Raw genomic sequence first — 57,671 nt, forward strand, 5'->3', positions numbered from 1 at the left:
CATCGCCGCCATCGCCGCCCAGGCCAGGCCGGCGCCTCCGCCGGCCCCACCCCCCTCGGCACAGGCCTCGCCGCCCGGGTCCGCCGCGCCCGCCTCGGCGGGCCACGCCCCCACCTTCGCCGCCGCCCGCCAGCGCACCGGCGCCAGGCCGCCGGTGGCGCTCATCGCCGCCGGCCTGCTCCTGGTCGGGGGCGGCGCAGCCTACCTCCTGCTCTCCGATCCCGCCGGCGGTGGGCCTCGCCCGGCCGGTGCCTCCGCCGGCGCGCCCCCGACGCTGGGCGACCCGGTCGAGCCCGCCCCGCTGGTCGCCGCGCCCGCCTCGGCGCCGGCCGCGCCCCAGACGCGCCCCTCCCCGCCGGCCGCGGTGGTGCCCGCCGCACGCCCCGCCGCCCGGCCACCACCCCCGATCGCCCTTCCGGCCACGCCCCAGCCGCTGCGCCCCCAGCCGGTCGCCGCCGCGCGCCCCCCGGCCGCCCGACCCGCGCCGCCCCCCGCCGATCCCCGCCCGGCCTCGCTGGTCGCCGCGCTCGGCGCGCCACCGCCGCCCACGCTGGCCGGAGCGCCCGCGCCGGCCGCCAGCCCAGCCGCCAGCCCAGCCGCCAGCCCGGCCGCCGCGCCAGCCGCCGCGCCGGTCACCCAGCAGGCCCAGGCCCCCGCGGCCGTCCCGCCGCCGCCCCCCCCCGGCACCCAGCAGCGGGTGGTGGAGGTGCCGGCCGTGGCGCTGGCGGAGCCCCTGCGCAAGCCCCGCCTGGTGGAGCCGGGCTGCATCCAGCGGGCGCTCAAGCTGCCGCGCGATCTCTCGCTCCGGCCAGGCGAGGTCACCACCGCGAGGTTCGCGGTGGGCATCGACGGCGCGACGCAGGACTTCTCGCTGGTGGGCACCCCCTCCGACGCCCGCCTCGGCCCGGCGCTCTCCACCGCGCTGCAGCGGTGCCGCTTCGTGCCCGCCACCGACGGCCAGGGCCGCCTGATCCAGGTCTGGCTGACCATGCCGTTCCGCTTCGACGGCCAGTGACCGGGGCGCAGGCCTGGGCGGGGCACGGGGCGCCGCCGCCCGACGCTCCCGCCGGTTGACGCACCGGCGTCCGCTCCGCATAGAATCGCCTCCGTGCCGCCCCCCGAAGAAGAGCGCCGCTACGTCCGCTACGAGGTCCCCTTCACCGTGCACGTCAGCGCGGGCGGGCAGGTCCAGGTCTGCCAGGGCGAGGACCTCGGCGCAGGCGGCTGCCGGGCGGTGGTGCTCCACCCGCCGCAGCGTGGCCAGGAGGTGCACCTGCGGCTGCGCACCGATCGCATGGCCCTCGAGGTGAGCGGCCAGGCCACCGTGGCCTGGGCGCAGCGCGACCCGCCCTACCGCGTGGGGTTCGAGTTCTCGGCGCCGCTGGCCGAGAAGGCGGTGACGTTCATCCACGCGCTGCTGGGCCCGGTGCGGCTCACCCGGGCCGGCTGACCGGCCGCGCTCACTCCACCAGCTTGTGCTGCAGGGCGTAGCGGGTCAGCTCCACGTTGGTGGAGACGCCCAGCTTCTCGGCGATGCGCGCCCGGTAGGTGGCGATGGTCTTCTCCGACAGGTGGAGCTCGCCGGCGATCTCCTTCATGGTCTTGCCGCTGGCCACCAGCCGCACCACCTGCAGCTCGCGCCCCGAGAGCGCCTCGTGCGGCTCGCCGCGCAGCCCGCCGCCCAGCACCGCCGCCAGCCGCTCGGCCAGCGCCGCGGTGACGTACTTGCCGCCGTCCAGCGCCTTGCGGGCCGCCGCCACCAGCTCGTCGGAGGCGCTGCTCTTGGTGAGGTAGCCGGCCGCGCCGAGCCGGAGGCAGCGGACCGCGAACTCCTCCTCCGGGTAGCCGGAGAGGACCAGCACCGGGAGCTTGGGCCACTGCCGCTGCACGTCCTCCAGCACCTCCAGCCCGCTGCGCCCGGGCAGGTTGATGTCCAGCACCAGCAGGTCCCACCGCTCCTCCTGCAGCCGCGCCAGCGCCTCGGGGGCGGCGCTGGCCTCGCCGAAGGTCGCGCCCGGGAAGCCCTCGGCCAGCACCTGGCGCGTGCCGCGCCGCACCACCTCGTGGTCGTCGACCACCAGGATCCTGGTCATGTGGAGCCTCCCCCGCCGCCCGCCACCGGCAGGCGGGCCGTCACCACCGTGCCACGTTCCGGGCCGCGCTCGAAGCGGACCCACCCGCCCAGCAGGGTGGCGCGCTCGGTCATGCCGAGGAGGCCGAGGGTGTCCGGGCCCATGGCCGGCTCGTCCAGGCCGCGCCCGTCGTCCTCCACCCGCAGCACCAGCGCCCCTGGCTCGGCCCGCAGCGACACCACCACCACCCGCGCCTCGGCGTGGCGAGAGACGTTGGTCATGGCCTCCTGGCAGATGCGGTAGAGCGCGGTGGCCACCTCCGGCAGTGGCTCGGGGGCCCCCTCCTCCAGCTCGGCCCGGCACTCGATGCCGGTCCGCTCCTGGAACCGGCGCGCCTCCTGGCGCAGCGCCGGCGCCAGGCCGAGCCGGTCGAGCGCGCCCGGTCGGAGCTCGCTGGCGATGCGCTGCACCGAGATCACCGTCTGGTCCGCCAGCTCGGACGCGGCCACCGCCCGGTCGAGGAGCGCGCTGACCTGCTCCGAGGCCGGCAGCTCGCCCAGCCGGTTCTCCAGCCAGCGCAGGTCCATCTTGAGGCCGGTCAGCAGCTGCCCCAGCTCGTCGTGCAGGTCGCGGGCCATGCGGGTCTTCTCGTCCTCGCGCACCGTCTGCAGCCGGCCCGCCAGCGCCCGCAGGCGCTCGCGGGACTCGCCCAGGCGGGCCCGCTCCTCCACCAGCGCGGAGCGGGTGCGCAGCGCCACCACCCCGAAGGCCAGGTCGTCGGCCAGCTGCTGCAGGAGCCGCACCACCGGGTCGTCGAAGGCCCCGCGCTCGGCGGCGAAGAGCACCAGCACGCCCAGCCGCTCGCCGCCCACCGCCAGGGGCAGCGCGATGCAGGTCTCGACGCCGGCCAGCGGCACCTGGGCGCGCCAGGCGGCCAGCCGGGCGTCGCCCGCCAGGTCCTCCACCACGCAGGGCCTGCCGCTGCGCAGGGCCAGCCCGGCCGGGCCGCACGGCTCCGCCCCGTCGCAGCGGTCGAAGCACAGCCCCTGCGCCACCTCGGCGCCCTCGCCGTAGGCCGCCACCGGGTGGAGCGGCGCCTCCCCGCCGGGCGCCGCGCCGGCCCAGGCCAGCCGGTAGCCGCCGTGCTGCACCGCGATGCGGCAGACCTCGGCCATGAGCTGCGGCTCGCCGTCGGCCCGCACCAGCGCCTCGTTGACCGCGCCCAGCATGCGCAGCGCCGCGTTCATGCGGCGCAGCTCCTCCTTGATGGCCCAGGCCTGCGTCACGTCGCGGATGACGACCTGGACGGCCGCGACCCCCTCCACCACGAAGGTGGAGACGCCGACCTCGGCGCGGAAGGGCTCGCCGTCGAGGCGGCGCATGCGCCGCTCCAGCACCTGGGGGTACGGCCGCCCGGTCTCGGCGCGGGTGGTCCGATCCACCACCGCGGCGTGGTCCGCCGGGTCCACCACCGCCAGCATCGACAGCCCCACCAGCGCCTCGGCCGAGGGGGCGCGCAGCAGGCGCAGCGCCGCCTGGTTGGCGAAGACCATGGTGTGGTGCTCCAGGATGATGATGCCGTCCGGGGAGGACTCCACCAGGCCGCGCCAGCGCGCCTCCAGCCGCTCCAGGCGGCTGGCGGCGGCCTGCCGCGCCGCCAGCACCCTGCGCAGGCCGAGGTGCAGCAGGAGGGCCGTGAGCACCACGAAGCCCCAGCCCTTGACGACGGACCAGCGCTCGAACTCGGCGCGGTTGCGGACCACGGCGCCGAGGGCGTCGTCGGACACCACCACGTAGACGGCCGCCACCGCCGCATAGACGGCCGGGATCCAGAGGGCCGGCGAGGGGCGCCAGCCGGTGGGGGCGGGGCCGCGCATCAGCCGCCCCCGTAGGCCCCCGCCAGCACCGTGCCCAGCGTCCCCGCCTCGAAGGAGCGGGGGTCCACCCGCTGCAGCCGCCGCTCCTGCTCCCGGCTCAGCAGGTCGTGGTGGCGCAGGCCGTCCAGCCGCTCGGACAGGAGGGGCAGGGGCGCGTCGCGGTGCTCCCACCCCAGCCGGTCGAACTGGCGCAGCGAGAGCGGCGGCGAGAACTGGCGCAGCGTCTTCTGGCCCTTCAGGTTGAAGTAGGCCTCGAAGTAGGACAGCACCAGCTCGCGCAGGGTGCGGTGGATGGGCTCGCGGGAGCGCAGCCCGGCGAAGTTGGACTTGGCCACCGCCCCCCAGCACCCGTCCACCCGGTAGACGGCCAGCACGTGGTCGTCGTCGCGCACCGCCCGCAGGTCCACCAGGGCCGGCGGGTGGCCCAGCCGGCGCAGCGCCGCCGCGCCGAACAGGGCGCCGTCGAAGCAGTGCGCCCGGCGCTCCACCAGCACCTGCCGCGGGCAGACGGCGTCGCCCGCGGTGCGGTAGGCCAGGCCGTCCAGCCAGGTCTGGATCTTCTCGGGGGTGGAGAGCTTCCGGAAGGCGGCCAGCTCCCCTCGGGTCCAGGTCATCCTCGTTCCATACCAAGGGCGGCCGAGGTGTGCGATATTCCGCGGCCATTCCGGCGCCTGCGGGCGCCTGCCAGGAGGGCTTCACGATGGACAAGAAGATGGTCATGGGCGCGGTGGGAGGGCTCCTGGTCGGCCTGCTGGCCGGCTACATCATCGGCTTCGAGGTGCACGAGTCGAACGCGCGCCAGCTGGCGGTCGCGGGCGGGGCACCCATGGGGCAGCAGCCGCCGCCGGGCATGGGGCAGATGCCGCCCCCGGGCATGGGCCAGGCCCCCCTGCCCTCGCCGCAGCAGGCCGCCGACTTCCAGGCCCGCATCGACCTGAACCAGCGGCTGCTGGCCAAGGACCCCAAGAACGTCCAGGCCTGGGTCGCGCTCGGCAACGACTACTTCGACACCCGGCAGTTCCAGAAGTCGATCGACGCCTACGGCAAGGCGCTGGCGCTGCAGCCCAACAACCCGGACGTCCTGACCGACCAGGGCGTCATGTACGAGCAGACCCTGGAGTACGACAAGGCGCTGGCCAACTTCGAGCAGGCGCAGCGCATCGCGCCCAACCACGTCCAGAGCCTCTTCAACATCGGCGTGGTCTGGACCAAGAAGCAGGACGGGGCCAAGGCCGCCGCGGCGTGGAAGAAGGTCATCGAGGTGGCGCCGCAGAGCCCGCAGGCCGCCGACGCCCGGGAAGGGCTGGCCAAGCTGGGCGCCAGGTAGGCGCCGCCCGGCCGCGCCCGGAGCGCCGGCGCCGGTCCCTGGGAGGGGCCGGCGCGGCGGCGGGCCCGTGGCGCCGGGGGTGGGCTGGGTCGCGGGCGCGCCGAGGGCCGCGCCCATCGGGGGCACCCCGTCGCCAGGGGTGGCGGCGGGCCGCTGGCGTGCAATCCGCGGCCGGACCTGTTACGAACCCGCCCCCGCCCTGCACCGGCCGCGGACAGTCCGCCTGCCGTGGTGCGCCCCGAGGACCCTGTGACCACCTTCGCCGACCTGAAGCTCTCCGAGCAGTCCCTGCGCGCCCTCGAGCGCGCCGGCTTCGAGCACCCCACCCCCATCCAGGCCCGCGCCATCCCGCCGGCCCTGGAGGGCAAGGACGTCATCGGCGCCGCCGCCACCGGCACCGGCAAGACCGCCGCCTTCCTGCTGCCCATCATCGAGCGGCTGGCCGGCAAGGCCGGCACCCGGGCGCTGGTGCTGGCGCCCACCCGCGAGCTGGCCCTGCAGATCGGCGCGGAGCTGGAGCGCTTCGGCCACGGCCGTCACGTGCGCGGGGCGGTGGTCATCGGGGGCGTGGGCATGGGGCAGCAGACCATGGCCTTCCGGGACCGGCGCGAGGTGATCATCGCCACCCCGGGCCGCCTGGTGGACCACCTGCAGCAGGGCACGGCCAAGCTGGACCAGGTGGAGATCCTGGTCCTCGACGAGGCCGACCGGATGCTCGACATGGGGTTCAAGCCCCAGCTCACCCGCATCCTGGCTCGCCTCCCCAAGAAGCGACAGACCCTGCTCTTCTCGGCCACCATCGGCGGCGAGGTGGGCGAGTTCGCCCGCGTCAACCTGCACGCCCCGGTGGAGGTCTCGGTGGCCCGCAGCGGCACCACCGCCGCACGCGCCGAGCAGCGGGTCTTCCTCTGCTCCCAGGAGGAGAAGCCGGCCCTGCTGCTGGCGCTGCTGGCCCGGGACGACCTCTCCACCCTGGTCTTCACCCGCACCAAGCGGCGCGCCGACCGGGTGGCCAAGGGCGTGGAGCGGGCCGGGCACAAGGTGGCGCGCATCCACGCCGACCGCTCGCAGGGGCAGCGGCGCCAGGCGCTCGACGGCTTCAAGGACGGCAGCTACCGCGTGCTCATCGCCACCGACATCGCGGCCCGCGGCATCGACGTGGAGGAGATCGGCCACGTGGTGAACTTCGACCTGCCGCACGTGCCGGAGGACTACGTCCACCGGGTGGGGCGCACCGCGCGGGCCGAGGCCAGCGGCCTGGCGTCGGCCTTCTGCGCGCCGGAGGAGGGCGACCTGCTCAGGGCCATCGAGGCGCTCACCCGGGCCCCGCTCCCGCGGGCCGAGGTGCCGCGCGACGACGAGACCTTCGTGGCCGAGTGGGCGCGGGCCGCCGAGGGGCGGGTCCACCAGGGCGTGCCGCCGCACCGGCGGCCCGGGGCGGCCGGCCCGAGCCGCCGCCCCAGCGCGGCGCGCCAGCGGGGTGGTGGGCACAGTCACGGCCACAACCGGGGCGTGCACGCCGCCGCCGAGCCCCGCGGCGAGGGCGCTGCCCCGGCCGGCCGGAGCGGCGCCGGGGCGGCCCCGGCCCGCAAGCCGGTGACGCTGGGCACCTGGAAGCCGCCGCGGAAGCGCTGAGCCCGGTGCTCGATCCCGCCACCCTGGCCGCCTGGCGCGACCTCGTCCAGACCCGGACGGCGCCCGCGCCGGTGCCGCTGGTGCCGGAGGTCCTGACCTACCAGGCCACCGATCTCACGCCGCTGTGGCACGCCACCTCGGCCGAGCTGCGCCGCTACGACGCCTCGCCGTTCTGGGCCTTCCCCTGGGCCGGCGGCCAGGCGCTGGCGCGCCACCTGCTGGACCACCCGGAGCTGGTGCGCGGCCGCACCGTCCTCGACTTCGCCACCGGCAGCGGGCTGGTGGCCATCGCCGCCATCGCCGCCGGGGCGGCCAGCGTCCGGGCCACCGACCTCTCCCCCTTCTGCGAGGTGGTGGTGCCGATGAACGCGGCGCTCAACCAGGTGGTCCTCGAGGCCAGCCTGGAGGACCTGCTCGGCCGGCCGCTGCCCGGCGTGGAGGTGGTGCTGGCCGGCGACGTCTTCTACGAGCAGCCGCTGGCCGGGCGGGCCCTGGAGTGGTTCCGCCAGCTGGCCGCCGCGGGCGCGCTGGTGCTGGTGGGCGACCCGGGCCGCCTGTACTCGCCCCAGGAGGGCGTGGTGGAGCTGGGCGAGTACCAGGTGCCGGTGTCGATGGAGATCGAGGACCGGGCGGTGATGCGGACCTGGGTGGAGCGGGTGCTGCCGGCCTGAGGCGGCGCGGCTTGCGGGCCACCCTCAGGTGACCAGCACGGACCGCATCGACAGCGAAGCCATGTCGAACCCCTCCAGCGGCGAGGTCACCTGGCCGTCCTGGCCGGCCGCGCCGGCCACGTAGAGCAGCGGCAGGTAGTGGTCGGGCGAGGGGTGGGCCTGCCGCCCGGCCGGGCTGTCCAGCGCGTGGCCCAGCCAGGCGCCGTCCCGCTGGGCCACGGCGCGGGCCACGTCGGCGTCGAAGGCGGCCGCCCAGGCCGGGGTGGCGGTCTCGCCGCGGTGCCAGGCCCCGAAGGCGTGGCGCAGGTTGTGGGTCAGGTTGCCGCTCCCCAGGATCAGCACCCCCTCGTCGCGCAGCGGCGCCAGCGCCCGGCCCAGCGCCAGGTGCTCGGCCGGCGGGAGCGTGGCGTCGAGCGAGAGCTGGACCACCGGCACGTCGGCCCCTGGCCGGAGGTGGACCAGCACCGACCAGGCGCCGTGGTCGAGCCCCCGGTCCCCCACCACCGAGGCGCGGCGCCGGCCCAGCAGCCCCACCACCCGGTCGGCCAGCGCGGGGTCGCCGGGGGACGGGTACCGCACCCGGGAGAGCGCGTCGGGGAAGCCGGAGAAGTCGTGGATGGTCTCGGGCCGGGCCGTTCCGGTGGTGTGACTGCCCGCCACGAACCAGTGGGCCGAGACGGCCAGGATGGCCCGCGGCGCTGGCAGGGCGGCCGCCAGGGCGCGGAGGCCCCGGCTCCAGCGGTTGTCCTCCACGGCGTTCATCGGGTTGCCGTGGCCGACGAAGAGGACCGGCATGCGAGCGGGTGGCGGGTTCACGGTGGGGGCTCCGATGGGACGAAGGGGCGGGCCGGCGCACCGCGCCGATCCGCCCCTCCAGGATGGCGCGGCCGCGAGGGCCACGCCGGGTGATCAGGTGGCGCTGCGCCCCGGCCCCGGCTGGGACCCGCGGCGCCGACCCGCCTACTTCTTGGGCTGGTCCTTGGTGAGCTCGGCGTCGATCTGGATCTTCACCAGGTCGCTGACGATGGCGTCCGGGCCGTAGCTCACGCCGAAGTCCTTGCGGTTGATCTGGGTGGTGGCCGAGACGCCGCGCTTGGCGTTGCCCCAGGGGTCCTTCACCTCGGCGGTCGGGCCGGTCACGTCGAGCACCACCTGCTTGGTGACGCCCTTCATGGTCAGGTCGCCGGTGACCTTGAGGCCGCCGGTGGCCTTCTCCACCTTGGTGGACTTGAAGGTGATGGTGGGGAACTTGGCGACCTCGAAGAAGTCGGCGTTCTTGAGGTGGGCGTCGCGCTTCTCGTCCCGGGTGTTGACCGAGGCCACGTCGATGGTGGCCTCGACCCTGGACTTGGCGGGATCGGCCTCGTCGAAGACCACCACGCCCTCGGTCTTGCCGAACTCCCCGCGCACGTTGGAGATGAGCAGGTGCTTCACGGAGAAGGAGGCCTGGGAGTGGGCGCCGTCGATCTTGAAGGTGTCGGCGGCGAGGACGGGCAGGGCGAGCAGGGCGGCGAGGGCGGCGGTGAAGAGCTTCATTGGGTCTGACTCCTTGGTGACCGGGTGTGGCAGGTATTTGCGTACGTTCCCCGACCGGCGCAATCTCCAGTGGCGCACATCTCTGTTCCACTGGAGGAACGATGGACCTCGACCTGCTCTCCACCTTCGAGGCGGTGGCCCGCACCGCCTCCTTCTCCGGGGCCGCCCGCGAGCTGGGCCGTCCCAAGTCCTCGGTGAGCCGCGGCGTGGCCCGGCTGGAGGCCGACCTGGGCGTGCCGCTCCTCTTCCGCACCACCCGCCACGTCTCGCTGAGCGCCGCCGGCACCGCCCTGTACGACCGGATCACGCCGCTGCTCGCCTCGCTCCGCAGCGCGCTCAGCGAGATGCCGGAGCGCGAGGAGCAGCCCTCCGGGGCCCTGCGGGTGACGGCGCCGGTGGACCTGGGCGCGCTCTTCCTGGTGGAGGTGGCCACCCGCTACACCGCCCGCTTCCCCTCGGTCTCCATCGACCTGCACCTCACCGGCCAGGTGGTGGACCTGGTGGCCGAGGGGTTCGACGTGGCGCTGCGGGTGGCGCCGGGGCTGCGCGACTCGTCGCTGGTGGTCCGGCGGGCGGCGCCCATCCTGGCCCGACTGTACGCCTCGCCGGTCTACCTGGCCCGCCGCGGCACCCCGCGCACCGAGGCCGAGCTGGAGGGCCACGACTGGGTGGTCTTCCACGCCAGCCCGCAGCGGCTCAAGGTCCCCTCCCCCTTCGGGGCGCCAGGTGTGGGCACGGCCGGCCGCATCGCCTGCGACGACCTGCTCTTCGTGCGCGACGCGGTGCGGGCCGGCGCGGGGCTGGGCATGCTGCCCACCTTCGTGGCCGAGCCCGACCTGGCCGACGGCACGCTGGTGCGGGTGCTGCCCCGCTACGAGCGGGAGGCCGGGGCCCTGCACATCGTGACCCCGGCGTCGCGCCACCAGCCGCGCAAGGTGACGGCCTTCCGCGACCTGGTGCTCGAGCTGCTGCGGGCGCGCGGGATCGCGCCGCCGGCGGGGTGAGCCCTACTGCTGCGCCTGCTGCGCCGCCTGGAACGCCTTCATGCGGGCCCGGTGGGCCTGGAACTCGGCGCGCACCACCTCCATGTCCCGCTCCACCAGCCGCTCCACCGGGCGGCCGTGCCTGAAGTGCTGGCGCACGATCTCCGGCGCGGTCTCGGCGGTGACGCCGTGGTACCAGAGCCCCTCCGGGTAGACGATCATGTTCGGCCCGCGGCCGCACAGGCCGAAGGAGTCGCAGGTGGTGACCATCACCTCGTCGCCCAGCCCCTCGGCCGCGATGGCCGCCAGCAGCGCCGCCAGCCCCTCGGCCGCGCCGCGCGCGCCGCAGCAGGTGAGGCCACCGGGCTTCTGCTGGCGGCAGAAGAAGACGTGCAGGCGATAGGGTTCCATGGGCTCCTCCGGGAGTCCGAGTCTGGCGGGTGGAGGGGGGCCGGGTAAAGGGGTCGCGGTCGCGGTCGGGGTCGGGGTCGGGGTCGGGGTCGGGGTCGGGGTCGGGGTCGGGGTCGGGGTCGGGGTCGGGGTCGGGTCGGGGTCGGGGTCGGTCGCGGTCGGGGTCGGGGTCGGGGTCGCGGACTCCCGCACTCCCTCTCCCCCAGCCCGCTGGGGGAGAGGGCCGGGGTGAGGGGGCAACTGGGTTGACCGGCCGGGTCACCCGGGCGCCTCGTGGCCGTCGGGGACGCCCCCGGGTACTCTCCTTCCCGTGCCCGTCCCGACGCCGCGCGCCGTGCTGCTGCTGGCCCTCGGGCTGGCGCTGCCGCTGGTCGCCGGCACCGGCGGATGGGCGGTGGCGGCCCTGGTGGCCTACGACCTGGCGCTCCTGGCGCTGGTCTCCCTGGACGCACGGCGTGCGCCGGGGTCCGGGCAGCTGCACGCCAGGCGGACGCTGCGCGAGCCGCTCACCGCCTTCGCCGTGAACCAGGTCTGGCTGCACCTCACCTCCGCGGCCAGCCGCCCGGTGCGGGTGGACCTGGCCGACGCGCCGCCCCCCGGGTTCGACGCGGCCGGGCACCGCGCCCGGCTCACCCTGCCCGCCGGCGGCGAGGCCCGGCTGGCCTACCAGGTGACGCCGCGCAGCCGCGGGCGCCACGCCTTCGGGGACCTGCACCTCAGGGTCTCAGGGCCGCTCGGCCTGGCCTGGCGCCGCCTCACCCTCCCGCTGGCCGGCACCACCAGCGCCTACCCCGACCTGCGCGCCGCGGCCGGCCCCGCCGGCGGCGCCGTCCCCGAGGCCGGCCAGGCCCGCCACCGCGGCTGGCACGAGGGGCGCGAGTTCGCGGCGCTGCGCCCCTACGCCGCCGGCGACGACGTCCGCGCCATCGATTGGAAGGCCACGGCGCGCCGCGGAGCCCCGGTGGTGCGCGAGTGGCAACCGGAGCGCAACCAGACCGTCTGGCTCCTGGTGGACTGCGGCCGCCACCTGGCGGCGCGGCTGCCCGACGGCCGGACCAAGCTCGATCGGGCGGTGGACGCCGCGCTGGCCCTGGGGCGCGCCGCCGCGGCCCGCGGCGACCGGACCGGCGCCATCCTCTACGGCGCGGAGGTCGAGCGGGTGGTGCCGCCGGAGGGCGGCCGCACCCGCCTCGGGCCGCTGGCCGAGGCGCTCCACCTGGCTCGGGCCCGACCGGTGGAGTCGGACCTGGGGGCGGCCTTCGAGGCGCTGGCGGCCCGGCAGCGGCGGCGGGCGCTGGTGCTGATCTTCACCGACCTCTCCGACCCGGAGGCCAGCGCCCTCCTGCTGGCCCGCGCCGCGCTGCTCAGGCGGCGCCACCTGGTCCTGGTGGCGGCGGTCTCCGACCCGGCGGTGGTGGAGGCCGCGCAGGCCCGCCCGCGCGACCAGGAGGCGGCCTTCGTGCGGGCGGCCGCCGAGCGGCTCCTCGACGAGCAGGAGGCCACCTCGGCGCGCCTGGTGGCGGCCGGCATCGCCGTGACCAGGGTGGCGGCCGCCGGGCTGGCGGCGGCGGTGGTGGAGCGCTACCTGGACGTGAAGGCGCGCGGCGCGCTGTAGGCGCGCCGCCCCGGGACGCCGCTCAGGGCCCCTGCGCCCCCAGCACCAGCGGGATCCGCAGGCCGACCGGCTCACCGTCGAACGGCGGGAAGAGGAGGCGGCTGGCGACGCGGCGCAGGCAGGCGCCCAGCGGGGACTGCTCGACGTCGGGCTCGTCCACCTCGGAGGTCTCCACCAGGCCGCCCGGACCGACCGCCACCAGGAGGCCGATGCGGCGCCCCACCAGCGCCTGGCCACCCGCCTCCCCGAGCGCCGACTGGACGCAGCGGTCGAACGGGACGCGCAGGCGGCCCACCGCGGTCTGCACCGCCGCGGGCGAGAGGGCCCGGCCCGCGGCAGGGATGGCGATCCGGCTGGCAGGCGGCGTGGGCGCCGGCGCGGCCGCGGCCGGCGGGGCCGGGGCGGCCGGCGCCGGGGCAGGCGCGGCGGCGGGCGCCAGGGCCGGGCCGGGCGCGGCCTCGAGGCCACCAGCCGGAGCCGCAGGCGACGTGGCCGGACCCGCGACGGCGCCGGCGGCGAGCCCCGGCTGCGGCGGCGACGGGGCCTGGGGGAGCGCGGCCGGTTCGGCGCCGGCGGCCTCGAAGAGCGGCTCCGGCGCCTCCTCCGGGGCGCCCTCCTCCAGCGCGGCCACCTCGCCCGCGGTCGCTGCGCCGGTCCTCTGGTCGGGGCGGCGCTGGCCTGTCCGCCTGGTGGGGCTCGCCGCGCCGGTGGCCCGGGCGGGCTGCCTCGCGAGCTCGGCGGGCGCGGGCGCCGCAGCGCCGTCGGAGGCTGGCGCCCCGCCCTGCCGATGCGTGGCGGGGTCGGCGGACCTGGTCGCGGGCTCTGGCGGCCGGACCAGCGGCGTGACGGGCGGAACGACTGGCCTGGCCACCGCGGCGGTCGGCCGGCGCTCCGGCAGCCCAGGTGATTCCCACGGCCTGACCAGCGCCAGGACGGCGGCCGCGGCCAGGCCCACCCCGGCCACCAGGGCCCACCCGCCCCGCCGCCTCGGCTGGGCCGCCGTGAACACCGGGGCCTGGGTCGCCCTGGCCCGGATGGCGTCGGCCATGGGCTGGAGCCCCGCCAGGTCGGGAGGGAGCGCCGCCGACGGCCCGCCGCCGCCGAGGGACACGGCGCCTGGGCGCGGCCCCGGCCTGGCCGCCGCCACCCCGGCAGGCACCCGGTGGTCGGTAGGGTCGGTCGCGGCCGCGCGGACCTCGCCGAGCGGCCCGGTCGACTGGACGACGGGGGGGCGCGCCAGCGGGTGCTGCCCGGTGAGCTCGAGGTCGATCTCCACCGTGGGCTGCGGCCCCGCGCCGACAATGGGCGGCGGAAGACCGTGGCGCGACGACCCCTGCCAGGCGCCGGAGGTCCCGGTCGCGGCCGGGCTCGGGGGTGCGCCGGCGCTCGCGCGAGGCTGGCCGGCCAGGCCGGGGATCTCGGGCAGCGCGGGCAGGACGGGAGCCGCGCCCAGGGGCGCCCCGGCGGGCGCGGCCTCGGGCGCAGGGGGCGGGCCAGGAGGGACCGCGGCGGTGGCGCGCGGAGCCCCGCTGGCCACGCTCGATGCGGTGGCCGGCGGGGCGGCCGAGGGACCGCCCGGTGGCATGCCTGGTGGGACGGCGGCCGGAGCGCCCGGCTGGGCGCCTGGCGCTGGCGCCGCCACGGCGCCAGGTGGCTCCCCCTGGGGAACGCCCTGGCGCACGCCCGCCGGGGAAGCGGCCGGAGCGCCCGCCGAGGGCGGCGTGGCTCGAGGTGCGGCTGGACTTCCCCGTGGGGTAGCCCCGCCGGATGGCGGCGGTGAGGCGGCCGTCGAGCCGCCGGCGGACAGCGGCCGGGTGGCGGGAGGAGGCAGCGCCACCGGCCGCGTGGTGTCGAGCATGGGCGGCTTTGGAAGCGTCGCACCCAGCCTGGCGCCGCCGGTCCGGTGCTGCCCCATGGGCGGGGGGGGAGCCCGAGTCGGGGCCGGGGCCGGCGCCGTGCCGGGCGGCGGCGGCGCGGCCACCGAGGAAGGGCCCGGTGGCTGCGCCAGGGTCGGCCCGTCGGCAGGCCGCGGCGCCGACGGACGCGGGGCGACCTTCCACGCGCCGGACGTCTCCGCCGCGGCCGTCCGTGGTGCGGCCGGTCGCGGGGCAACCTTCCACGCGCCGGACGTCTCCGCGGCGGCCGTTCGTGGCGCCACCGGTCGCGGATCGGTCGGACGCGCCGCGGGCGCCTCGCCGGCGGACGGTCGCGGCACGGGCGGCAGGCCCACGCCCAGGCCGCCGCGCACCGGGGTCTGCACGTGGATGACGTTCCCGCAGTGGCAGCGGTACCGGTACACGAGTCCAGGCTGCGGCTCAGCCGAGCTGGAGAACTTCTTGCCGCACCGGTCGCAGGCGAATCTCACGCCGTACCAGCCTACCCCAGCCTGGCCGGAACCGGGCTGGCCCCGTCGAGGCGGGCGGCCTCCCTTCGGGCCAGGGCCCTGGTGACCGCCCACAGCAGCAGCGGCAGCGCCAGCGCCACCCCGGTGGAGAAGAAGGCCAAGGAGCGCATCCCCTCGAGCCGGCCGGACGGGGCCACGGACAGCACCTGCGTCGAGAGCGCCGCCCCGCTGGCGCTGGCCAGGTGCTGCACCGCCGACTGGGTGGACATGAACCGGGCCCGCTGCGCCGGCGAGGGGACCCGGGAGGCCAGCGTGTTCATCGACACGCTCCGCAAGGAGTTGCCGATCATGAAGCAGGCGAAGGCCACCATCACCGGCAGCCAGGGCGGCGGGTAGGCGAAGGCCAGCAGCAGCACCGCCACGAAGACCGCGGTGCCCAGGGCGGCCACCGGCGGCGCGCCCACCCGGTCGACCCAGCGCCCCGCCACCCGCAGCACCAGGAACGACACCGCCCCGCCGGCCATGTAGAGCGCCCCCAGGTCGTCCCGCGGGTAGCCCAGGTTGAGCTGGAGGTGGGCCGCGATGTTGGGGACGATGGCGAAGCCCGAGAGCATGGTCGCCGCGGTGGCCGCCAGCGACAGCAGCGCGGCCGGCTGGCGCAGGAGCTCCCAGGCCCCGCCAGGCAGGGCTCCGGCCGCCCGGTCCAGGTGGGCGGTCATGGGCGGCATGACGAGGAGCGCGGCGCCCGCCACCAAGAGCCCCAGGCCCGCCACCGCGAAGAACGGCAGCCGCCAGCCGCCCAGGTGCGCCAGCTCCAGGCCGGCCGGCACCCCCAGCACCGAGGCCACCGAGAAGGCGCCCATGACCGCGCCCAGGGCCTTGCCGCGCCGCTCGGCCGGCACCGCGTCGGCCACGATGGAGAGCGACAGCGAGGTGGCCGGCCCACCGAAGGCGCCGGCCGCCACCCGCGCCAGCACCATGGTGGGCAGGCCGGTGGCCAGGCCGCCGGCCGCGGTGGCCACCACCAGCCCCAGCATGGCGGTGGCCAGCGCCTTGCGGCGGTCGAAGCGGTCCAGGAAGGTGGCCCCGGCCAGGCCGGCCAGGGCCGCCGAGGCCGTGTAGGCGCCGCCCACCAGCCCCAGCTGGGAGGCCGGGATGCCCAGCCCGGCCGCGAAGTCCGGCCCGAGCGGCATCACCATCATGAAGTCGAGGACGTTGACGAACTGCACCGCCCCCACCAGGAAGAGCAGCATCCGCTCGGAGGTGGTGGGGCGCACCGGTCACTTCTAACCCGCGGCCCGCCCGGGTGCCGCGGGCACCTCTTCCACGTTCCCGTGGGATCCGGTTGCTGCTAGAGTCCCACGCGCGGGTATCGAGAGATACCGCCTCGCCCGGGTGGCCGGGGGGGCAGGCAGTCCGTGCAGCACTGGGGTCGGTGGGCTGGCGCGGCAGCGGAGCGCCAGCAGGGGTCGGTCGGGAGGCGGGTCGGATGGGCGTGGGGTCGGTCGTGCTGTCGCGCGCGCAGGGCCAGCGGCCCGCGGCGCTGACCAAGTTCCACCAGCGGGTGGCCGCGGAGGTCCTGACCGCCAGGTCGGGCTCCGGCGCCTCGCGCCTCGCGCCCGCGCTGGCCCACTCGGCCGTCGACCTCAACCCGCACCAGATCGAGGCCGCCGCCTTCGCGCTGGCCTCCCTGCCCACCGGCGGCGCCGTGCTGGCCGACGAGGTGGGCCTCGGCAAGACGGTGGAGGCCGGCCTGGTGCTGGCCCAGCTGGCCGCCGAGGGGAAGGCCCGGGCCGTCATCCTGGTGCCGGCCACCCTGCGGGCCCAGTGGCGCGACGAGCTCTCCAGCAAGTTCGGCCTGGACGCCGACGTCATCGACGGCGACACCTGCCGCGCCGCCGAGAAGCAGGGCCTCCGGACCAATCCCTTCGACACCGGCGGCATCGTCATCTGCTCCCACCAGTTCGCCGCCGGCCGCGCCAGCGAGCTGGAGCGGGTGGCCTGGGACGTGGCGATCATCGACGAGGCCCACCGCCTCCGCAACGCCTACCGCAAGGACCACCGCACCGGCCAGGCGCTGCGCCGCGGGCTGCGCCGCTGCCCCAAGCTCTTGCTCACCGCCACGCCGCTGCAGAACGACCTGATGGAGCTGCTGGGGCTGGCCTCCTTCATCGACGACGCCCTGCTCGGCACCGAGGAGACCTTCCGGCTGCAGTACGCCACCGGCGAGCTGACCGAGGAGAAGGCGGCCGACCTGAAGGCGCGCCTGGCCCCGGTGGTCATCCGCACCCTGCGCCGCCAGGTGCGCGAGTACGTCAAGTACACGGCGCGCCGCTCCATCGTGGAGGACTTCGCCCCGTCGGCCGACGAGCAGGCGCTCTACGACCGGGTCTCCGAGTACCTGCGGCGCGAGGACACCCACGCGGTGCCGGCGGCGCGGCGGGCCCTCTTCGTGCTGGTCTACCGCAAGATCCTGGCCTCCTCCTCCTTCGCCCTGGCCGCCACGCTGGAGCGGCTGGCCGACTCGCTGGACGCCAAGCTGGCCGGCGCCGAGTGCACCGCCCAGGCCGACCTGCTGCTGGAGCTGGACGGCTTCTCCGAGGAGGCCGAGGAGCTCTTCGACGAGGCCACCCCCTCGCGGCCGCGCGGCTCGGCGGTGGTGCGCCAGATGACCTCCGAGCTGGAGGAGCTGCGGGACTGCGCCCGCCTGGCCCGCACCATCAAGAAGAACGCCAAGGGCGACGCCTTGGTGCGCGGCCTGGACCGCTGCTTCACGGTGGCCAAGGCCTGCGGCTGGCCCGAGAAGGCGGTGGTCTTCACCGAGTTCCGCCGCACCCAGGACTACCTGGCCAGGCTGCTGGCCTCGCGCGGCTACCTGGTCACCTGCCTCTCCGGCGACGTCTCGGGCACCGAGAAGCGCGCCGCCCTGGTGGAGGAGTTCCGCAACCAGAGCCAGATCCTGCTCATGACCGAGGCCGGGGCCGAGGGGCTCAACCTCCAGTTCTGCAACCTGGTGGTCAACTTCGACCTGCCCTGGAACCCGCAGCGGGTGGAGCAGCGCATCGGCCGCTGCCACCGCTACGGCCAGCAGCGCGACGTGCTGGTGCTCAACTTCCTCAACCGCGCCAACGCCGCCGACGCCCGGCTCTACGACCTGCTGGCCCAGAAGCTGGCCCTCTTCGACGGCGTCTTCGGCTCCTCCGACGAGATCCTGGGGGCGCTGGGCAGCGGCATCGACTTCGAGAAGCGGGTCCTCGACATCTACCAGTCGTGCCGCTCCGGCGAGGAGATCGACACCGCCTTCGCCAAGCTGCGCGGCGACATGGACGGCCGCATCACCGCCCGGCTCACCGCCGCCCGCACCCTGCTCTTCGAGCGCTTCGACGGCGAGGTGCGCGGCCGGCTGCGCATGTCCGAGCAGACCGCCAAGGAGGCGGTGGCCCGCCGCGACGCCGACGAGGAGGCCCTGCTGGACGCCGCCTTCGAGGACGCCCCGGCCGACCTGCCGGCGGCGCGCCAGCGCGAGCTGGGGCGCGGCTCGCGCACCCGCCGGGCCAAGCTGCTGAGCGAGGCGGCCGCGGTGGTGCGGGCCCGCCCGCACGAGGCGGTCTCGCTGCTGCAGGTGCCGGACGGCGCGCTGCCGGCCCGGCTGGGCAAGCTGGCCGGCCGCGAGGGCTGGTGGTTCGCCTACAAGTTCGCCATCGACTCGCTGGTCTCCGAGGAGCGGGTGGTCCACCTGGTCCTGTGGTTCGACGGCGAGCGGTTCCGCGCCCTGCCGGAGGACGAGGCCGACGAGTTCGCCGCCCTGCCGGCCGGGGAGGCCCGCGGCGGCCCGCGCGGCGCCACCGTCTCCATCGGCGGGGCGCAGGAGGAGGCGCTGGCCGCCCTGCACGCCCGCCTGCTGGCCGGGGTGCAGGAGCGCTCCGGCGCGGCCTTCGACGAGTCGCGCGAGCGCTGGGACCGCATGGTGGAGGACGCCCTGATGGTGCCGCGCGCCGCCCTGGAGACGGTGCGCACCGCCTGGATCAAGGCGCGGGCCGCCCTGCACGACAAGGGCGACCTCTCGCTGCGCGACCGGCGCGGCCTGCTGGAGCGGGCCGAGCGCGAGTACCGCCGCAAGCTCGACGAGCTGCGCGCCACCGAGGCGCAGCGCTACGCCGAGCGCGACCGGGCGGTCACCGAGCTGAAGCGCAAGGCCGAGCCGAAGGAGAAGCGCACCCTGGTGGCCACGGCCTACTGGCGCTGCGGGTAGGCGCCCGGCGGTCCGGCGGATGCCGGCCCCCTCCCCGCCGGCGCGCCGCCGACCGGCGGCGCAGGGCCCAACGAAGAAGGCCCCGGCGATCGCTCGCCGGGGCCTCGTCGCTTCAGGTGGAGCGGGAGGCTAGAACCAGGCCAGCGCGCCGACCGTGAAGGTGGCCAGCGAGTCGTCGGCGCCGTAGATCGCGGTGCCAGCCTTGTCGTAGCGGACCTCGGCCTTCAGGACGGCGTTGGAGCCGACCGCGTAGTTGGCGCCGACCGTCAGGCTGAGCGCGTCCTCGGCCAGGGCGTCGACGGCGTCGGTGGCGGAGAGGCGCAGGCCGTCCTTGTCGCTGTAGTACTCGAAGCGGCCAACCAGCTCCAGGCCGCCCTCGAGCGCGAACTTGCCCCACAGCCCGGCGCCGAAGAAGTCCGAGGAGCCGAGCGTGCCGTAGTCACCCTGCAGACCGATGGAGAGCGCGTCGTAGCCCTGTGAGGCCACCACGTCCACCTGGAAGGCGTCCTCGGTCGAGACAGGATCCTTGGAGACCAGGACGTTGACCGCCGCGAAGGTGGCGTCCTTGGTGTAGCCGAGCGAGGCGATGCCGGTCTTGTACGGCGAGCCCGAGGCGCCGAGATCGTTGGCCCAGAGGTCAGACCCGTTGGCGATGGTGCCGGTCAGGGTCAGGGTCTCGCTCAGCGGCAGGGCGACCCGGACGCCTTCGTGGGCCGTCGGCACGGCGAAGTTGAAGAGCAGCCCCTTCGAGTAGAGCCAGTTGGCGTTGCCGTCGAAGACCTCGAAGCCGGCCGGCGTGTAGAAGCGACCGGCGTCGACCGTGACGCTGCCGAACTTCATGCTCACGTAACCCTGCTGCACCAGGATGTCGCCGACGATGGCGCCCTGCTTGCCGGCGCCGAGCTCGAGCTTCAGGGTGGCCGGGCCCGCCTCGGCGGTGGACGCCAGCTTGGCGTAGTTCAGGTTGAAGCCGGTGGCCGACGAGTAGGCGCCGGCGCCGGCCGTCGGGCTGGAGAGCGACTGGCCCTGGGTCAGGTTGAGCGTGTAGTACGAGTCGACGAGGCCACTGAAGGTGACCTTTGGCGCGTCGGCGGCGGAGGCCAGGGCCGGCGAGAGCAGCAGGGCGGCGAGTACGGACTTGGTGAGGCTGGACAAGTGGTGACCCCTTTCGTGTGGATGCGTTGCGAGACGTGGGGCTGGATCGCACACGGCGTGCCAACCCCCCTACGGCCTCCGAGGCCGCGAACCTTCACTGCACGATTCTCGGGCACCCTACCGCCGCCCGGGCGAGCAATCACCTTTCTTGTCGGGCCTCCCTCCACCTCGGGTGCCAGGAGGCGGCGCGGCCCCGCGCCGCTCTCCGCGCGGGGCCGGCCGACCGCGGGGAGCCTCGGCGCGGCCGGGCCACCAGGCCCCCGGCCGCCCGCCGCGCCGGAGGTTCAGGTCCGGCCGACCGAGACCGCCTTCAGGCTGTCCTCCAGCGCCCCCAGGAAGGTGTCGAGCTGCGGGTAGCTGATGGTGAGGGCCGGCTCCACCCGCAGCACGCGGGCGTTGATGTAGGTGCCGGAGATGAGGATCTGGCGGGAGAAGAGCTCGGTGGCCACCTGGTAGCCGAGGTCGTTGTCGGTGAACTCCATGCCCAGCATCAGGCCGCGCCCGCGCGCCAGCTTCATCACCTTGGGGTACTTCGCCGCCAGGGCGTTCATGTGCTTGAGCAGGTACTCGCCCTTCTCGCCGGCCTGGCGGGGCAGGTCCTCCTCGAGCAGCACGTGGATGGTGGCGATGGCGGCGGCGCAGCAGACCGGGTTGCCGCCGAAGGTGGTGGTGTGGAGGAAGGGGTTCTCGATGTACTTCTGCCAGACCTTGGGCGTGCCCACCACCGCGCCGATGGGCATGACGCCTCCGCCGAAGCCCTTGCCGAGCGCCATCAGGTCCGGCGTCACGCCGTCGTGCTCGCAGCAGAACATCTTGCCGCTGCGCCCCATGCCCGACTGGACCTCGTCGAAGATCAGCATGGCGCCGTACTGGTCGCACAGGTCGCGGGCCGCCCGGAGGTAGCCGGGGGGCGCCACCACGATGCCGCCCTCGCCCTGGATGGGCTCGATGACCACCGCGGCCACCCGGTCGCCGGTGAAGTCGCCGCTCTTGAGCACCATGGCCAGGGCGTCGACGTCGCCGAACGGCACGTGCATCCAGTTGAGCAGCGGCAGGAACGGCTCCCGGAAGAAGGCCTTGGAGGTGCCGCCCAGCGCGCCCAGGGTCTTGCCGTGGAAGGCGCCGATGGTGCCCACCAGCTTGCGGCGGCCGGTGGTCAGCATGGCCATCTTGAGGCAGCCCTCCACCGACTCGGTGCCCGAGTTGGAGAAGAACGAGAAGTTCAGGTCACCCGGCGTGATCTGGGAGACCAGCTTGGCCAGGTAGGTGCGCAGGGGGTCGATGAGCTCCTGCGAGTGGATGGCCTGCTTCTGCAGCTGGTCGGTGACGGCCTTGAGCACCTTGGGGTGGCGGTGGCCCACCACGTAGATGCCGAAGCCGCCCAGCATGTCGATGAACTCCTTGCCGTTGACGTCGCGGAAGACGGCGCCCTCGTCCTCCCACTCCACCGCGGTGTAGTCGGTGGAGACCGACTTCCGGTACTGCAGGAAGCCGGCGTTGACGTGCTCGTTCCAGTACTGGACCGACTCCTGGATGACCCGCTGGCGCTCGTCGGGCGTCAGGGTCTTCTTGGAGATGAGGTCCATCACGTAGGCGGACTGCGACAGCGCGGCCTTGAGATCCTGGGCCATGGTGGCTCCTGTGCTGCGGCTCTGGGGGTGTGGGGTGCGGCGGAGGCGCGACCGGCGCCGCCCGGCGGGCGACGCGGCGCGGGGAGGCTATCGGTCCCGGGGCGGGACCGGCGCGGCCGGCGGCGGCTGGGCGCTCAGGTTGGGGGTCATGTCAGCACCGCCGCCACGCTCTCGCGAAACACCCGGGTGTGCAAGTCCACGTCGGCCTCGGTGGTGGCCGGGCACATCAGCGCCATGTTGTGGAAGGGCGTCATGAGCACGCCGCGGTTGAGCGCGGCCAGGTGCATGTAGCGATCCAGCTCGCCGTCCACCGCCGCGGCCGCCTCCCCGCCGTTGCGGGGCGCGACGGCGCGGAACCAGTACTCGGCGCGGGCCCCCAGCCGCTTCACGATCCAGGGCAGCCCGAGCTCGGCGATGACCCCCTCCACGCCGGCGGCGAACCGCCCGGCCAGCGGGATCATGCGGCCGTAGGCCTCCTCGGTGAGCACCTCGGTGAGGGTGGCGCGCATGGCCGCCAGGGCCAGGGCGTTGCCGGCCAGGGTGCCGCCGATGCCGCCGGTGTCGGCCAGGTCGGGCGAGGTGCGCTCCCGCCAGCGCGCCGCCACCTCGGCGGTGAAGCCGTAGACCGCGGCCGGCAGGCCGGAGGCCAGCGGCTTGCCCACCGTGACGAAGTCCGGCGACAGCCCCCAGGCGCGGGTGCAGCCGCCCGGCCCGGCCGAGATGGTGTGGGTCTCGTCGATGACCAGCAAGGTGCCGTGCTTCCGGGTGAGGGCCCGCAGCGCCTCGTGGAAGCCCGGGTCGGGCAAGACGATGCCGATGTTGGTCATGGCCGGCTCGGCCAGCACGCAGGCCACGTCGCCGTGGGCCAGCTCGCGCTCCAGCGCCGGGAGGTCGTTGAACTCCACCACCCGGGTGGTCACCGCCGGGTCCACCGGTGGGCCCACGTTGCCGGGGCGCGGCCCGACCCGGCCGTCCGGGCCCAGGGTGGCGAAGGTCTCGTCCACGGTGCCGTGGTAGCACCAGTTGAACACCAGCACCCTGGGCCGCCCGGTGACGTGCCGGGCGATGCGGATGACGAAGCGGTTGGCGTCGGTGGCCGTCGAGGCCAGCTGCCAGGAGGGCAGGCCGAAGCGCCGCGCCAGCTCGGCCGCCACCACCAGCGCGTCCTCGGTGGGCAGCATGAAGGTGAGGCCGCGGCCGAGCTGCGCCTGGATGGCGGCCAGCGCGGCCGGCGGCGAGTGGCCGGTCATGGCCCCGGTGTCGCCCAGGCAGAAGTCGACGTACTCCCGACCGTCCACGTCGGTGAAGCGGGCGCCGCGCGCCCCCGCCACGAAGAGCGGGAACGCGCCGGCCCAGCGGCTCATCCAGCTCATGGGCACGCCGTCGTGCAGGTGCGCCTTGGCCCGCTCGAAGAGCTCGCGCGAGCGCGGGTGCGCCGCGCCGAAGGTGGCGAGCTCGGAGGAGAGGGCGGCGGCCAGCCGCCTGCGGTCGATGGCGCCCATGGGCCGGAGGAGCCGGCGCGGCTACTTCGACTTCACCATGGTCCAGATCTCGTCGAAGAGCCGGTTCTGCTCGCCCAGGTCCTCCACGAACTCCAGCTTGGCCATCATCTCGGGCGGCGGGTAGATGGCCGGGTTCTTCCCGTCGTCGGCGTTGACCAGCGCCCGCGCCGCCTTGTTGGGGGTGGCGTACTGGTTGAAGTCGGAGAGCTGGGCGCCGACCTTCGGGTCCAGGATGAAGTCGATGAACTTCTCGGCGGTCTCGCGGTGCGGCGCCTTGGACGGGATGGCCAGGTTGTCCACCCAGATGACGCCGCCCTCGCGGGGCACGAAGTAGTAGGTCTCCGGGTCGTCCTTGGTGCCCTTGACGGCGTCGCCGTTGTAGACCACGGCCGCCTTGACGGCCTTGGCCAGCACCTTGTTCTTGCCACCCACGCCGCCCTCGAAGCCCTGCGAGCGCTTCTTGGCGGCCGCCAGCAGGTCCGCCGCCTCCTTGAGCTGCTTCTGGTCGGTGGTGTTGACCGAGTACCCCTTGTACTTGAGGGCCGAGCCCATCATCTCGCGGATGGAGTCCATCATGAGGAAGGCGCCGGGCTTGGCCTTGGGGTCGAAGAGCAGCCCCCAGGTCTCGTCGACGGCCTGCCCCGGCTTCTTGCGGGTGTAGATGCCCACCGTGCCCCACTGGTAGGCCGCGGTGTACTTGTTGTCCCGGTCGTAGGCCGGGCTGACGAACTTGTCGTCCAGGTTCTTCAGGTTGGGGATGTTCTCCTTGCGCAGCGGCGCCAGCAGGTCGAGCTTCACCATGGCCGCGACCACGTAGTTGCCCGGCACCACGATGTCGTACAGCGACGTGCCGCCGCCCTGCAGCTTGGCGATCATCGACTCGTTGTCCTCGTACAGGTCGATGGTGACCTTGCACGAGTACTTCTGCTCGAAGGCCTTGATGATCTCCGGGTCCATGTACTCGGACCAGATGAAGACGTTGAGGGTGCAGGGCTCCTTGGCGGCCACCGGCGCCGGGGCGGCCGCGGCCGGGGCCGGTGGGGCCTCCTGCTTGGAGCAGGCGCTCAACGCGAGCGCGGCGACGACGGCCAGGGCCAGCGACTTCAGGGCGTGACGCATCAGGTGTCTCCTCTGTGCTTGGCAGGGCGCTGCAGCAGCATGGGCAGGACGGTCCCGATCACCGAGATCAGGATGATGACGGACGACAGCGCGTTGATGTCGGGCGTGATGCCCCGCTTCACCGACGCGTAGATGAGGATGGGCAGGGTGGAGGCGCCCGGGCCGGTGGTGAAGAAGCTCACCACGAAGTCGTCGAGCGAGAGGGTGAAGGCCAGCATGCCGCCGGCCACCACGGCCGGCAGGATCAGGGGCAGGGTGACGTGCAGGAAGGTCTGCAGCGAGGTGGCCCCCAGGTCGTGGGCCGCCTCCTCGATGGACTGGTCCATGCCCACCATGCGCGACCGCACCACGATGGCCACGAAGGGGATCTGGAAGGTGACGTGGGCCAGCACCATGGTGGTCATGCCCAGCTCGAGGAAGCCCAGCCACTGGCGCACCTGCGAGTAGAACATCAGCATGGCCACCGCCATGACGATGTCCGGGATGACCACCGGGATGTACATGAGGAACGAGAAGAACCGCTTGCCGGGGAACTGGTAGCGCGACAGGCCGTAGCCCAGCCCGGTGCCCAGCAGCGTCGAGACCAGCGTGGAGAGGCCGCCCAGCACCAGCGTGTTGCGGGCCGCCGCCAGCTTGTCCTGGTTGTCGAGCAGGGTGGCGTACCACTGCCAGGTGAAGCCCCGCCACGGGCCGCCGTGGCGCGCCGAGTTGAAGGAGTAGACGATCACCACCACGATGGGGGCGTAGAGGAAGACGTAGAGCAGGCCCGAGGTGAGCCAGAGCGGCCAGGAGAGCTTTCTCACAGCATCCCCTCCCCCGGCTCGCCGCCCTTCCTGGTGAAGCGCTGCTGCAGCAGCAGCCCGCCCAGCACCACCGCCATGCCCACCAGGGTGATGGCGGCGCCGAAGGGCCAGTCGCGGCTGGCGCCGTACTGCTGCTGGATGGCGTTGCCCAGCATGACCGTCTTGGCCCCGCCCAGCAGGTCGGGGATGACGAACTGGCCGGTGGCGGGGATGAAGACCAGCACCATGCCGGCCACCACGCCCGGCATGACCTGCGGGAGGATGGCGTGCCAGAAGACGCGCGGCCCGTCGGCGCCCAGGTCGGAGGCGGCCTCGGCGATGGACCAGTCGATCTTCTCCACCGAGGTGTAGAGCGGCAGCACCAGGAACGGCAGGTAGGCGCACAGCATGCCCAGGTAGACCGCGAAGGTGCCCGGGTAGAGCGGGGCGTCCTCCTCCACCAGGTGCAGCGCCTCGGCCACCGTGGCCAGGAAGCTGTCCGGCCCGAGCAGCAGCTGCCAGGCGTAGGTGCGGATGAGCAGGTTGGTCCAGAACGGGATGACCACCAGGGTCAGGGCCACCTGCTTGAGCCGCCCGGGCAGCGCCGAGATGAAGAAGGCCAGCGGGAACCCGGCCAGCAGGCAGACCGCGGTGGTGCCCGCCGCCATCACCAGGCTGCGCAGGATGATGAAGGGGTACTGGGGATCGAAGCCGAAGAGCCCGAAGCCGGCCAGCCGCCGGTAGTTCTCCAGGGTGAAGCGCAGCTCGATCTCGCCGTAGGGCCCGCGGGTGAGCACGCTGGTGAGCAGGATGCCCAGCATGGGCACCAGCAGCAGCACGGTGACCCAGGCGATGGCCGGGCCGCTGGTGAAGGCCGAGCGGACCAGCTGCCCCCAGAAGGTGAGCTGCTCCCCGAACCGGACCTCGATGGCGCGCGCCTTCCTGGCCATCAGTCCTCCAGGACCACCAGGCTGTCGGCCGGCAGCTCCACCGCCACCCGCTGGCCCACCTGCCGCTCCACCGCCCCGGCCGCCGCGTTCATCACCTCGGCCTTGATCTTCTGCTGGCCGCAGCGCAGGTGGTAGTGGGAGGCGTTGCCGGTGTAGATGAGCTGCTCGACGATGCACTCGAAGCGGTTCTCGCCCTTCCCGAAGTCCGGCAGCAGCCGCACCTTCTCGGGCCGGATGGCCAGGGTGAGCGTGCCCACCGCGCCCGGGTCGCCGGGGCGGCGCCGCGCCCGCAGCGTGCCCACCGGGCTGGCCAGCGTCAGCTCCTCCGGGGAGGAGCTCTCCACCGCGCCCTCCAGCAGGTTGCAGGACCCCAGGAACTGCCCCACGAAGCGGTTGCGCGGCCGCTCGTAGAGCGCGCGCACCTCGCCGAGCTGCTCGATCTTGCCGGCCCGCATCACCGCGATGCGGTCGCTCATCACCAGCGCCTCCTCCTGGTCGTGGGTGACGAAGACGAAGGTGATGCCCAGGCGCCGCTGCAGGCCGAGCAGCTCCACCTGCAGCTCCTTGCGAAGCTTGAGGTCCAGGGCGCCCAGCGGCTCGTCGAGCAGCAGCACCTTCGGCTCGTTGACCAGCGCCCGCGCCAGCGCCACCCGCTGCTTCTGCCCGCCGGAGAGCTGGCCCGGCTTGCGGTCGGCGAAGGCGCCGATCTGCACCATCTCGATGGCCTTCTCGACCCGCTGGCCGCGCTCCGGCTCGGCCACCCGCTTCATGCGCAGGCCGAAGGCCACGTTCTGGCGCACCGTCAGGTGCGGGAAGAGCGCGTAGGACTGGAAGACGGTGTTGACCGGCCGCTTGTGGGCCGGGATGGTGCGGGCGTCCTGGCCGGCGATGCGGACCACCCCGCCATCGGCCTGGTCGAGCCCGCCGATGATGCGCAGCAGGGTGGTCTTGCCGCAGCCGGAGGGGCCCAGCAGCGAGAAGAACTCCCCCTCGCGGATGGTGACGTCCACCGAGTCGAGCGCCGTGAAGTCGGCGAAGCGGCGCGTCAGCCCCTCCACCTCGATGGCGGCGGGGGCGTGCTCGAAGGAGCGGCGGGTCGGCGGTGCGGCGTCGGCCTGGGTGGTCATCGGGTGGGTCTCGGACCTCTGGACTGTGGCGCTGCGTTCACCGAGCGGCAAGTGCAACGATGGGGCCAGGCCTCACCGGCGCGGGCGCGCCGGGCGCTTCCTGAGCGCCGCCACCACCTCGCGGCCGGCCGCCCGGCCCGTCAGGGCCGCCCCCTCCATGTAGCCCTGCGCCTCCTGTGTGCAGTGCTCGCCCGCGAACCGGACAGGGCCCTGGGGCACCGGCTCGTACCCGCCGAAGGCCCCCCACTGGCCGACCCGGTAGTAGGAGTAGGCGCCGCCCCAGAAGCGGTTGAGGTGCGCCATGGTCCCGGCGGCCCGACCGTTCCAGCGCGCCCTCAGCCCCGGGAAGACCGGCTCGGCCTGGAGCAGGAAGCGCTCCACGTCCTGGGAGACCCGGGGATCCGACACCGCCGCGTAGGGGTGGCGGATGGCCATGGCGTCGGCCCCCGACCCGCCGGTGTAGTTGGCCAGGATGCCGCTCCGGCCGGGCTGGCCGCGGGTGGACTCCCAGATGGACTGCAGCCCGGTGTCGGCGTAGGCCTGCCCGCTGGAGACACCCCAGGGGCCCTTGCTGCGCCACAGCCGGTCCGTGAACTGGAGCTGCAGCTTGCCGTTGTGGCCGTAGCCCAGCTCGCGGATGGCCCGGAGCTTGCGCTCGTCGAAGCCGGCCTGCGACAGGTCCACCGCGCGCAGGGCGGCGAAGGGCACGGTCAGGATGACGTGGTCGGCCACCACCTCCGGCTTGCCGAGGAAGGAGAGCGCCACCGCGCCGTCGGGCCGCAGCGCCACCCGGGTCAGCTCCCACCCCAGCTCCAGGGTGCAGCGGCTCGAGAGGTGCTTCACCAGCGCCCGCGGCAGCTCCTCCACCCCGCCGGCGATGCGGTACTTCTCGTCCGACTCGCCGTAGAGGTTGAGCCGCCGCTTCGAGGGGTTGTAGCCGAGCAGCGTCACCAGGTTGAGGGCGCTCTGGTCGGCCGCGTCGGCCCCGAACTCGATGGCGTAGGCCAGGTCGAGGAGCTTCCCCAGCGGGGAGGCGGCGCCGCCCGGCACCCGCCGCTCGATCCACTGCGCCAGGCTCAGGTCGTCGAGCGCGCGCCCGGCCGGCGTGAGGGTCTCCCAGGTGGTCTCCTCGGCCGCGGCCAGGTCCTCCAGCAGCGGCCCGACCAGCGCCCGGTAGGCCTGGTCCGCGTCGGCCTTGGACCAGTGCGCCCCGCCGAGGAAGTAGGTCTCGGTGGCCCCCTTGGCCTCGGCCGCCAGCAGGTCCACCAGCGGCAGGCGGAAGCGCCTGGCCAGCGCCTGCATGGCCTCGTGGCCGCTGTCGATGAACTCGCCGAAGAGGTCGGTCACCTGCCCGTCGGCCCAGTCGGCGCCGGCCGGCTGCTCCACGTCGTGGCAGGCCCCGCAGCCCGGCCGGCCCCCGCCCTTCTCCGACTTCATGCGCCCGCCGAAGCGGCCGGAGGCCTCGTAGACGGTGGGGGCGAAGCCGGCGTCGGTGAGCTGCAGCGCCGCCGTCAGGCCGGCCATGCCGCCCCCCAGGATGGCCACCTTCACCGGGGTGGTGCCCGTGGCGACGCCGAGCAGCGGGAAGGCGGCGGCCGCCCCGGCCGCGGCCGTGCCCGCCAGGAAGGCCCGGCGCGTCAGCCGGCCCTCCGCGGCGCGGGCCGCGGCCTCGCGGACGGCCTCCACCGGCAGGCCGGCCGAGCGGGCCCGCCGGTGCTCGGCGGTGAGCTGGATGAGGGAGCGGAGCAGCGGGGTGCGGGCCATGGTCATCTCCTCGGGCGGATCACTTGCCGGACCCCGCCACGTCCTCGGTGCCGCGCGTGAGCCACCAGGCCGCCACGATGGGCAGGGCGGTCACCAGCATCACCACCAGCGCCACCACGTTGGTGACGGGCACGTCGCGCGGGCGGCTCAGCTGGCCCATGAGCCAGATGGGCAGGGTCTGCTCGTGGCCCGCGGTGAAGGTGGTGACGATGATCTCGTCGAAGGAGAGCCCGAAGGCCAGGATGCCGCCGGCCAGCAGCGAGGTGGCCAGCTGCGGCAGCACCACCCGGCGGAAGGTCTGGAAGGCGTCGGCCCCCAGGTCCATGGAGGCCTCCACCAGGCTGTGCGGCAGGCGCCGCAGCCTGGCCACCACGTTGTTGTAGACCACCACCACGCAGAAGGTGGCGTGGCCCACCGCGATGGTCCAGAAGCCGGGCTCCAGGCCGCCCAGCCGGAAGGCCGAGAGCAGCGCGATGCCGGTGATGATGCCGGGCAGCGCGATGGGCAGGATGAAGATCAGGGTGATGGCGTCCTTGCCCGGGAAGGTGCGGCGCGCCAGCGCCAGCGCCGCCAGGGTGCCGAGCAGGAGCGCCCCGGCGGTGGCCACCAGCGCCAGCCGGGCCGACAGCAGGATGGCCTGCACCACGTCGTCGCGGGCCGCCGCCTGGGCGAACCAGCGGAGCGTCAGGCCCGGCGGCGGGAAGCTGAAGGCGCTCTCCTCGGTGCTGAAGGCGTAGAGGGCCACCACCAGGATGGGGAGGTGCAGGAAGAGGACGCCGCCCCAGGCCAGCGCGGCCAGCCACCACGGGGCGCGCCGCCCCCGGGCCGCGGCCTCAGAGGGCATCGAAGGCTCCCAGCCGGCGCGCCAGCGCCAGGTAGGCGGCCACCAGCGCGATGGGCACCGCGGTGAAGGCCGCCGCCAGCGGGAGGTTCCCCACCGAGCCCTGCAGCGTGTAGACCATGGTGCCCACGAACAGCCCGGGCGGGCCCACCAGCTGCGGGATGATGTAGTCACCCAGGGTGAGCGAGAAGGTGAAGATGGAGCCGGCCACCACGCCCGGGAAGGCCAGCGGCAGGAGCACGGTGCGGAAGGTCTGGTCGGGGCGCGCCCCCAGGTCGGCCGAGGCCTGCAGCAGGTTCTCCGGGACCCGCTCGATGGCCGCCTGGGTGGGCAGGATCATGAAGGGCAGCCAGACGTAGGTGAAGACCAGGAAGCGGCCCAGCGTGGAGGTGGAGAGCGAGGAGCCGCCCACCACCGGCAGCGTCAGCACCCACTCCAGCGCCCCGGTCAGCCCCAGTGCGCCGGTGAACCAGTAGACCACCCCGCCCCGGGCCAGGATGACGGTCCAGGCGTAGGCCTTGACGATGTAGCTGGCCCACATGGGCAGCATGACCGCCACGTAGAGGAAGCCCTTCAGGCCGCCGCTGGCGTGGCGGGCCATGTAGTAGGCCAGCGGGAAGGCCAGCACGGCGCAGGCCACCGTCACCGCGAGCGCCATGCCCACGGTGCGCAGCACCACGTCGAGGTTGGCCGGGTCGAGCAGCGCCAGGTAGTTGGCCCAGGTGAGGTCGGGCGTCACCGCCATGGTGAAGTCGTCGAAGGTGTAGCTGCTCTGCCAGACCAGCGCGAGCAGGGACCCCAGGTAGACCACCCCGAACCAGAGCAGCGGCGGGACCAGCAGCAGCAGGAGCGTGAGGGTGCCGCGCCGGTAGAGGAAGGTGGAGAGGCTCCGCAGCCTCCCGGCGGCGGGGGCCAGCGGCGCGGGCGCGGTGGCGGCCGGCGCGCTCATGCGGGCGAGGCGGCCGCCTCCAGGGCGGTCATGGCGGTGGTGGCCCAGGCCAGCTCGACGCTGCTGCCCTCGGGCGGCGGCGCGGCGCCCTCGCCGTCCGGGTTGGGCACGCTCACCGAGAGGGTGGCGCCCTCCACCTCCACGGCCCAGCGGCTGACCGGCCCGTGGTACTGGACGTCCACCAGCCGGCCGCGCACCCCCACCTCGGCGTCCCGCGGGGCGCCCACCCGGATGTGCTCCGGCCGGATGGAGATGGGGTGCTCCGCCCCGGCCAGGCGGCGCGCCAGCGCCCCGGTGAGCACGTTGGCGGTGCCCACGAAGCTGGCCACGAAGACGGTGCGCGGGCGGGTGTAGAGGTTGCGGGGGCTGTCCACCTGCTCGAGCCGCCCCCGGTTGAAGACCGCCACCCGGTCGGACATCGACAGGGCCTCGCCCTGGTCGTGGGTGACGTACACGAAGGTGATGCCCAGGCGGCGCTGCAGCCCCTTCAGCTCGGTCTGCATCTGCTCGCGCAGCTTGAGGTCCAGGGCGCCGAGCGGCTCGTCGAGCAGCAGCACCCGCGGCTTGTTGACCAGCGCCCGCGCCAGCGCCACCCGCTGCCGCTGCCCGCCGGAGAGCTGGCCGGGCCGGCGGTCGCCGAAGCCGCCCAGCGCCACCTGCTCCAGGGCCGCCCCGGCCTGACGCTCCCGGGAGGCCCGGTCCACCCCCTTGACCCGCAGCCCATAGGCCACGTTGTCGAGCACCGAGAGGTGCGGGAAGAGGGCGTAGTCCTGGAAGACGGTGTTGACGTCGCGCTGGTAGGGCGGCAGCGCCGAGGCGTCCTGGCCGTGCAGCAGGATGCGCCCCGCGCTGGGCAGGTCGAAGCCGGCGATGAGGCGCAGGCAGGTGGTCTTGCCGGAGCCGGAGGGGCCCAGCATGGAGAAGAACTCGCCGTCCTCGATGGCCAGCGACACGCCGTCCACGGCGCGCACCGCGCCGTAGCGGCGGCTCACCTCGACCAGCTCGACGGCGACGCTCATCGCGGCGGGCTCCGGGGGAGCGCGGGCGCCGGGCCCTGGGGAGGAGGACCCGGCGGCACGCGCCGGCCTAGCGGCCGCCCATGATGGCGATGTAGTCGGCGACCCACTTGCTGTAGGGCACGCAGGTCCCCTGGCTGCACTTGGCGGTGGGGGTCTTCCAGAAGCGGACCTCGGCGAAGCGGTCGAAGCCGTTCACCTTGCAGACGTCGGTGCCGCCCGGCGCCGCCACCTGGCAGGCCGCCGGCACCACCGGCACCGAGCCGAACCACTCGCCCAGCGCCGACTGCACCTTGCCGCCGAGCGACCACTCCATCCACCGGTAGGCGCAGGTCACGTTCTTGGCGTCGGCGTGCAGCATGGTGGTGTCGGCCCACCCGGTGGAGCCCTCGACCGGGATGGTGGAGGCCACCGGCTGGGCGGGCTTCTCGCCCTGCAGCGCGTTCACCATGTAGCCCCAGGAGCCGGAGGCCACCACGCCCTCGTTCTTGAAGTCGCTCATCTGCACGGTGGCGTCGTGCCAGTAGCGGTGCACCAGCGGCTTCTGGGCGCGCAGCACCTCGAGGGCCGCGGCGTACTGCTTCTCGTTCAGCTCGTAGGGGTCCTTGATGCCGAGCTCGGGCCGCTTCTTGGCCAGGTAGAGCGCCGCGTCGGCCACGTAGATGGGGCCGTCGTAGGCCTGGACGCGCCCCTTGTTCGGCTTGCCGTCCGGCAGCGCCTGCGCCTCGAACACCACCGCCCAGCTGGTGGGCGGGGTCTTGAAGACGGTGGTGTTGTACATGAGGACGTTCGGGCCCCACTGGTAGGGCACCCCGTACTGCTTGCCGTCCACCACGTACCAGGGCGCGCCCTTGAGCCGGTCGTCCACGGTCTTGAAGGAGGGGATGAGGGCCGGGTTGATGGGCTGGACCTTCTTGCCGAACACCAGCCGGAGGCTGGCGTCGCCCGAGGCGGTCACCAGGTCGTAGCCGCCCTTGTTCATGAGGGCGACCATCTCGTCGGAGGTGGCGGCGGTCTTGACGTTGACCTTGCAGCCGGACTCCTTCTCGAACTGGGTGACCCAGTCGTAGGCCTTGTCCGACTCGCCGCGCTCGATGTAGCCGGGCCAGGCGATGATGTTGAGCTGGCCCTCGGGCTTGCCGAGCGCGGTGGGCGGGGCGGCCAGGGCCGGTGCGGCGACCGCCAGCACGGCGGCGGCGACCAGGGTGAGCTGAGCGTTCATCCGGATGCTCCTTGGTGGAGAGGGCTGCGCCGCAGGAACAAAGCACCTGTTGTGCCAGGAGCACGGGACACCAACCCACCCGGGTCCAAACATGTAAAGCCCGTGAAGTCAGCCACTTGAACGGCTCGCCGGTCACGGTCGGCCCAGGCCACTCATGCGCAATTGCCTAACTCATGCGCTTCGGCATAACTGCGACATGGCTCAGCGCGCAGATGCTGCCTCCAGCCTTGCCGCCTGGCTCGCCTCCGCTGGCCTGGACGCAGACGCCCTGGCGACCTCGTTCGCCTCCGGCCCCGCCCGCGGGCTGGTGGTGGCCGGCCCGGACCAGGTCGTGCGGTTCGCCGCCGGCCCGGCCGCGGCGCTGCTCGGGCTCACCCCCGGCCGTCCCTTCGCCGAGGCCGCCCCGGAGCTGGCCGGGCCCCTCTCGCGCGCGCTGGCCGGCGGCGAGGGCGAGGAGGCCCCGCTGCGGCGCGGTGAGACCAGCCTGCTGGCCCGCCTCTCGGCGCTCGGCGGCGCCGCCGGCCCGGCCGCGGCCCTGTGCCTGCTGGAGGACGGCGCCGCGCGCGACGAGCTGCTCCGCCGCATGCGGGCCGGCGAGGCGCTGGCGCGCGAGCAGGAGGCCATCTTCAACTCGATGTCGGAGGGGCTGTGGGTCTCGGACGCCGACGCCACGGTGCTGCGCATCAACCCGGCCTCGGCGCGGCTCAACGCCATCGACCCGGCCCACGCGGTGGGGCGCACCATGCACCAGCTCGTGGAGGAGGGGGTCTTCGACCGCTCGGTCACCCTGGAGGTGCTGCGCACCCGCAGGCCGGTGGACATGCTGCAGGTGCGGCGGGGGCGCAAGCTGGTGCTGACCGGCACCCCGGTCTTCGACGAGGCCGGCCAGCTCATCCGGGTGGTGGTCAACGAGCGCGACGTCACCGAGATCGACTCGCTGCAGCGCGGCCTGGAGGAGCAGGAGGCCATCAAGGACCGCTTCCGCGACCAGATGCTGGAGATGCAGATCGAGAAGGTGGAGTCGCGCCGGGTCATCGCCAAGAGCCCGGCCATGCAGAAGGCGCTGCGCCAGGCCATCAAGGTGAGCGCCGCCGAGTCCACCGTGCTCATCCTGGGCGAGTCGGGGGTGGGCAAGGGGCTCTTCGCCGACCTGATCCACAAGTACTCGGCGCGGGCGCAGCGGCCGCTGGTCAAGGTGAACTGCGGCGCCATCCCCGAGTCGCTGGTGGAGGCCGAGCTCTTCGGCTACGAGAAGGGGGCCTTCACCGGCGCCCAGGCCAAGGGCAAGGCCGGGTACTTCGAGGCGGCCGAGGGCGGCACCCTCTTCCTCGACGAGATCGCCGAGCTCCCCCTCTCCTCCCAGGTGAAGCTGCTGCGCTTCCTGGAGGACCACCGCATCACCCGGGTGGGCGCCACCGCCAGCCGCGAGGTGGACGTGCGCATCCTGGCCGCCACCCACCGCGACCTGCAGGAGATGGTGGACCAGGGGCGCTTCCGCCTCGACCTCTTCTACCGGCTCAACGTCATCCCCCTGCCCATCCCGCCGCTGCGCGAGCGGCCCGAGTGCATCCTGCCGGTGCTGCGCCACTACGTGGACGTGTACGCGGCGCGGCTGGGGGCGCGGCGCCGCCTCTCGCGGTCGGCCGCCGACGCCCTGCTGGCCTACCGCTGGCCGGGCAACGTGCGCGAGCTGATGAACCTGTGCGAGCGGCTGGTGGTGATGAGCGACACCGAGGTGATCGACGCCACCGACCTGCCCCCCACCGTGTCGGCGGCCGCCGAGGCCGGCGCCCCGCCGGCCAGCTGGGACGACGAGACCACCCTGGAGGCCGCCTTGGAGCGGACCGAGCGGGTCCTGCTGCTGCGGGCCCGGCAGCGCTACCGCAGCCAGGCCGACATGGCGCGCGCGCTGGGGGTGAACCAGTCCACGGTGGCGCGCAAGCTGAAGCGGTACGGGATCACCTGAGCCGGGCCGCCGCCTCATGCGCCGCTGCATGAGGGCGCCCGCGGCGAGGCCCCGGCTGCGCCGCGCCGCGCGCGCCCCGGCGCCCCGGGGCGCCCGCCCGGACGCTCCAGGGAGGGGGAGGAAGCGGCGGGGTTCCGGCTGCTTGGCCGCCGGGCCGGGCGCTCCACGGGGCCGGCGCGCCGCTCCCGGCGAGCCGCCCCGGGGGGGTGGCACGGATCTGGCTCTCTCCAGGCGCCATGGCCACCACCGTTCCCCTGAAGGACGAGTTCCTCCTCCGCCAGCGCTGCTACGTCCGCGGCGCCTGGATCGACGCCGCCGACGGCCGCACCATCGCCGTGAAGAACCCCGCCAGCGGCGCCCTCATCGGCACGGTGCCGCGCCTGGGCACCGAGGGGGCCCGCGCCGCCATCCAGGCCGCCGACGACGCCCTGCCCGCCTGGCGCGCCCGGACGGCCAAGGAGCGCTCCGCCATCCTGCGCCGCTGGTTCGACCTCATCATGGCCAACCAGGAGGACCTGGCCACCCTGATGACCGCCGAGCAGGGCAAGCCCATGGCGGAGTCGCGCGGCGAGATCGCCTACTCGGCCTCCTTCATCGAGTGGTTCGCCGAGGAGGCCAAGCGGGTCTACGGCGACACCATCCCCGGCCACCAGGCCGACAAGCGCATCCTGGTGCTGAAGCAGCCGGTCGGCGTGGTGGCGGCCATCACCCCGTGGAACTTCCCGTCGGCCATGATCACCCGCAAGGCCGGCCCGGCGCTGGCGGCCGGCTGCACGGTGGTGCTCAAGCCGGCCTCGGCCACCCCCTTCTCGGCGCTGGCGCTGGCGGAGCTGGGCGAGCGGGCCGGCCTGCCCCCGGGGGTCTTCAACGTCATCACCGGCGACTCGGGGGCCATCGGCGCCGAGCTGACCGGCAACCCCCTGGTGCGCAAGCTGACCTTCACCGGCTCCACCGAGATCGGCAAGCAGCTGACCGCCCAGTGCGCCGCCACCATGAAGAAGGTCTCGATGGAGCTGGGCGGCAACGCCCCCTTCATCGTCTTCGACGACGCCGACCTGGACGCCGCGGTGGTGGGCGCCATCCAGTCGAAGTACCGCAACTCCGGCCAGACCTGCGTCTGCACCAACCGCATCCTGGTGCAGGCCGGGGTCTACGACCTGTTCGCCCGCAAGCTGGCCGAGGCGGTGGGCCGGCTCACGGTGGGCGACGGCCTCAAGGCCGAGACCCAGCAGGGGCCGCTCATCGACGAGGGGGCGGTGCGCAAGGTGGAGGAGCACATCGCCGACGCGGTGGCCAAGGGGGCCACGGTGGTCACCGGCGGGGCGCGCCACGCCCTGGGCGGCACCTTCTTCCAGCCCACCGTCCTCACCGGCGCCACCCGCGAGATGATGGTGTCGCGCGAGGAGACCTTCGGGCCGCTGGCGCCGCTCTACCGCTTCGAGACCGAGGCCGAGGCGGTGCAGCTGGCCAACGACACCGAGTTCGGCCTGGCATCCTACTTCTACACACGTGACCTGGCGCGGGCCTGGCGGGTCTCGGAGCAGCTCGAGTACGGAATGGTGGGACTCAACACCGGGCTGATCTCCACGGAGATCGCGCCCTTCGGCGGCGTCAAGGAGTCGGGTACCGGACGGGAGGGCTCCAAGTACGGCATCGAGGATTACCTGGAGATCAAGTACGTCTGTATCGGCGGGATCACCTGACCCCCGGAGGGACATGACCGCACCACAGACGTCCAGGCTCGACCGCGACGTACAGCGCTCCATCACCACCCTCGCCGCCGCCGCCAAGGAGGGCTACCGCTGGCTGAGCGAGTCGGTGCCCGACCTGCTGGCCAGCCCGCTGCGCGAGGAGGAGGAGCTGCTGGCCCGGCTGGCCGCGGCGCTGCCCCGCCTGGCCACCGACCGCGAGGTGACGGTGGTGGACCGGGAGCACGAGCTGGTGCTGGCCCGGCTGGACCGGCCCGGCTCGGTCTTCGAGACCCTCAAGCAGATCGAGGACCGCGACATCGCCGCCTCGGAGATCTTCCACTCCGACGCGCCGGTGCCCGGGCTGTCCCAGGCGCTGGAGGTCCACCGCTACGAGTTCGCCCGCCCGGCCCTGCCCGGCGCCCCGCCGCCCGAGCCGCTGGCCCGCGAGGCGCGCCGCGCCATCCACGCCGCCGCGGCGGCCAGCCACCCGGACCTCAAGCCGGCCGCGCTCGACGAGGCGCTGGGCCTGCTGCTGGCCGACAACCAGCACTACGTGCGCCTGGCGCCGGCGAGAGACGTGGCCCAGCTGGCCTGGATCCTCCACCAGTGCCAGGCCCGCGGCGGCTTCCTGCTCGACCTGGTGGAGGCCCCGGCGGCCGGCGGCGGCGTCGAGACCACCGTGCTCTTCGGGGTGGCCAGCCCGCCCCCGCGCGGCTTCCTCATGCAGCTCACCGAGGTCATGAACGCCCTCAACCTGGGGATGCGCCGCTCGCTGGCGCTCTCCGCCGTGGCCGGGGGCCAGCGCTACTTCGTGGCCAGCTTCCGGGTGGCCCACCGCGAGGGGGTGCCGCTGACCCGCGACTCGGAGCTGTTCCGCAGCCTGCGCCGCCAGATCTTCGCCACCCAGATCCTCTCGGTGGAGGCGCCCACCTACCGCGACTTCGTCCTGCCCCGCCTGATGACCTGCGAGGACGCCGGGCTGGTCAACGCCTTCATCGGCTTCAGCCACACCAACTGCGCCCACAACCAGATCGAGCGGTACACCTTCGAGGACGTGGTGCGGGCCTTCCACTTCCACCCGGAGATGTCCCTCCAGCTGGTCAAGCTCTTCAAGACCCGCTTCGACCCGGACCTGCCGGACCGCGAGGCGGCCTACGCCCGCGCCCTGGCCGAGGCGGAGCACGAGGTGGCGGCCCACAACACCGGCCACCGCATGCTGGACGACTTCCGGCGCTCGCTCTTCCGGGTGGCGCTGATCTTCGTCAGGCGCACCCTCAAGACCAACTTCTTCGTGGACGAGAAGCAGGCGCTGGCCTTCCGCCTCGACCCGGCCTACCTCGACGACCTGGGGCCGGAGTTCACCGCCGACCTGCCGCCGGAGCGCCCCTTCCGCGTCACCTTCTTCATGGGGCGCTACGGCCTCGGCTACCACATCGGCTTCGCCGACATCGCCCGCGGCGGCTGGCGCACCATCTTCAGCCACAACCGGGACGACTACGTCACGGTGGCCAACCGGCTCTTCCGCGAGAACTACGTGCTGGCCCACACCCAGCACCTCAAGAACAAGGACATCTACGAGGGCGGCTCCAAGCTGGTGGTGGTGGTGCACGTGCCTGGGCCGCGGCGCACCCCGGCGGCGCAGAGCCAGCTGCTCTACAAGGTGCAGCGCGGCTTCATCAACGCCTTCCTGGACGTCTTCGTCACCGAGGGCGGGAAGGCGCGCGACCCGCGCGTGGTGGACTACTACGGCGAGGACGAGCCCATCGAGCTCGGCCCCGACGAGAACATGCACGACGCCATGATCGAGGAGATCGCCCAGCTCTCGGTGCGGCGCGGCTACATCCTGGGCGGCGGCATCATGTCGTCCAAGCACGTGGGCATCAACCACAAGGAGTACGGCGTCACCTCCACCGGCGTGGTGGCCTTCTGCGAGATCGCCATGAAGGAGCGGGGCGTGGACCTGCGCCGCGACCCCTTCTCGGTGAAGTTCACCGGCGGGCCCAACGGCGACGTGGCCGGCAACGCCATGCGCCTGCTGCTGGAGCGCTGCCCCGGCGTGGCCATCACGCTCATCGTGGACGGCACCGGCGCGCTGATGGACCCCAGGGGGCTGGACCGCGAGGCGCTCTCCCAGGTGGTCCTCAAGGCCGACGCCGAGGCCTTCGACCCGTCGCGGCTCTCCCCGGGCGGCTTCGTCCTCTACCGCAACCAGAAGAAGACCGATGGGCTGCGCGAGCTGCACCGCCGGGTCGAGATGACCGCCGCCGGCCTGCGATGGGACTGGGTCACCATCGACGACTTCCACCAGGAGTTCGACACCCTGCTCTTCCGGGTGGAGGCCGACCTGTTCATCCCCGCCGGCGGCCGCCCCGAGACCATCGACCAGGGCAACTGGCGGCAGTACCTCAAGGCCGACGGCACGCCCAGCGCCCCGGTGATCGTCGAGGGGGCCAACTCCTTCATCACCCCGGAGGCCCGCGTCCGGCTCCAGGAGGCCGGCGTGGTGCTGCTGCGCGACGCCTCGGCCAACAAGTGCGGCGTCATCTCCTCCTCCTACGAGATCATCGGCAACCTGCTCCTCGACGAGCAGGAGTTCATGGCGCACAAGCCGGAGTACGTGCGCGACGTGCTGGAGATCCTGGAGCGGCGCGCCACCGACGAGGCCAGCCTGCTGTTCCGGCGCCACCGCGAGGAGGGCGGCCGGCGGCGCTTCACCGAGCTCTCGGAGGCGCTCAGCGTCGAGATCAACCAGCACAAGGCCCGGCTCTTCCGCTGGTTCGAGGCCCACCCCGAGGAGACCCTCAGGCCGCCCTACCGCCAGGCCCTGCTGGCCCACCTGCCCCGCCTGATCCGCGAGAACCCCAGCTTCAAGCTGCGCATCAAGCAGCTGCCCCCCAAGTACCGCTCCGCCATCCTGGCCGCCGAGCTGGCCACCACCATGGTGTACCGCCGGCCGCTCGAGCCCGACTACGGCGCGGCGCTGCACGCCTACACCCAGCAGATGTTCCCCTGACCGGCGGGCCGCGGCCCGACCTCCTGGAGTGCCCATGAACCTGAAGTGCCTCATCGGCGGCGAGCTGGTCCTCGGCCACGGCCCGGCCGAGGTGATCCTCGACCCGGCCAGCGGCGCCCAGCTGGCCCTGGTGCCCGAGGCCTCGGCCGAGCAGGTGGCGGCCGCCGCCGCCGCCGCCGCCGCCGCCTTCCCGGCCTGGAGCCGCACCGTCCCGAAGGACCGGGCCGCCCTGCTGCTCAAGCTGGCCGACGCGGTGGAGGCCCACGGCCCGGCCCTGGCCGCGCTCGAGTCGCGCAACACCGGCAAGCCGCTGGCGGCCGCGCTCAACGACGAGATCCCGGCCATCGCCGACGTCTTCCGCTTCTTCGCCGGCGCGGCCCGCTGCATGTCCGGCGCGGTCACCGGCGAGTACGCGGCCGGCTTCACCTCCATGATCCGGCGCGACCCGCTGGGCGTGGTGGCCTCCATCGCCCCGTGGAACTACCCGCTCATGATGGCGGCCTGGAAGCTGGCCCCGGCGCTGGCGGCCGGCAACACCGTGGTGCTGAAGCCCTCCGAGCAGACCCCGCTCACCTCGCTGGCGCTGGCCGAGCTGATCACGGCCATCTTCCCGCCCGGGGTGGTCAACGTGGTGGCCGGGCGCGGCCCCACCGTGGGGGCCGGGCTGGTGGCCCAGCCCCAGGTGCGGCTGGTGTCGGTGACCGGCTCCATCGGCAGCGGCCAGAAGATCCTGGAGCAGGCCTCCCGCAGCCTGATCCGCACCCACCTCGAGCTGGGCGGCAAGGCGCCGGTCATCGTCTTCGACGACGCCGACCTGGAGCAGGTGGTGAGCGGCCTGCGCGCCTTCTCCTTCTACAACGCCGGCCAGGACTGCACGGCCGCCTGCCGGGTCTACGCCGGGGCCAAGGTGTACGACCGGCTGGTGGCCGACCTGACCGCCGCCGCCGCCAGCCTCAGGATGGGCACCCAGGAGGAGCCGGGCGTGGAGATGGGGCCGCTCATCACCGCGGCCCACCGCGACCGGGTCAAGGGCTTCGTGGACCGGGCCGCCGCGCTGAAGCACGTGGAGATCACCACCGGCGGGAAGGTGGGGGCCGGCGCCGGCTTCTTCTACCAGCCCACGGTGGTGGCCGGCGCCACCCAGCAGGACGAGATCGTCCGCCGGGAGGTCTTCGGGCCGGTGGTCTCGGTGACCCGCTTCGACGACGTGGAGCAGGCCGTGACCTGGGCCAACGACTCCGACTACGGCCTGTCGTCCTCGGTCTGGACCCGCGACGTCTCGCGCGCCATGCAGGTGGCCGCCCGGCTCCAGTACGGCGCCACCTGGATCAACACCCACTTCATGCTGGTGTCCGAGATGCCCCACGGCGGCGTCAAGCAGTCGGGCTACGGCAAGGACCTGTCGATGTACGCCCTCGAGGACTACACCTCGGTGCGCCACGTCATGGTGAAGTTCTAGGCCCGCGGGCCTCCGGGAGATCGGCCACATGAGCGACAACGCCAGCCTGCGGGCGCGGCGCGAGGCGGCCACGCCCCGCGGCGTCGGGATCAGCACCCCCTTCTTCGTGTCACGCGCCGAGAACAGCGAGCTGTGGGACGTGGAGGGGCGGCGCTACATCGACTTCGCCGGCGGCATCGCGGTGCTCAACACCGGCCACCGCCACCCGCGGGTGGTGGCGGCGCTCAGGGCGCAGCTCGACGCCTTCACCCACACCGCCTACCAGGTGGCCGCCTACGAGTCCTACGTGGCGCTGGCGGAGCGGCTCATCCGGCTCACCCCCGGCGGGCACGCCAAGAAGGCCACCTTCTTCTCCACCGGGGCCGAGGCGGTGGAGAACGCCGTCAAGATCGCGCGGGCCGCCACCGGCCGGCCCGGCGTCGTGGCCTTCAGCGGCGCCTTCCACGGCCGGACCATGATGGGCATGGCGCTGACCGGCAAGGTGGTGCCCTACAAGGTGGGCTTCGGCCCGTTCCCGGGCGACGTCTGGCACATCCCCTTCCCCATGAAGCTGCACGGGGTCACCACCGCCGACTCCCTCGAGGCGCTGCACCGGCTCTTCAAGGCCGACGTGGACCCGCGCCGGGTGGCCGCCATCATCATCGAGCCCGTCCAGGGCGAGGGCGGCTTCTACCCGGCCCCGCCCGAGCTCCTGCAGGCGCTGCGGGCCGAGTGCGACGAGCACGGCATCCTGCTCATCGCCGACGAGATCCAGACCGGCTTCGCCCGCACCGGGCGGATGTTCGCGATGTTTCACCATCAGGTGCAGGTGGACCTGATGACCGTGGCCAAGTCGCTGGGCGCCGGGCTGCCCATCTCCGGCGTGGTGGGCCGGGCCGAGGTGATGGACGCCCCGGCGCCGGGCGGCCTGGGCGGCACCTACGCCGGCAACCCGCTGGCCACCGCCGCGGCCCACGCCGTGCTCGACGTCATCGCGGAGGAGCGGCTGGAGGAGCGCGCCACCCTGCTGGGCGGGCGCCTCTCGGCGCGCCTCTCGGCGCTGGCGCCCCGGGTGCCGCAGCTGGCCGAGGTGCGCGGCCCCGGCGCCATGCTGGCGGCCGAGTTCATGAAGCCGGGCGGCGGCGGGCCGGACCCCGACTTCGCGAAGCTGGTGCAGGGCCGGGCGCTGGAGCAGGGGCTGGTGCTGCTCACCTGCGGCGTGCACGCCAACGTGCTGCGCTTCCTCTTCCCGCTCACCATCCAGGACGCGGTGTTCGAGGAGGGGCTCGGCATCCTGGAGCGGTCGCTGCTGGCCTGAGCGCCGGCCGCGCCCCCGGGGCGCGGCCCTCCCGGGCCCGGACCCGGACCCGGGCCCGGTCCCGGACCCTGCGCCGCGGTTCCGCTGGATCGGGGCGCCGGCGCGCGGTATCGACTCGCCATGTCGCTCCTCTCCTGGCTCGGGCTGGCGCCCGCCGACGACCGCACCCGCGACCCGGACGCCATCCAGGTGCTGATGGGCCCGCTCCTGGCCCTGGGACCCGAGCGGGCCCGCTTCCTGGCGCTCTTCGCCTTCGTGCTGGCGCGGGTGGCCCACGCCGACGCCGAGCTGAGCGAGGCCGAGCTCGGCCACATCCGCCACGAGCTGGCCACCCGGGGGCAGCTGCCGGCGGAGCAGGCGGCGCTGGTGGCGCGGCTGGCCGCCGAGCAGCACCAGCTGGCCGGCGGCACCCACGGCTTCCTGGCCACCCGCGAGCTGCGCGAGCTGGCCTCCCACGAGGAGAAGCTGGCGGTGCTCGACTGCCTCTTCGGCGTGGCCTCGGCCGACCAGCACCTCTCGGGCGTCGAGGAGGAGGCCATCCGCGGCATCTCCCGCGAGCTCCTGCTCGGCAACGACGAGTACCTGTGGGTGCGGGCCCGCTACCGCGAGCACCGGGCGGTCCACAAGCCGGACTAGCCGACGCCAGGCGAGCCGGGTCACGCCCGGGGCGCTCGGGTGGTCGCGACGGCTGGCCGGCGGGATCGCCCGGATACCCGGCCAAGACGTCTGCCGAACGTCCGCAAACGCCGTTCGCGGCCAGCGATGGGCCGCCTGGCCAGGCCTGGGCCATCGATCGGGCCCAGACCTGGCCTGGTTCGTTCCATGCAGCCGGACTGCCCGCATCGCCCCGAACCGGGGAAACCGCGCCGAGCCAGGCGCCCGTCCACGCAGCAAGGAAGGACCTCATGAAGCTCTCCTTCAGGAGCGCCAGCGCGCTGCTCGCCGCCGGCGTCGTGACCACCACCCTCGCCGTGGGCTGCGCCAACGCGCCGCTGCGCACCGAGGCGTCCACGTCGGGGATCCGCGCCGCCGAGGAGGTGGGCGCCCCCACGGTGCCCAGGGCCGCCCTCCACCTGCAGCTCGCCAAGGAGGAGCTGGAGCACGCCAAGGCGCTGGAGGCGAAGGGCGAGGGGGGCCAGGCCGCCTCCATGCTGGAGCGGTCGGAGGTCGACGCCGAGCTGGCCGTGGCGCTCTCCCGGGAGGCCAGCGAGGAGTCGGAGGCCCGGGCGGCCCTGGAGCGCGTTCGCCAGCTTCGCCAGAACGCCAAGACCCCGTGAGCCTGCCAGCCCGATCACCGAAAGGGACCACCCCATGACCTTGAATCAACTCCTCGCCATCATCGCCGGCGCCGCACTCCTCGCCGGCTGCGCCTCCTCGGCTCCCAGGGAGCTGGTCGGCGCCCGAGAGGCCTACCGGCGCGCCAGCACCGGGAGCGCGGCCACCGTCGCGCCGGCGGACCTGCACGTCGCCAGGAAGGCGCTCGACCAGGCGGAGAAGTCCTTCAAGGACGACGCCGACTCCTTCCGGACGCGGGACCTGGCCTACGTGGCCCAGCGCAGGTCGGAGATCGCCGAGGCCAGGGCCTCCATCGTCACCGGGCAGAAGACCCAGGTCCGGGCCAACGCCGACTACCAGGCCACCCAGGGCGCCTTGGCCGCCGAGACCAGGCAGGATCTGAGCGAGGCGCGCCAGGCCCTGGCGAGCTCGGAGCGCGCGGGTGAGCGGAGGCTGGAGCGGCTCTCCAGCGAGCAGGAGGCGCGCGCGGCGGCCGAGCAGCAGGCCGCGGTGGCGCGGGAGCGGCTCACCGCCGAGCAGCAGGCGCGGACCACGGCCGACCAGGCCCGGACCGTGGCCGACCAGCAGGCCCGCGCCGCGGCCGACCAGGCCCGGGCCGCGGCCGAGCAGCAGGCGGCCGCGCTGCAGGCCGCGCTGGCCAAGCTCGCCGCCGTGAGGGAGGAGCCCCGGGGGATGGTCATCACGCTCTCCGGGAGCGTGCTCTTCGCCTCCAACCGGTCGGCCCTGCTGCCCGAGGCGCGCCGGCGGCTCGACCAGGTGGCCGAGGTGCTGCTGGCCACCCGCGAGCGCACCCTGGTCGTCGAGGGGCACACCGACTCGCAGGGGTCCGACCAGAGGAACCTGGTCCTGTCCCAGGCCCGCGCGGACGCCGTCCGCAGCTACCTGGTGGGCAAGGACTACCAGGCCGACCTGGTCACCGCCCGCGGGATGGGTGAGGGCCAGCCGGTCGCCGACAACACCACCCCCGAGGGCCGGGCCAACAACCGGCGCGTCGAGATCGTGGTCCAGCGCGAGCCGCACGCCTCCAGGTAGCCGGAGCCGCGCCGCCGGCCGCCCGCGAGGCGGCCCAGGCGGCGCGGGCGCTCCCGAGCCGCACCTCGTGCCCCGGTGCCCAGGCGCATCCCGCCTGGCATCCGGGGCACCCGTTTGTGTTGTTCGGGCGCCCGAACAACACCGAAGGGTCGCTGCGCGGGTGGTGGCTGCGACGTCCACCTTTCCGGCGCCAGTCCCACCCCGGCCCTCGCCTGCTCCTTCCAGGCCCGGGTAGGCTCCCCGCCATGCGCCCCAGCCGCCTCGTCCCGCCGCTCTGTGCGGCCGTCCTGCTCGCCGGGTGCGGCGGCGCCACCACCTCCGTGCCGACTGGTCCGACCGGTCCGACCGGTCCGACCGGTCCGACCGGTCCGACCGGCCCGACGGGCCCCACCGGCCCCGCCGCCCAGCTCCTCTGTGCCGGCACCGCCCCGGGCTTGCCGTCCCACCTCGCGGTGGGCTACGCCGCGGGGGATCCCGGCGACCCGCCGGCGTCCGCCGCCGGCGGCTTCGACCTGCGCTACCAGTACCTGGCCGGCGTGCTGGCCCCGGACGCGGCCTGTCTGGCCCCGGGCCGCGCCAAGGCCGAGGGCTGTGGCACCGAGTGGTGGGGCACCTGGCAGTGGGACCAGGAGCCGCCCGGCCAGTTCGTGACCGGCTTCGCGGCCGCCACCGGCGCCGCCGGGCTGCGCCCCATGGTCACCTACTACCTGCTCCTGCCGGCGGCCCAGCAGCGGCTCGGCATCGCGGAGGGCACCCAGGAGGTCACGGTGGCGGCGCGGGACCGGGCCTTCATGGCCGCCTACCTGGCCGACTTCCGCTTCTTCCTGCAGCGGCTCGGGAGCACCCCGGCCATCGTCCACGTCGAGCCGGACTTCTGGGGCTACGCCCAGCACGCCGCGCGGGCCGCCGGGGTGGACGCCCACGGGCTGCCGGCCGAGGTGCCGCTCGCCAACCCCACCGACTGCGCCGCCGCCGAGCCCTCCATCGCCGGGCTGGGGCGCTGCCTCGTCTCGATGGCCCGCACCTACGCCCCCGGCGCGCTGGTCAGCCTGCACGGCTCGCCCTGGGCCAGCGGCTTCGACTGCGTCGGGAACGCCCGGGCCTCGCTCGACGTGGCGGCCGAGGCCCGCAAGACCGCCGACTTCCTCGTGGCGGCCGGGGGCGACTGCGCCGACCTGGTGGTGGTGGATCTCTCCGACCGCGACGCCGGGTGGTACCAGACGCAGGGGCGGGACAGCTGGCTCGACGCCGGCGACGCCGCGCTGCCCAGCTTCACCCAGGCCTTCACCTGGTCGCGGGCGCTGGCCGACCGGGCCGGCCGGCGGGTGCTCTGGTGGCAGCTGCCGGTGGGGAACATGGCGCTCGCCAACACCTGCGGCGCCTGGCAGGACAACAAGCTCGACTACTTCTTCGACCACCCGGACCGGGTGGCGGCCAGCGGCGCCGCCGGGATGGCCTTCGGCAGCGGGGCCACCTGCCAGACCTCACCCTCGAGCGACGGCGGCCACCTGTGGGCGCGCGCGGCGGCCCTGGCCGCGGCCGGGGGGCAGCCGCTCGGGCCCTGAGGGTGTCCGAGGCCGGCCCGCCCCCGCCTCACCCGCCCCCGCGCAGCAGCAGCGCCCCCGGCAGCACCCGGAAGCGGGCCGGCAGCCGGCCGGGCTGCTCGCCGTCGGCCTCCAGCAGGACGGGCCCCTCGTCGAGCGGCTCCACCTCCACGCTGCGGGCGGTGAGCGTGCGGGTGTTGGGCAGCGCCACGTGGCGCCCGTCGTAGATCTGCGGCTGCTTCACCACGAAGTCGAGCAGCCCCAGCCCGCTCCAGATGGTGAGGTCGAGCAGGCCGTCGTCGAGGCGGGCCCGCGGCGCCACCAGCATGCCGCCGCCGAAGTACCGCGCGTTGCAGACCGAGAAGGCGGTGATGGGGGTCTCGGTCCAGGGGCCGCCGTCGGCGCGCCAGCGGACCCGGCGGTCGCGCCAGCCGAGCAGCGCGCGGGCCGAGGCCAGCTGGAAGGTGAGCCGCCCGCCCAGCAGCTTGGAGGAGCGGTTGACCCGATCCGTCACCACCCCGCTGACGCCGCAGGAGGCCACGTTGACGAAGTGGCGCACCGCCGGCGCGCCATCGTGGCCGGTGAACTCCACCACCCCGAGGTCGATGACCCGCGGCGCCGCCTCCGCCAGGCTGCGCGCCGCGCCGTGCAGGTCGGCCGGGATGCCCAGCGAGCGGCGCAGGTCGCCGCCGGTGCCGCGCGGCAGGTAGCCGAACTCGCCGCGGTGGGACCCGAGCCGCAGCCCGTCGATGACCTCCGAGGCGGTGCCGTCGCCACCCACCGCCACCACCAGCGGCCGGCCCTCGAAGGCCGCCTGGCGCGCCAGCGCGGCGCCGTGGCCCACCGCGGTGGTGAAGCGGGCCTCGAACTGGCCCACCGCGGCGCGCACGGCGCGGGCGATGTCCTCGAAGCGGCGGCCGGTGCGGCCGGCGGCGCTGGCGGGGTTGACGATCAGGAGGGGCTGCACGGGAGCTCAGGCCAGGCTGGCCGGCCGCGGCGTCGCGTCGAGCCGCCGCCCCAGGTGGACCAGCACGCGGGCGATGGGCACCCCGGCCGGGCAGAGCCGCTCGCAGCCGCCGCAGCCCGCGCAGGCCAGCACCAGGTCGCGGCCGAGCGGCAGGTCGGCGGCCTGGCGCCCCACCAGGCGGAACACGGCGGGCAGCCCCAGCGCCCTGAGCTCGGGCGCCGCGTCGGGCAGGCGGCACCCGGCCTCGCACAGGCCGCAGCCGGTGCAGCGGGCCGCCAGCAGGGCCACCTCGCGGTCCTCCGGCCGGGTGGGGCCGAGGCCGTCGGGGCCGTAGGCGGCCAGGAACCGGGTGAGCCCCGTGCCGCGCTGCGCCAGCCGCTTGAGCGGCTGCACCACCAGGGCTCGCCAGGCGAGGAAGAGGAGCGCGCGGAGGCTGGGCATGGCTGTCCTCATCCTAAGGCGGAGCCCCGCGCGGCGCGAGGCGTCCCCTCGCCGGGGAGGCCTAGGGCGCGCCGTCAGCCGCTTGACGTTCGGACGGACCAGGGCCAGCCGGTGGCCGCGATTCCGCCAGGATGGCGCGCCGGCCGGGCGGGCCTGCCACTTGCACCGCTGGCCCCGGGCCTCCAGCACTCCAGCACTCCAGCACTCCAGCACTCCAGCACTCCAGCACTCCAGCACTCCAGCACTCCAGCCCACCAGCTCGAACCAGGAGACCACTGTGCGTTCCTTCAAGGCGGGTGATGGGGCCAGCGCCGCGGCCTCACGGCCAGCCACCGCGGGTGGCGGCCCATCCAGCCCCTCGCCCCTGCCCCGCCCCCCCTTCCCGGCCGCGGCGCGCGCCCCGCGCGGCTCCGCGCTGCTGGCGAGCGTCGCCATCGACCCCGGCCACGACGGCACCTTCGAGCTGGCCGTCACCTTCCAGGAGGGGCTGCACCGCTTCGGCGGCCGGGCGCGCTTCCCGTGCGCCGCGCCCCTGGGCGCGCCCTCGCTGCCGAACCCGGTCACCGGCGCCGCCGTGGCGGTCACGCCGGGCGATCTGCTCGACTTCCTCGCCAACGGCTACGACCAGCCGCGCGAGGCGGCCGCGGTGCTGGCCGGGGCCGCCGCCGGCGCCTCGCCCCGGGTGGCCTTCACGGTGCGCTCCTCCTCGGTGAAGGGGGGCGGCACCCTCACCCTCTTCCGCTGGGTCAACTGGCTGGCCGAGCTGGGCGTGGCGGTGGCCGTCTACTCCGACGACTACCCACCCGACTGGACCACGGTGAACGCCCGCTTCCACTGCCTGCCCGACCCGGCGGTCCGCTACGCCGCCATCGAGGAGCCGGTGGTGGTGGTCTACTCGGTGCTGGAGGTGCCGCTGGTGCTGCAGCACCTGCCGACCCGCGGCCGGCGCGTCGTGCACCTCTGCCAGGGGGCCGAGGACTTCCACTACGGCCCGCCCCCACCGGGCGGGCTGCTCTCGCCCAACGCGGCCTTCGATCTCCTCAACTCGCTCCCGGTGGAGCGGCTGGTGGTGTCGCCGCACCTCCTGGACTACTTCCAGCGCAAGTACGGGCAGCGGTCGCTGCTGGTCCCGAACGGCATCGACCTCGAGCTCTTCTCGCCCGGGCCGCGGCCGCCGCCCTCGGGCCGGCTGACGGTGCTCTGCGCCGGAAACCCGACCCACCCGCTCAAGGGCGTGGGCGTGGTCAAGGCGGCGCTGGCCCTGCTGGCGCGGCGCCGCCCGGACTGGCGGCTGCACCTGGTCAACGTCTGCGGCGAGCCGCTGCTCTCGCCCCCGGAGCCGGGCGGCCCCGGCTTCACCGGCGAGCTGCGCTGCCGGGTGAGCGGCCCGGAGATGCGCGACCTGTTCCGCGGCAGCGACGCCTACGTCAACGCCTCCTGGTACGAGGGGTTCGGGCTGCCGTCGCTGGAGGCCATGGCCTGCGGCCTGCCGGTGGTGCAGTGCGACAACCCCGGCCTGGAGGGGATCGTGCAGGGCGGGCACGACTGCCTGGCCGCCGCGGTGGGCAGCGCCGAGGCGATCGCCGCCGCCCTGGAGCGGCTGCTCGGCGACGCGGCGCTGCGGGACCGGCTGACCCGGGCCGGCCTCGAGACCGCCGGGCGGTGGTCGCTCGACCAGCAGCGCGACGCCCTGGTGGCCGCCTTCTCCACCCTCACCGGCGTGGACCTGGCCGCGCACGCCCGCCCGGCGCCGCCGCCCGGGGCGCCCCTCTTCTCGGTGCTGGTGCCGGTGGTGGGCCCGGCCCCGCACCTGGCGGCGGCGCTGGAGAGCCTCACGGGCCAGGGCGAGCCGCGCTGGGAGGCGCTGGTGGTGTACGACGGCGCCGACGCGGGCGCGGCCGCGACGCTGGCCAGGCTGGCCGGGCAGGACCCCCGCCTTCGCGCCCTCCCCTGCCCGGGCGCCACCCTCTCGACGGCCCTGGCCGTTGGCCTGGCCGAGGCCACGGCCCGCCGGATCTGCTGGCTCCCCCCCGACGAGCGCCTCCTGCCCGACAAGCTCGAGGTCCACCTGGTGGCCGAGCGGGCCGACCCGGCCGCCCGCTTCACCCACACCGGCCACCGGCGGCGCCACCCGTCCGGCGGGGCGGACCAGCCGGCCAGCCCGCCCGCGGCGCAGCTGGTGCCCCCGGGGCCCCTGCAGGTGCTGGAGCTGCTGCAGCAGGGCTACCTCGCCACCGCCAGCGTGGTGCTGGACCGCTGCGTGCTCGACGCCGTCGGCGGCTTCGGCGACGCGCCGCCCGGGCAGCTGGCCCACGCCCTCTGGCTGCGCCTCAGCCGGCGCTTCCGCTCGCGCTTCCTCGACCGCGACACCTGCGTGCGCCGGCCGCCCCAGGGCGCCGCCGCGGCCCGCCAGGCGGACGCGGAGGCGGGCCAGGCGGCCCGCGCCTTCCTGGAGGCGCACACCTTCCCGGACCTCTTCCCGCTGCTCGACCTCGACCACCCGGACCAGGCGGTCCACGCGGTGGCGGCCGCCCTGCGCGTGGCCACCGACCCCGGCGCGCTCCTGGCGCTCGCCGCGGGGCAGCCCCTGCTGCTCGACCGGGTGGCGGCCTGGCTCGGCGGGGCCCCCGCGCCGGCGCGGGCGGCCTGCCGGCAGGCCCTGCTGCAGCTGGGGCGGGGCGGCGGCCCCCCGGACCTGCGCGCGGCGGTGGCCAGGCTGCACGACGCGGCGGGCGGCCCCGCCGCGGCCGGGGCCCCGTCAAGCGCCTGACGCCCCGTCCGGCGGGCAACCCACCGGATCCGCTCCGCCTTCTACCGGGCAGGGTTCCTGCAACCAGAGCTTCAGCGCGCCAGGGGGCCGTCGCGACTCCCCCCTGCCCGCCGCCCGAGGACTCGATGCCGGACTCACCAGACCGCCGACCGCACGTCTCCATCGTCCTCGCGGTCCGCGACGGCTGGGAGCAGACCTTCCGCACCCTGCTGGCGCTCGTCGAGGCCACCCGCGGCCTCTCCACCGAGACCATCGTGGTGGACGACGGCTCCAGCGACGAGACCGGCCTGGCCCTGCCGCGGCTGCCCGGCCTGCAGGCCGTCCGGGCCGACCAGCCGGTGGGGCTGGTGCGCGCCCGGAACCAGGGCGCGGCGCTGGCTCGCGGCCACCTGGTGGCCTTCCTCGGCAACGGCGCGGTCCCGACGGCCGGCTGGCTGGCGCCGCTGCTGGCCGCCTTCGAGCAGGATCCGCTGCTCGGCGCGGCGCAGCCGGCGGCCGGCCTGCGCTGCTCGGATGGCCTGGTGGTGCAGGCCGAGGTCTTCCGGCGCCTGGGCGGCTTCGACGTCGCCTTCCGCGACCGCCTGGCGGAGGTCGACCTGGGCTTCCGGCTGGCCGCCGCCCAGGCGCGGCTGGCGCAGGTGGCGGAGAGCCTGCTCGAGGTGACGGCCCCCTGGGGCGCCGGCCTGGCGCCCTGGCCGGCCGACGAGGCGCTGCTGGCGGCGCGCTGGGGTGCCCGGCTGGCCGCCGCCACCCCGCCCGCGCCCACCCCGCCGGCCGCGGCCCCGGCCGCAGTCGCCGTCGCCGCCGCAGCTCCCCCGGCGCCCGGGCCGGCCCGCCCGCCGGTCACCGCCGGCGCGCCGCAGTTCTCGGTGCTGGTGCCCTGTTACAACCAGGCCCACTTCCTCACCGCCGCGCTCGACAGCCTGCTGGCCCAGACCTGCGGCGACTGGGAGGCGCTGGTGGTGGACGACGGCTCCACCGACGCCACCACCGAGGTGGCCCACCGCTACGCCCGGCAGGACCCGCGCTTCCGGCCCTTCCGCAAGGCCAACGGCGGCGTGGCGTCGGCGCTCAACCGCGGGCTGGCCGAGGCCCGCGGCGAGTGGGTCTGCTGGCTCTCCGCCGACGACCTCTTCCTGCCCGACAAGCTCGAGGTGCACCGCGACGCCATCCGGCGCGACCCCGCGCTGCGCTTCATGCACACCAACTTCGAGCTGCTCTGGCAGGAGACGGGGCGGCGCACCCCCTCGGGCATGGCGGTGGCCTCCTTCATCCCGCCGCCCGAGCAGCAGGTGCTGCGCTTCCTGCAGATCAACTACTTCAACGGCATCACCATCGCGCTCCGCCGCGACGTCTTCGCGGCGCTGGGGGGCTTCGACGAGGAGTTCCGGTACGGGCAGGACTACGACGTCTGGCTGCGCGCCAGCGCCCTGGTGCGCTCCACCTTCCTGGACCGGGCCACCGCGGTGACCCGGCTCCACCCGGGGCAGGGCACCGCCCTGTTCACCGAGGCCGGCATCTACGACTCGGCCAGGGCCGCGGCCGCCTTCCTCAACCGCCACCCGCTGGCGGCGCTCTTCCCGGCGCTCGATCTCGACCGCCCGGACCACGCCCTGCACGCGGTGGTGGCGGCCCTGCGCGTGGCCCTCGACCCGGCCTCCTTCGTGGCGCGCTGCGGCTACGCCCCGGCGCTGCAGGACCGGCTGCTGGAGTGGGCGGCCCAGGCCCCGGCCCCGGCCCGGACCCTGGTGCAGCGCGAGCTCGGCCGCGCCCTGGCCGCCCCCGCCACCGAGCAGGTGGTGGCCGAGGCCCTGCGGCCGCTGGTGGCTTTGGCCCCCGGCGGCTTCACCTACCGGCCGCACGACCCGCTCGGCCTGCTACACCGGCAGGCGGCGCGGGTGGAGGCGCAGGGCAACGCCGGCGAGCTGGCTGCGCTGCGCCGCTACCTCAGGATGATCTCGGACACCCGGACCCGCGGCCTGGAGGCCAGCGCCCCATGAGCACCCTCGACCCGCTGCTCGACCGCCTCACCGCTGGCCAGCCCGCCGCCGCCGTGCCCGCGGCCCAGCGCGAGGCCTTCCTGCTGGAGCTGGACCCCGCAGAGGCCGCCTGGCGCCAGGTGGTGGCCGACTACCTGGCCACCTTCGCCGCCGACGAGCCGGTGGCGCTGGTGCTGGCGCCGCCTTCGGGCGCCCCGCTCGAGGACCTGGCCGCGCAGGTCATGGCGCTGGTGGAGCGCTCCGGCCAGCCGACCTGCGCCGAGGTGATCCTCCTGGAGGGACCCCACGAGCTCCTGGAGACCCTGCGCGCCTTCGGGCGGGTCCACTGGGTCCCCGGGGTGGGGGCCCCCTCGGGCGGCCGCGAGGGGATCCGCTTCTCCCGCCTGGCCGAGGCGCGGCGCCGCTCCGCCACGGCCGCGGCGCCAGCCGCCGCACCCGCCCCCTCGCCGGCCGCGCCGGCGCCCGCAGCCCGACTGGCCCCGCCGCCCCAGCCGGCCGCCCCGCCGCCCGGCTTCATCGAGGTGCGCCGGCTCCCCGAGCTCATCCACCACATGGCCGTCACCGGCGAGGGCACCGACGCCTGCCTGGCCGCCGGCGCCCTGCCCATGCCGGTGCACTTCTACTCCCCCATCCCGGACATCCCGGACCTGGAGCGGCGCGGGGTCTTCAAGGCGCGCAGCGACCTGGCGGGCATCGACTTCCGCCCCGAGGCGCAGGTGGCCTACCTCGGCGAGCTGGGGCGGGCCCACGGCCACGAGTGCGACTGGCCCCTGGCCCCCACCGCCGATCCGCACCAGTTCCACCTGGAGAACGGCAGCTTCAGCTTCGGCTGCGCCGCCAGCCTGCACTGCGTCATCCGCCACCACCACCCGCGCCGCATCATCGAGGTGGGCTCGGGGCAGTCGTCCAAGGTCATCGCCGCCGCCCTGGCGCGCGAGGCCGCCGAGGGGCACCGGGCCGACTACACCGTCATCGACCCCTACCCCAGCGCCATGGTGGCCAGCCTGCCCGGGCTGACCCGGCTCATCGCCGAGCGGGTCGAGCTGACGGCGCTCGCGCCGTTCCTGGCGCTGCGCGACGGCGACCTCCTCTTCATCGACTCCAGCCACATGGTGAAGACCGGCAGCGACGTGAACTTCCTGTTCCTGGAGGTGCTGCCGCGCCTGGCCCCCGGGGTCATCGTGCACGTCCACGACATCGGGCTGCCCTTCGAGTACGCCAAGGTCTACTTCACCAACCCGAAGTTCCGGATGTTCTGGACCGAGGCCTACCTGCTGCAGGCCTTCCTCTCCTGCAACGACCGCTTCGAGGTGCTCATGGGGCTGGCCTGGCTGATGACCGACCAGCTGCCGGCCTTCCGCGCCGCCTTCCCGGCCTGGGACCCGGTCGCCAGCCCGTCCGGCAGCGGCAGCTTCTGGTTCCGGCGCAAGCCGCAGGCCTGAGCGGGGCCTCACCCCGGCGCCGGCGCGTCGGGCGCGGCAGGCCAGGCCCTCGCGCCTCGGGCGCCAGGCCCGGCCCGCGCCGCTCAGCGCCCGGCCGACAGCTGGGCCAGCATGACGCGCGCGTTGTCCCGGTAGGCCGGGTTCTGCGGCTCGAGGGCGATGGCCCGGCCCATCAGGTCCACGGCCTGGGCGCGCCGCGACGCCGCCCACTCGTGGATGGCCAGGTTGGACCAGCTCTCGGCGTAGCTCGGGCAGAGCTCGGCGGCGGTGACGAAGGCGTCCAGCGCCGCCGACGCGTCGCCGCCGGCGAAGGTGGCCTCCCCCACCAGGTTGAGGCGGCGGGCCACCGCCGCCAGCCAGGCGTGGCGCGGCCCGAGCGGCATGCCGGGCACGCGCAGCTCGAGCCGGTGGCCCAGCACCCGGACGTCCGGCCGGTCGGTGGTCAGCTGCTGGCCGGCCAGGACCGCCGCCGCGCCCGCCGGGTCGCGGCGCACCGCCTCGGTCCGGTAGACCGCGCCGTGGCGCGGCGCGCCCGGCGTGGTGCCCTGGGCGCGGTGGCCCACCACCTGGCAGGCCTCGCCGGCCGCCAGGAAGGCCTTGAGCGGCCGCTCCAGCTTCTCCGGGTGCCAGCAGGTCCCCGGGGCCAAGAGCGCCAGGTAGGCGCCGCGGGCTTCCCCGGCGGCGCGCGCCAGCGCCTCGGCCCCGGCGCCGCACCCCTCCAGCACCACGCCCTGCTCCCCCTCCAGGCGGGTCCGCACCGCCGCCGGCAGCTCGTCGCGCCCGCCGGCCAGGGCGAAGACCCGCTCGTGGACCGGGTAGGTCTGCCAGGCCAGGCTGCGCAGCGAGGCGTCCAGCTGCTCGTCGGAGGTGCCGGCGTCGAGGGGCACCACCACCGAGATCAGCGGCAGGTGCTGGTAGCGCTCCTCGCCCAGGTGCTTGTCCAGGTGGGTGGTGAGGTCGTCCAGGCTGGCGTGGGCGAAGCAGGTCTTGCACTCCGGGAAGAAGCGCTCCTTCCGCAGGGCGCGGTAGCGCTCGCCGTTCCAGACCGCGTCGAAGCCGAGCTGGTGGACGTTGCCCATCTTCTGGTTCCCGGCGAAGCAGCAGGCGCCCACCTCGCCGTCCACCCCCACGAAGGTCTCGGTGTACGGCGAGGTGCAGCCGGCGCCGGGCGCGGGCGGCTGGTGCGTGCCGTCGAAGCGCCGGCTCCCCACGCCCACGCCGAGCCGGGCCCCCTCGCGCCGGGCCTCGTCGATGGCGGCGTTGGCGCGGACCTTGTCGAACCACAGGCTGCGGGTCACCAGCTCGGGCTTGGTGATGATGAGCGAGGTCAGGCTCACGGTGGTGACGCCCAGGCGCGCCGCCAGCCGCACGAACTCCGGGAACTCGTCGATGTTGCCGAGGTGCGCCACGAAGCTGAGGATGACCTTGGAGCCGGGGATGTGCCGGAGCGCCCGCTCGACGTTGCCGAGGACGTGGTCCCACCGGCCGTGCACCATGTCGCGCTCGTAGGTGGCCCGGGTGGCGGCGTTGAGCGAGAAGACGACGTGGTGGAGGTTCCTGGACAGCAGCTCGGCGTGGGCCTCGGTGAAGTGCGAGCCGTTGGTGGTGACGCTGATGCAGTCCCGCGGGTTGACCTCGGTGATGAAGCGGATGGCGTCGGCGATGCGCGGGTACATGAACGGCTCGCCCCAGCCGGTGATGTCCACCATGGTGGCGTCGCGGATGGCGGGCCTGAGCTGCTCCAGCCGCTCGAAGGGGAGGTCGGTGTAGGTCGAGTTGTGCTGGCGCGGGCAGAAGAAGCAGGCGTAGTTGCACTTCAGGCTGAAGAAGATGGCCAGCGTGGCCGGGCGCGGCGTGGTGGCCTGCTCGGCGTGAATGGCGAGTCCCATGGGTGCTCCCTCAGCGCGCCGTGGCGCGGACGACGTCCTCGAAGACCTGCTCGCAGCGGCGCACCATGCGCTCCGGGCTGCCCATGGTCTGGCGCACGTGGGCCTGGCAGCGCGCCCCCAGCTCGGCGCGGTGCTCGGCGTCGTCCACCAGCCGCAGCACCACCTCCAGCCAGCGCGCCGGGTCGCCCCGGGGCACCACCAGCTCGGGCGGCAGGAACTCCTGGGCGGGCCGCCAGTCGGTCTGGTCGAAGGCGTGGCCGTAGTCGTTCTCGACGGCCACCACCGGCCGGCCCAGCGCCATGGCGTCCACCAGCACCAGGCCGCCGCCCGAGGGGTAGGTGTCGAGCACCACGTCGGCCTGCCCGAAGACCTCCAGGTAGCGCTCGCGCCAGGGGGCGAAGTGGATCCGCTCCTGGAGCGGCGCCAGCAGCGGCGCCAGGGCGGGGAGCTGGGCGCGGTCGGCCCCCAGGCACAGGACGTGCGCCCCGGGCCGGAGGCGCAGCACCTCCAGGATGGGGGCCCAGTGGGCCGGGTCGAGGTGCTTGGTGTGCCGCCCCGCCGCGGCCAGCACCACCGCGTCCTCGGGGATGCCGAGCGCCTCGCGGGCCACCAGCTGGACCTGGCCGGGCTCCGGCAGGTCCGCCTCCAGCGGCACGTGGGTGCAGGAGATGGGCGAGTCCATCAGCGGGTGCAGGGTCCAGGCGATGCCCCAGTCGAGCCCGGGCGCGGCGAACTGGGGGGGCGGGCCGGACACCAGCCCCACCGCGGCCGGCGCGGGCCTGAGCTCGAGCAGGAAGTCGTGGGCGAAGTCGGCCAGCGCGGCGTTCATCACCAGCACGTCCGGGGCGAAGTCGCGGATGGCCTCGGCCAGCCAGAGCATCCGGTCGGCCGCGCCGCCCTCCAGGTCGGGGGCCACCCGCACCAGGCACCCCTGCGCCTCCAGGAAGGCCACGTGCCCGGCCCCCTGGGGCGACTGGTCCACCTGGACCACCGACTCGGGCACGAAGAAGGCCAGGTCCCACCTGGTCCGATCGCGGTGCTGGGCGAAGAGCCGGCTCAGCCGGACGATCACCGAGTTGAACTGGGTGGCGCCGAAGATCAGGTGGGCGGCGCGCAGCCTTCGCCCCTCGAGCGGGGCGCTCCGGAGCGGCCGGCGCAGCGGGACCGCCAGCCGGCGCACCGCCCCCAGGATCTCCTGGTCGAAGAGGTAGCGGTCCTGGCCGCGCCCCACCGCGTCGACGTAGTGCCAGGCGTTGAAGTCCTCCAGGGCCCGCGAGACGTCGCCCGCCTCGGCGGCCCTGAGCCCCACCCGGCGGTGGGCGGCGCGCACGGTCTCGAGGTCGCCCAGCGCCTGGTGGATGCGCAGCAGGTGCGGCAGGACGCGGCGGGAGCCGCCGGACAGCTCGAAGGCCCGGCGCACCAGCGGGGCGGCCTCCGCCAGGCGGCGCGAGGAGGCCAGGGCCAGGGCCAGGGCCAGCGCGGCGTCGGCCCGCTCCTCCAGCCGGGGGGCGCCGAGCAGCCGGGCCAGGGTGGCCCCCTCCAGCCGCTCGCCGCGGCGGATGCGCTCCACCGCCTCCTCCAGCGCGTCGATCAGGCCTGTGGTGGCGTCCATGTCAGGGCACCTGCTCGTTGGGGGAGCGGCTCTGGAGGTGGGCCGCGGCCTCGGGGCCCAGGTTGAAGAGCAGGTCGAGCACCGTCACCGCCCCCTCGAAGGCGCCGAAGGGCTGCGGGTACTCGCCGTAGTCGTAGGTCTTGTACTCGAGCGCCACCCCGGCCTGGCGGAACCGCTCCGGCTCCAGGTAGCCGCGCGCCGCCGGCCCGCTCAGGTAGGTGGTGCCCCCCACCTTCCCGAGGAGCTGGATGAGCCGCTCGGTCTTGGCCCCGCTCAGGCCGAGGGTGCGCGAGTGGACCGTGGGGGTGGTGATGCCCAGCTCGCCCATGAGCCAGCGGATCAGGGCGATGTTGAGCTCGGAGATGCTGGCGTGCGGCCGCCGCAGCAGCGCCGCCAGCGGCTCGCGGTAGCGCGCCAGGTAGGGCGTGGTCCGGTAGTGGGCGTCGAGCAGGTTGAGGTGATCGCGGGCCC

At 74.8% G+C, this 57,671-nt stretch carries 45 protein-coding genes (2 of these 45 cut by a window edge); 20 read left to right on the forward strand and 25 right to left on the reverse strand.

The window, feature by feature from the left end:
* On the forward strand, positions 1-1,015 hold the 3' portion of the coding sequence (locus IPO09_10680) for a hypothetical protein (protein MBK9517800.1). It extends 344 nt beyond the left edge of the window; 1,015 of the gene's 1,359 nt are visible here — the last part of the coding sequence; the start codon falls outside the window, past its left edge; the stop codon is at positions 1,013-1,015.
* Positions 1,016-1,108: 93 nt separating this feature from the next.
* Positions 1,109-1,450, forward strand: a complete 342-nt coding sequence (locus IPO09_10685; protein MBK9517801.1) for a PilZ domain-containing protein — start codon at positions 1,109-1,111, stop codon at positions 1,448-1,450.
* 10 nt (positions 1,451-1,460) lie between these two features.
* Here IPO09_10685 and IPO09_10690 read toward each other — a convergent pair whose 3' ends face one another.
* The 3 genes from IPO09_10690 to IPO09_10700 are packed head-to-tail and all read right to left on the reverse strand — an operon-like array spanning position 1,461 to position 4,563.
* Positions 1,461-2,093 (reverse strand): response regulator transcription factor, encoded by a 633-nt coding sequence (locus IPO09_10690; protein ID MBK9517802.1) that lies wholly within the window; start codon positions 2,091-2,093, stop codon positions 1,461-1,463.
* Positions 2,090-3,949: a GAF domain-containing protein gene (locus tag IPO09_10695; protein MBK9517803.1), complete on the reverse strand. Its 1,860-nt coding sequence runs from the start codon at positions 3,947-3,949 to the stop codon at positions 2,090-2,092. Before IPO09_10695 ends, IPO09_10690 begins: the two co-directional genes overlap by 4 nt.
* Entirely contained in the window at positions 3,949-4,563 is a 615-nt protein-coding gene (locus IPO09_10700; GenBank protein ID MBK9517804.1) for a hypothetical protein, read from the reverse strand. The genes IPO09_10695 and IPO09_10700 overlap by 1 nt, the downstream gene beginning before the upstream one ends.
* Before the next feature lie 86 nt (positions 4,564-4,649).
* Between IPO09_10700 and IPO09_10705 the strand changes: the two genes are divergently transcribed.
* From IPO09_10705 to IPO09_10715, 3 genes are all read left to right on the forward strand, one after another.
* A complete protein-coding gene (locus tag IPO09_10705; protein MBK9517805.1) occupies positions 4,650-5,276 on the forward strand; it encodes a tetratricopeptide repeat protein in 627 nt (208 codons plus the stop codon).
* A 231-nt stretch (positions 5,277-5,507) separates the two neighbouring features.
* Complete coding sequence (locus IPO09_10710; GenBank protein MBK9517806.1) at positions 5,508-6,911, forward strand: DEAD/DEAH box helicase; 1,404 nt, start codon at positions 5,508-5,510, stop codon at positions 6,909-6,911.
* A 23-nt stretch (positions 6,912-6,934) separates the two neighbouring features.
* A complete protein-coding gene (locus IPO09_10715; protein MBK9517807.1) occupies positions 6,935-7,582 on the forward strand; it encodes a methyltransferase in 648 nt (215 codons plus the stop codon).
* A gap of 24 nt (positions 7,583-7,606) precedes the next feature.
* On the opposite strand, the gene ygiD is transcribed toward IPO09_10715, so the two are convergent.
* The gene (ygiD, locus tag IPO09_10720; GenBank protein ID MBK9517808.1) at positions 7,607-8,377 is read right to left on the reverse strand and encodes a 4,5-DOPA dioxygenase extradiol; all 771 of its coding nucleotides are present in this window, start codon (positions 8,375-8,377) and stop codon (positions 7,607-7,609) included.
* Between the two features lie 165 nt (positions 8,378-8,542).
* Entirely contained in the window at positions 8,543-9,118 is a 576-nt protein-coding gene (locus IPO09_10725; GenBank protein ID MBK9517809.1) for a YceI family protein, read from the reverse strand.
* A gap of 101 nt (positions 9,119-9,219) precedes the next feature.
* On the opposite strand from IPO09_10725, the gene IPO09_10730 reads away from it, so the two are divergent.
* Positions 9,220-10,122 carry a LysR family transcriptional regulator gene (locus IPO09_10730; protein ID MBK9517810.1) on the forward strand — a complete coding sequence of 301 codons (903 nt, stop codon included), beginning with the start codon at positions 9,220-9,222 and terminating at the stop codon, positions 10,120-10,122.
* Positions 10,123-10,125: 3 nt separating this feature from the next.
* Here the strand turns inward: IPO09_10730 and IPO09_10735 are convergent, their stop codons facing one another.
* Entirely contained in the window at positions 10,126-10,512 is a 387-nt protein-coding gene (locus IPO09_10735) for a (2Fe-2S) ferredoxin domain-containing protein (GenBank protein MBK9517811.1), read from the reverse strand.
* A 310-nt stretch (positions 10,513-10,822) separates the two neighbouring features.
* Here IPO09_10735 and IPO09_10740 point away from each other — a divergent pair, with 310 nt between their 5' ends.
* A complete protein-coding gene (locus IPO09_10740) occupies positions 10,823-12,127 on the forward strand; it encodes a DUF58 domain-containing protein (GenBank protein MBK9517812.1) in 1,305 nt (434 codons plus the stop codon).
* Between the two features lie 22 nt (positions 12,128-12,149).
* On the opposite strand, the gene IPO09_10745 is transcribed toward IPO09_10740, so the two are convergent.
* Positions 12,150-13,403: a hypothetical protein gene (locus IPO09_10745; protein ID MBK9517813.1), complete on the reverse strand. Its 1,254-nt coding sequence runs from the start codon at positions 13,401-13,403 to the stop codon at positions 12,150-12,152.
* Between the two features lie 1,100 nt (positions 13,404-14,503).
* A complete protein-coding gene (locus tag IPO09_10750; protein ID MBK9517814.1) occupies positions 14,504-15,724 on the reverse strand; it encodes an MFS transporter in 1,221 nt (406 codons plus the stop codon).
* 236 nt (positions 15,725-15,960) lie between these two features.
* On the opposite strand from IPO09_10750, the gene IPO09_10755 reads away from it, so the two are divergent.
* On the forward strand, positions 15,961-18,723 hold the full coding sequence (locus IPO09_10755) for a DEAD/DEAH box helicase (GenBank protein ID MBK9517815.1): 2,763 nt from the start codon (positions 15,961-15,963) through the stop codon (positions 18,721-18,723).
* A gap of 129 nt (positions 18,724-18,852) precedes the next feature.
* Here the strand turns inward: IPO09_10755 and IPO09_10760 are convergent, their stop codons facing one another.
* The 12 genes from IPO09_10760 to IPO09_10815 all read right to left on the reverse strand — a co-directional run bounded on the left by IPO09_10760 (position 18,853) and on the right by IPO09_10815 (position 32,781).
* A complete protein-coding gene (locus IPO09_10760) occupies positions 18,853-19,878 on the reverse strand; it encodes an outer membrane beta-barrel protein (protein MBK9517816.1) in 1,026 nt (341 codons plus the stop codon).
* Between the two features lie 284 nt (positions 19,879-20,162).
* Complete coding sequence (locus IPO09_10765) at positions 20,163-21,509, reverse strand: putrescine aminotransferase (GenBank protein MBK9517817.1); 1,347 nt, start codon at positions 21,507-21,509, stop codon at positions 20,163-20,165.
* Positions 21,510-21,655: 146 nt separating this feature from the next.
* Positions 21,656-23,011, reverse strand: a complete 1,356-nt coding sequence (locus tag IPO09_10770) for an aspartate aminotransferase family protein (GenBank protein MBK9517818.1) — start codon at positions 23,009-23,011, stop codon at positions 21,656-21,658.
* A 21-nt stretch (positions 23,012-23,032) separates the two neighbouring features.
* Positions 23,033-24,130 carry a spermidine/putrescine ABC transporter substrate-binding protein gene (locus IPO09_10775; protein ID MBK9517819.1) on the reverse strand — a complete coding sequence of 366 codons (1,098 nt, stop codon included), beginning with the start codon at positions 24,128-24,130 and terminating at the stop codon, positions 23,033-23,035.
* Positions 24,130-24,933: an ABC transporter permease gene (locus IPO09_10780; GenBank protein MBK9517820.1), complete on the reverse strand. Its 804-nt coding sequence runs from the start codon at positions 24,931-24,933 to the stop codon at positions 24,130-24,132. The genes IPO09_10775 and IPO09_10780 overlap by 1 nt, the downstream gene beginning before the upstream one ends.
* A complete protein-coding gene (locus IPO09_10785; protein ID MBK9517821.1) occupies positions 24,930-25,862 on the reverse strand; it encodes an ABC transporter permease in 933 nt (310 codons plus the stop codon). The genes IPO09_10780 and IPO09_10785 overlap by 4 nt, the downstream gene beginning before the upstream one ends.
* Positions 25,862-26,989, reverse strand: coding sequence for an ABC transporter ATP-binding protein (locus IPO09_10790; GenBank protein ID MBK9517822.1), 1,128 nt, complete (start codon positions 26,987-26,989; stop codon positions 25,862-25,864). Before IPO09_10790 ends, IPO09_10785 begins: the two co-directional genes overlap by 1 nt.
* Before the next feature lie 72 nt (positions 26,990-27,061).
* Positions 27,062-28,753 (reverse strand): FAD-dependent oxidoreductase, encoded by a 1,692-nt coding sequence (locus tag IPO09_10795; protein MBK9517823.1) that lies wholly within the window; start codon positions 28,751-28,753, stop codon positions 27,062-27,064.
* 19 nt (positions 28,754-28,772) lie between these two features.
* Entirely contained in the window at positions 28,773-29,597 is an 825-nt protein-coding gene (locus tag IPO09_10800) for an ABC transporter permease (protein MBK9517824.1), read from the reverse strand.
* Positions 29,587-30,543, reverse strand: a complete 957-nt coding sequence (locus IPO09_10805) for an ABC transporter permease (protein MBK9517825.1) — start codon at positions 30,541-30,543, stop codon at positions 29,587-29,589. Before IPO09_10805 ends, IPO09_10800 begins: the two co-directional genes overlap by 11 nt.
* Positions 30,540-31,562, reverse strand: coding sequence for an ABC transporter ATP-binding protein (locus IPO09_10810; protein MBK9517826.1), 1,023 nt, complete (start codon positions 31,560-31,562; stop codon positions 30,540-30,542). The genes IPO09_10805 and IPO09_10810 overlap by 4 nt, the downstream gene beginning before the upstream one ends.
* Positions 31,563-31,629: 67 nt before the next feature.
* The gene (locus IPO09_10815; protein MBK9517827.1) at positions 31,630-32,781 is read right to left on the reverse strand and encodes an ABC transporter substrate-binding protein; all 1,152 of its coding nucleotides are present in this window, start codon (positions 32,779-32,781) and stop codon (positions 31,630-31,632) included.
* A 196-nt stretch (positions 32,782-32,977) separates the two neighbouring features.
* Here IPO09_10815 and IPO09_10820 point away from each other — a divergent pair, with 196 nt between their 5' ends.
* The 9 genes from IPO09_10820 to IPO09_10860 all read left to right on the forward strand — a co-directional run bounded on the left by IPO09_10820 (position 32,978) and on the right by IPO09_10860 (position 46,100).
* Entirely contained in the window at positions 32,978-34,747 is a 1,770-nt protein-coding gene (locus IPO09_10820; protein MBK9517828.1) for a sigma 54-interacting transcriptional regulator, read from the forward strand.
* A gap of 236 nt (positions 34,748-34,983) precedes the next feature.
* On the forward strand, positions 34,984-36,450 hold the full coding sequence (gene gabD / locus IPO09_10825; GenBank protein MBK9517829.1) for an NADP-dependent succinate-semialdehyde dehydrogenase: 1,467 nt from the start codon (positions 34,984-34,986) through the stop codon (positions 36,448-36,450).
* 13 nt (positions 36,451-36,463) lie between these two features.
* A complete protein-coding gene (locus IPO09_10830; GenBank protein MBK9517830.1) occupies positions 36,464-39,451 on the forward strand; it encodes an NAD-glutamate dehydrogenase in 2,988 nt (995 codons plus the stop codon).
* A gap of 34 nt (positions 39,452-39,485) precedes the next feature.
* A complete protein-coding gene (locus tag IPO09_10835) occupies positions 39,486-40,910 on the forward strand; it encodes a gamma-aminobutyraldehyde dehydrogenase (protein ID MBK9517831.1) in 1,425 nt (474 codons plus the stop codon).
* A gap of 28 nt (positions 40,911-40,938) precedes the next feature.
* Positions 40,939-42,207: a 4-aminobutyrate--2-oxoglutarate transaminase gene (gabT, locus tag IPO09_10840; GenBank protein ID MBK9517832.1), complete on the forward strand. Its 1,269-nt coding sequence runs from the start codon at positions 40,939-40,941 to the stop codon at positions 42,205-42,207.
* 120 nt (positions 42,208-42,327) lie between these two features.
* Complete coding sequence (locus tag IPO09_10845) at positions 42,328-42,843, forward strand: TerB family tellurite resistance protein (protein ID MBK9517833.1); 516 nt, start codon at positions 42,328-42,330, stop codon at positions 42,841-42,843.
* A 269-nt stretch (positions 42,844-43,112) separates the two neighbouring features.
* Positions 43,113-43,484 (forward strand): DUF4398 domain-containing protein, encoded by a 372-nt coding sequence (locus IPO09_10850; GenBank protein MBK9517834.1) that lies wholly within the window; start codon positions 43,113-43,115, stop codon positions 43,482-43,484.
* A 34-nt stretch (positions 43,485-43,518) separates the two neighbouring features.
* Positions 43,519-44,535, forward strand: a complete 1,017-nt coding sequence (locus IPO09_10855; GenBank protein ID MBK9517835.1) for a DUF4398 and OmpA-like domain-containing protein — start codon at positions 43,519-43,521, stop codon at positions 44,533-44,535.
* A gap of 434 nt (positions 44,536-44,969) precedes the next feature.
* Positions 44,970-46,100, forward strand: coding sequence for a hypothetical protein (locus IPO09_10860; protein MBK9517836.1), 1,131 nt, complete (start codon positions 44,970-44,972; stop codon positions 46,098-46,100).
* 28 nt (positions 46,101-46,128) lie between these two features.
* Here the strand turns inward: IPO09_10860 and IPO09_10865 are convergent, their stop codons facing one another.
* Together IPO09_10865 and IPO09_10870 are read right to left on the reverse strand one after the other, a co-directional pair.
* Entirely contained in the window at positions 46,129-47,046 is a 918-nt protein-coding gene (locus IPO09_10865; protein MBK9517837.1) for a diacylglycerol kinase family lipid kinase, read from the reverse strand.
* A 6-nt stretch (positions 47,047-47,052) separates the two neighbouring features.
* Positions 47,053-47,487, reverse strand: a complete 435-nt coding sequence (locus IPO09_10870) for a (Fe-S)-binding protein (GenBank protein ID MBK9517838.1) — start codon at positions 47,485-47,487, stop codon at positions 47,053-47,055.
* Between the two features lie 277 nt (positions 47,488-47,764).
* On the opposite strand from IPO09_10870, the gene IPO09_10875 reads away from it, so the two are divergent.
* The 3 genes from IPO09_10875 (at position 47,765) to IPO09_10885 (ending at position 53,699) form a co-directional block, all read left to right on the forward strand.
* On the forward strand, positions 47,765-50,257 hold the full coding sequence (locus IPO09_10875) for a glycosyltransferase (protein ID MBK9517839.1): 2,493 nt from the start codon (positions 47,765-47,767) through the stop codon (positions 50,255-50,257).
* A gap of 125 nt (positions 50,258-50,382) precedes the next feature.
* Positions 50,383-52,257 carry a glycosyltransferase gene (locus IPO09_10880; GenBank protein MBK9517840.1) on the forward strand — a complete coding sequence of 625 codons (1,875 nt, stop codon included), beginning with the start codon at positions 50,383-50,385 and terminating at the stop codon, positions 52,255-52,257.
* Entirely contained in the window at positions 52,254-53,699 is a 1,446-nt protein-coding gene (locus tag IPO09_10885; protein MBK9517841.1) for a class I SAM-dependent methyltransferase, read from the forward strand. Before IPO09_10880 ends, IPO09_10885 begins: the two co-directional genes overlap by 4 nt.
* Before the next feature lie 83 nt (positions 53,700-53,782).
* Here IPO09_10885 and IPO09_10890 read toward each other — a convergent pair whose 3' ends face one another.
* The 3 genes in view from IPO09_10890 to IPO09_10900 are tightly spaced (at most 10 nt apart) and all read right to left on the reverse strand, a layout consistent with a single transcriptional unit that may run on beyond the window.
* Positions 53,783-55,588 carry a radical SAM protein gene (locus IPO09_10890; protein MBK9517842.1) on the reverse strand — a complete coding sequence of 602 codons (1,806 nt, stop codon included), beginning with the start codon at positions 55,586-55,588 and terminating at the stop codon, positions 53,783-53,785.
* 10 nt (positions 55,589-55,598) lie between these two features.
* A complete protein-coding gene (locus IPO09_10895) occupies positions 55,599-57,200 on the reverse strand; it encodes a glycosyltransferase (GenBank protein ID MBK9517843.1) in 1,602 nt (533 codons plus the stop codon).
* 1 nt (position 57,201) lies between these two features.
* On the reverse strand, positions 57,202-57,671 hold the 3' portion of the coding sequence (locus IPO09_10900) for a WbqC family protein (protein ID MBK9517844.1). The gene runs 232 nt beyond the window's last position; the window shows 470 of its 702 coding nt (coding positions 233-702); its start codon lies off the right edge, out of view — the gene reads right to left on this strand; the stop codon is at positions 57,202-57,204.

Origin of the sequence: Anaeromyxobacter sp. (assembly GCA_016718565.1) — a bacterium.
GTDB lineage: Bacteria > Myxococcota > Myxococcia > Myxococcales > Anaeromyxobacteraceae > JADKCZ01.

Excerpts from the sequence above, each read along its gene's own strand:
- IPO09_10885 (MBK9517841.1), top strand. The coding sequence starts at position 52,254 with ATGAGCACCCTCGACCCGCTGCTCGACCGCCTCACCGCTGGCCAGCCC.
- gabD (MBK9517829.1), top strand. The coding sequence starts at position 34,984 with ATGGCCACCACCGTTCCCCTGAAGGACGAGTTCCTCCTCCGCCAGCGC.
- IPO09_10775 (MBK9517819.1), bottom strand. The coding sequence starts at position 24,130 with ATGCGTCACGCCCTGAAGTCGCTGGCCCTGGCCGTCGTCGCCGCGCTC.
- IPO09_10830 (MBK9517830.1), top strand. The coding sequence starts at position 36,464 with ATGACCGCACCACAGACGTCCAGGCTCGACCGCGACGTACAGCGCTCC.
- IPO09_10850 (MBK9517834.1), top strand. The coding sequence starts at position 43,113 with ATGAAGCTCTCCTTCAGGAGCGCCAGCGCGCTGCTCGCCGCCGGCGTC.
- IPO09_10795 (MBK9517823.1), bottom strand. The coding sequence starts at position 28,753 with ATGGCCCGCACCCCGCTGCTCCGCTCCCTCATCCAGCTCACCGCCGAG.
- IPO09_10810 (MBK9517826.1), bottom strand. The coding sequence starts at position 31,562 with ATGAGCGTCGCCGTCGAGCTGGTCGAGGTGAGCCGCCGCTACGGCGCG.
- IPO09_10815 (MBK9517827.1), bottom strand. The coding sequence starts at position 32,781 with ATGAACGCTCAGCTCACCCTGGTCGCCGCCGCCGTGCTGGCGGTCGCC.
- gabT (MBK9517832.1), top strand. The coding sequence starts at position 40,939 with ATGAGCGACAACGCCAGCCTGCGGGCGCGGCGCGAGGCGGCCACGCCC.
- IPO09_10855 (MBK9517835.1), top strand. The coding sequence starts at position 43,519 with ATGACCTTGAATCAACTCCTCGCCATCATCGCCGGCGCCGCACTCCTC.
- IPO09_10870 (MBK9517838.1), bottom strand. The coding sequence starts at position 47,487 with ATGCCCAGCCTCCGCGCGCTCCTCTTCCTCGCCTGGCGAGCCCTGGTG.
- IPO09_10700 (MBK9517804.1), bottom strand. The coding sequence starts at position 4,563 with ATGACCTGGACCCGAGGGGAGCTGGCCGCCTTCCGGAAGCTCTCCACC.
- IPO09_10735 (MBK9517811.1), bottom strand. The coding sequence starts at position 10,512 with ATGGAACCCTATCGCCTGCACGTCTTCTTCTGCCGCCAGCAGAAGCCC.
- IPO09_10785 (MBK9517821.1), bottom strand. The coding sequence starts at position 25,862 with ATGGCCAGGAAGGCGCGCGCCATCGAGGTCCGGTTCGGGGAGCAGCTC.
- IPO09_10765 (MBK9517817.1), bottom strand. The coding sequence starts at position 21,509 with ATGGCCCAGGATCTCAAGGCCGCGCTGTCGCAGTCCGCCTACGTGATG.
- IPO09_10890 (MBK9517842.1), bottom strand. The coding sequence starts at position 55,588 with ATGGGACTCGCCATTCACGCCGAGCAGGCCACCACGCCGCGCCCGGCC.
- IPO09_10800 (MBK9517824.1), bottom strand. The coding sequence starts at position 29,597 with ATGCCCTCTGAGGCCGCGGCCCGGGGGCGGCGCGCCCCGTGGTGGCTG.
- IPO09_10845 (MBK9517833.1), top strand. The coding sequence starts at position 42,328 with ATGTCGCTCCTCTCCTGGCTCGGGCTGGCGCCCGCCGACGACCGCACC.
- IPO09_10880 (MBK9517840.1), top strand. The coding sequence starts at position 50,383 with ATGCCGGACTCACCAGACCGCCGACCGCACGTCTCCATCGTCCTCGCG.
- IPO09_10805 (MBK9517825.1), bottom strand. The coding sequence starts at position 30,543 with ATGAGCGCGCCGGCCGCCACCGCGCCCGCGCCGCTGGCCCCCGCCGCC.
- IPO09_10820 (MBK9517828.1), top strand. The coding sequence starts at position 32,978 with ATGGCTCAGCGCGCAGATGCTGCCTCCAGCCTTGCCGCCTGGCTCGCC.
- IPO09_10790 (MBK9517822.1), bottom strand. The coding sequence starts at position 26,989 with ATGACCACCCAGGCCGACGCCGCACCGCCGACCCGCCGCTCCTTCGAG.
- IPO09_10770 (MBK9517818.1), bottom strand. The coding sequence starts at position 23,011 with ATGGGCGCCATCGACCGCAGGCGGCTGGCCGCCGCCCTCTCCTCCGAG.
- IPO09_10725 (MBK9517809.1), bottom strand. The coding sequence starts at position 9,118 with ATGAAGCTCTTCACCGCCGCCCTCGCCGCCCTGCTCGCCCTGCCCGTC.
- IPO09_10730 (MBK9517810.1), top strand. The coding sequence starts at position 9,220 with ATGGACCTCGACCTGCTCTCCACCTTCGAGGCGGTGGCCCGCACCGCC.
- IPO09_10690 (MBK9517802.1), bottom strand. The coding sequence starts at position 2,093 with ATGACCAGGATCCTGGTGGTCGACGACCACGAGGTGGTGCGGCGCGGC.
- ygiD (MBK9517808.1), bottom strand. The coding sequence starts at position 8,377 with ATGCCGGTCCTCTTCGTCGGCCACGGCAACCCGATGAACGCCGTGGAG.
- IPO09_10695 (MBK9517803.1), bottom strand. The coding sequence starts at position 3,949 with ATGCGCGGCCCCGCCCCCACCGGCTGGCGCCCCTCGCCGGCCCTCTGG.
- IPO09_10750 (MBK9517814.1), bottom strand. The coding sequence starts at position 15,724 with ATGCTGCTCTTCCTGGTGGGGGCGGTGCAGTTCGTCAACGTCCTCGAC.
- IPO09_10895 (MBK9517843.1), bottom strand. The coding sequence starts at position 57,200 with ATGGACGCCACCACAGGCCTGATCGACGCGCTGGAGGAGGCGGTGGAG.
- IPO09_10835 (MBK9517831.1), top strand. The coding sequence starts at position 39,486 with ATGAACCTGAAGTGCCTCATCGGCGGCGAGCTGGTCCTCGGCCACGGC.
- IPO09_10755 (MBK9517815.1), top strand. The coding sequence starts at position 15,961 with ATGGGCGTGGGGTCGGTCGTGCTGTCGCGCGCGCAGGGCCAGCGGCCC.
- IPO09_10705 (MBK9517805.1), top strand. The coding sequence starts at position 4,650 with ATGGACAAGAAGATGGTCATGGGCGCGGTGGGAGGGCTCCTGGTCGGC.